The following is a 55,698-nucleotide window of genomic DNA, read 5'->3' on the forward strand; positions in this document are numbered from 1 at the left end:
GACGCGGCGGGGGCACCGGACTTGGCGTCGAGCCTGGCACCGCTCTTCGGCTCCACCACCGTGGCGGCGGCCTGGTCGGCGGCGGAGTCCCACACACCGCGGTCGGGAGCCGGCGCGGAGAACAGGGTCCTGCCCTGCTTGTCCTTGCCGGTGAGGTTGCCCGCCTGGTCGGTGGCCAGGTCGACCCCGTTCGCCCGGGCCGGGAAGGACAGCTTCTTCAGCGCCGGGTTGGCGGCGGCCTTGGCGTCCTTGACCACGAAGACCTCGGAGAAGCCGCCGAGGGTGTCGGCGGTGACCTTCAGGTCGAGGCCGGGAGCCAGCGCGTACGTGGCCGTCGCGCCGTCGAGGACCGGCGCGGGGAGCTTCGCGGCCAGGCCCTTGGGCAGGTCGAGCGAGAAGGAGGCGGCGCCCGACTTCATGGTGGCGAGCGGGCCGTTGCCGCCGCCGGAGAGCACCAGGTCGGTGGAGGACAGCGCCGGGCCGACGCCACCGTCCGCGCGCTTGACCAGCGTCGCGTCGAGGTTCTTCCACGCCCCGCCCTGGTAGCGCCGCACCGGCGCGAGGCTCTGGTTGAGGGTGAAGGAGCCGTCGGCGTTGGCGGTCAGCTCGTCGGTCGCGGTGGTCGCCGCGTCGACGGACACGGCCTTGCCGGTACGGCGGGCCTGGACGGAGGCCTGATCCGACGTCAGCGGCTTGGCCTTGGCCGGTGCGGCGGGCGCGGTGGGAGCGGCGTGTGCGGCGGCGGTGAAGGCGGTGAGCGACGCGGCGGCGAGCGCCGTCGTCACCGCCCCGGCCAGCCACCGCCGGCCCGGGGTGACCGATATCGGTCTGGTCATGGTCTTTGAGTCCTCGTCTGGGGTGAAAAGTGCAGCCCAGGACGGCTCCAAGCCCCCCCGAGCGGGGAGCAGCCTGCCATGCCGTTCGCGCACGTGCGAGTCTGATCGACTGTGACGTTGCCGGGCCGCGCCGGTTTTGTCGATCCTTCGCCTGATTTGACATCGCATCAGCAGGTAAAGGATTCGCCAAGCCGTTCGGCGCGGCACCGGCCGGCGGGACGTCAGCGGTAGGCGGCCTCGCCGGTGATGGCTTCGCCGAGGACGAGGGTGTGGATCTCGGAGGTGCCCTCGTAGGTGAGGACGGACTCGAGGTTGTTGGCGTGGCGCAGCACGGGGTAGGCGGTGGTGACGCCGTTGGCGCCGAGGATGGTGCGGGCGCTGCGGGCGATCTCCAGGGCGGTGCGGACGTTGTTGAGCTTGCCGAAGGAGATGTGGGCGGGGGCGGCCCTGCCTTCGTCCTTGAGGCGGCCGATGCGGACGGCGACCAGGTAGGCCTTCTCGAGTTCGAGGGCCATCTCGACCAGTTTCTGCTGGGTGAGCTGGAAGCCGGCGATCGGGCGGTCGAACTGGGTGCGGGTGCGGGCGTAGTCGAGGGCGGCCTGGTAGCAGTCGCGGGCGGCGCCGACGGTGCCCCAGAGGATGCCGTAGCGGGCCTCGCCGAGGGAGGAGAGCGGGGCGCGCAGTCCGCGGGCCCCGGGGAGGAGCGCGTCGGCGGGCAACCGGACGTCGTCGAAGGCGAGTTCGCTGGTGACGGAGGCGCGCAGGGAGAGCTTGCCGGGGATGTCGCGGGCGGTGAAGCCGGGGGTGCCGCGCGGAACGAGGAAGCCGCGCACGCCTTCGTCGGTGGCGGCCCAGACCACGGCGACGTCGGCCTCGGAGCCGTTGGTGATCCACAGCTTGGAGCCGTTCAGCACCCAGTCGTCCCCGTCACGGCGGGCCCGGGTCCGCATCGCGGCGGGGTCGGAGCCGACCTCCGGCTCGGTCAGGCCGAAGCAGCCGATGGCGCGGCCGGCCGCCATCTCGGGCAGCCACTGGAGCTTCTGCTCCTCGGAGCCGAAGGCGTGGATGGAGCGCATGGCGAGCGAGCCCTGGACCGACACGAAGCTGCGCAGGCCGGAGTCGGCGGCCTCCAGCTCCATGCAGGCGACGCCGTACTCGGTGGCGGTCGAGCCGGTGCAGCCGTAGCCGTCGAGGTGCATGCCGAGGACTCCCAACTTGCCCAGTTCCGGAGCGAGTTCGCGCAGCGGGACGGTGCCGTGCTCGAACCACTCGGCGAGGTGGGGGCGGATGTGGCGCTCGGTGAAGGCGCGCACGGTGTCGCGGATCAGCCGCTCCTCGTCGGTGAGCAGCTCGGCGACGCCGAGCAGGTCGAGCGGGTCGGGGCGGGTGGGGCCGGCGGATGCACTGGCGGCCATGGGCGGACTCCTCGGAGGGTTCGGGGACGTACCTCGAGGGACGAGTATGCCGCTCCGCGCCCACGCTCTTGACGGGGACAGGCCGTCCTGAAACCCTGCCAGTTAGGAAGGTTTCCTAATCCCCCATCACCTTCTTCCCCTCCCCCACGGAACCGGTGACCCATGGCCAAGCACGCCCGCACCCGTTCGCTCCTCGCCCTCGCCGCCACCGCCGCGCTGACCGCCGGCGCCTTCGCCCTGGCCCCCGCCGGGCAGGCCGCCTCCCCCGACCCGGTCGGCCTCAACGCCCCGTACGAGTACCTGGGTTGGGGCAGCCCGCAGAACCCGGTCCAGGTGATGCAGGCGACCGGCGCCACCCAGTTCACGCTGGCGTTCATGCTCTCCGACGGCGGCTGCAACCCGAAGTGGGACGGCTCCCGGGCGCTCACCGGCGGCAGCGACCAGAGAACCATCAACGCGATCCGCAACGCCGGCGGCGACGTGGTCGTCTCGTTCGGCGGCTGGAGCGGCAACAAGCTCGGCGAGAAGTGCAGTTCGGCCTCGGCCCTGGCCGGGGCGTACCAGAAGGTCATCGACGCCTACAAGTTGAAGGCGATCGACATCGACATCGAGAACACCGAGGTGGCCAGCTCGACGGCGCGCCAGCGGGAGATCAGCGCGCTGAAGACGATCAAGGCCAACAACCCCGGCATCAAGGTGTACGTCACCCTCGGCACCACCACCACGGGCCCGGACTCCGACGGCCTGGACCTGATCAAGCGGGGTGCGACCACCGGCGCCGCGGTGGACGGCTGGACCATCATGCCGTTCGACTTCGGCGGCCACAGCGGCTCGATGGGCTCGGTCTCCACCAAGGCGGCCGACGGCCTGAAGAACGCGGTGGCGAGCGCCTACGGCTACGACTCGGCGACCGCGTACAGGCACATCGGCATCTCCTCGATGAACGGCAAGACCGACGAGTCCGACGAGACGGTGACCACCACCGACTTCACCACCATGCTGAACTACGCCAAGTCGCACCACCTGGCCCGCTTCACCTTCTGGTCGGTCAACCGCGACCGGGCCTGCCCCTCCGGCACCTCGGCGGGCGACAGCTGCAGCGGGATCAGCCAGTCCGCGTACGCCTTCACCAAGATCGTGGCCTCGTACCACGGCTGACGTACCGGGGCGGCCCGTCAGCGCGGGGCGCTGCGGGCCGCCTCGGCGAAGTTGTCCCAGTGGCCGGCGGCGTCGGCGGGGACGCACACCCAGTCCTTCATCGGCCGGCCGCCCATCGGATCGAACAGGTGGGCGCCCGGCAGGTGGAGGGCCTCGGCCATCGCCGAGCTGTCCCGGCCGAGCCGGCAGACCAGGGTGCCCTGGTGCAGTCCGGCGAAGGCCTTGCCGCGCGGGTCCTTCAGGCACGGCATGCCGAACATCTGGCCGCGGCTGACCCCGTGCGGGGCGAGCTCCTCGGCGATCTCCTGGAAGCGGGCGGCCGACGCGCCCGCCGGGTCATCGGTCATACCGCCATCCTCCCCCACCGCCGCCCGGGCGGGACCGGCCGACACGCGTCCGCGGCGCAGCGGGAATGCCGGGCGCCCGTGGAAGGCTGAGCCGTCCAGGAGGTGTCCCAACCATGGCGGACGAACAGAGCTGGCGGATCGAGCACGACTCGATGGGCGAGGTCCGGGTACCGGCGGCGGCCAAGTGGCAGGCGCAGACCCAGCGCGCGATCGAGAACTTCCCGGTCTCCGGGCAGCGGCTGGAGCGCGCGCACATCGCGGCCCTGGCCAGGATCAAGGCGGCCGCCGCGACGGTCAACGCGGATCTCGGCGTGCTGGACGAGCCGGTCGCGGCGGCGATCCGGGCGGCGGCCGAAGAAGTGGCCGAGGGCCGCTGGGACGAGCACTTCCCGATCGACGTCTTCCAGACCGGCTCGGGCACCTCGTCCAACATGAACGCCAACGAGGTGATCGCGACCCTGGCGAGCGAGAAGCTGGGCCGCCCGGTGCACCCCAACGACCAGGTGAACGCCAGCCAGTCGTCCAACGACGTCTTCCCGTCCTCGATCCACATCGCCGCGACGGCCGCGGTCACCCACGACCTGATCCCCGCCCTGGAGCACCTGGCCCGGGCGCTGGAGGAGAAGTCCGAGGAGTTCGCCGCGGTGGTGAAGTCCGGCCGCACCCACCTGATGGACGCCACCCCGGTGACCCTGGGCCAGGAGTTCGGCGGCTACGCGGCGCAGGTCCGCCTGGGCGTGGAGCGGCTGTACGCGACGCTCCCCCGGGTCTCCGAACTCCCGCTCGGCGGAACGGCGGTGGGCACCGGCATCAACACCCCGCCGGGCTTCGCGCCGGCGGTGATCGCCGAGGTCGGCCGGGCCACCGGGCTGGCGCTCTCCGAGGCCCGCAACCACTTCGAGGCGCAGGGCGCGCGGGACGGCCTGGTCGAGCTGAGCGGCCAACTGCGCACCGTGGCGGTCGGGTTCACCAAGATCGCGAACGATCTGCGGTGGATGGGCTCCGGCCCGCGCACCGGCCTGGCCGAGCTCAACCTGCCGGACCTGCAGCCGGGTTCCTCGATCATGCCGGGCAAGGTCAACCCGGTGCTGCCCGAGGTGGTGCTGATGGTCGCCGCCCAGGTGATCGGCAACGACGCCACCGTCACGGTGGCCGGCGCGAGCGGCAACTTCGAGCTGAACGTGATGCTCCCGGTGATCGCCCGCAACGTGCTGGAGTCGATCCGGCTGCTCGCCAACTCCGCCCGCCTGCTGGCCGACCGCGCGGTCGCCGGGCTCACCGCCAACGTCGAGCGGGCCCGCGAGTACGCCGAGTCCTCCCCGTCCGTGGTCACCCCGCTCAACCGGTACATCGGCTACGAGGAGGCCGCCAAGGTCGCCAAGCAGTCGCTGGCCGAGCGCAAGACCATCCGCCAGGTGGTGCTGGAGCGCGGCTACCTGGAGCGCGGCCTGCTCACCGAGACGCAGCTGGACGAGGCGCTGGACGTGCTGCGGATGACCCGCCCGCAGCGCGCCCGGGACTGACGGTCCGCCAGGAGTCCCGCTCGCAGCACGCCCGGGACTGACGGTCCGCCAGGAGTCCGCCGCGCGCCGTCACCGCTTCCGCAGGTCGGCGGCGGCCCGCTTGGCGAGCCGGGCGGCGCCCCGCTCGCGGTGCCCGCGCAGGTACCAGGCCAGCCAGTCGAGCGACTCGGCGAGCGCGGCGCGCCCCGACCCGGGCGGGAAGCGCACCGGACGGTCGACCAGCTCCGCCACCTCGCGCACCAGCGCCGGGACCGGCTCGGTGTGCTCCAGCCTGGCCTCCCGCAGGGCCAGGTTGGCGAGCGCGTGCACCAGCCCGGACAGGTACTCCTCGTCCCGGGCCCGGATCGCGCGATACCGGGCGACCGCCTGGCGGGAGGCGTCCCGGGCCTCCTCGTGGTACCCCCGATCGGCCTGGCGGATGCTCAGGTTGTTGAGGATCCGGGCCAGTTCGAGCCCGGCGGCGTCGCGCTGCACCGCGTCCGCCTCGGGCCGGTCGGCGGCCGGCTGCAGCAGCTCGACGGCCTCCCGCGTCACCGCCAGCGCGTCGGGGTGCCGGCCGGCCGCGGCGAAGCGGGTGCCCAGCGCGTCCAGGCTGCCCGCGAGCAGCGGTCGCACCTGGGTGTCGTACTCCGGCAGCAGGCGGCGGTTCAGGCCGACCGCCTCGGCCAGCACCTGCGCCGCCTCGCCCGGTCGGTCGGCCCAACCGAGCGCCAGGCCGAGGTCGTTGAGCGCCGCCGCCAGGACCAGCCGGTGCCGGGCCGGCGTCGGCGGCAGCCGCCGGGCCAGCTCCACGGCCAGCTGGAACGCCGCCACCGCGCCCGGCAGCTCGCCCCGCTCGGCCAGCGCGTGTCCCCTCCGGGTCAGCTCCCCGATCCGCGCCACGTCGCCGAGCCCGTCGCCGTCCTCGCCGGGAGCGGTCGGCTGCGGGCGCCCGTCGGGGGCGATCCGGTAGCCGTGGGTGCGCAGCAGGCCGTCCAGGTGGGCGGCGAGTGCCGGGTTGTCGTCGGTCACCCGGCGGTGGGCGGCGGCGATCTCGGCGAGCCGGACGTCGGCCTCGTGCCGCGCGCCGGTGTGTTCCAGTTGCTCGACCAGGCTGAGCAGCGCCGCCCAGTACGCAACCTGGTCGGTGCCCTGCCCGCCGCCGTGCGCGGCGTAGTGCCGGACCGCCTCGCGGGCGGCGTCGACGGCCTCGGCGTGCCGCCCGGCCTCGCCGAGCAGCAGGCCGAGGTCGGCGAGGGCGGAGGCGAGGGCGAGCGACTGCCGGGGTTCTGGCCGTTCGGCGAGCAGTGCGCGGCGCAGCACCAGGGCGGCGCGCACGGCGTCGATCGCCTCGGGCCTGGTGGCGGGTCCGGAGAGCTGGTTGGCGAGGTTCTCCAGGGCGGTGGCGTACGGGCCGGCGAAGTCGGCGCGGTTCTCGGCGGCCAGTGTCCGGTAGTGGTCGACCGCCTCGCGGGCGGGCGGCTGCGCCTCGGTGCGGCGCCCGTCGATGCCGAGGGCGAGGGACTGCCGGTACAGCGCGGCGGCCAGGGCCGGCAGCTGGTCGGGCCGGGTGCGGACCAGGCGGCGGGCGGCGTCCACGCCCGCGGCGAGGACGGCGTGCAGTTCGGTGCTCGCGGCCCGGTCGCCGATGAGCGCCGCACCGAGCCGGTCCAGTCGGTCCACCAGTTCGGGCAGCCGGTCCTCGCCGAACCGGGCCACCCGTTCGCGGGCGATCTCGACCTGGCCGCGCAGCAGCCGCAACTCCCGTTCCCCGTCCACCAGTCGGCCCCCCGGTTCGCACACCCTCGGACCGTCCAGGGTAGGCGGGGGTCCGGCCCGGTCGCGCCGTCACGGAGGCGGTTGTGACCGACCCCGAACCGCCGGTTGGCCGGCGCGTCACCCGGTGTTGTCGGCCGGGACACGTCGATGCCCGCCCCGGCGGACCGGGGCGGGCATCCTTGCTGGTAGCGCCGATTGACGACTGGTCAGGTACTACGACGCCGTCCGGTCAGGCCTGCGAAGGCCATTCCGGCCGCGGCCAGGGCCAGGCAGACCATCACTCCGCCGGTGATCACGTTGGTCAGGATGGTGCGGCGGATGTGGGCGCCTCCGTTGACCGCCCACGGCGCGATGATCGTCCATGCGCCGATGCCCAGGCAGGCCCAGGCACGGGCGTGGGTGCGCTCGAAGGCCGAGCCGTAGCCGGCCATCAGCCCGGCGTAGGCGACGCCGAGCACCAGGTTGCTGATCGTCAGGCCGACGAAGGCACTGAAGCCGACGACCCACGGCGAGATCGCGAGGAACAGACCGGACATGATCGCCAGCGCCTCGGCGCCCTGGCCGACCGGGGTGGACGTCACGCGCTCGGCGTGCTCACGCAGGGCCAGAATGTCCGGATGGTGTTCCATACCCGTCGGTAGCTGGGTCGACACCAGGACCACCTCCTCGTAGTCGAGACATGCGAGCCGACTGGTCCCTACCCGTTCGTACCGGTAAATAACGTTACCTGCCGGTTTGTCCTTATTTTTTACTTACACGGCCTTCGCGACGGCGCGAGCGGGCGCGCGTACGGTGGGAACCGGAGAGGTTCCGCGATGCATTTCAGCGACCGGGTCGATGCGGGGCAGCGTCTTGCGGCGCTGCTCGGGGGGTTGCGGGGCGAGCAGCCGGTGGTCGTGGCGCTGCCGCGCGGCGGGGTGCCGGTGGGGGCGCAGGTGGCCCGGGAACTGGGGGCACCGCTGGACGTGTGCGTGATCCGGAAGCTGGGCGTGCCGGCCCAGCCGGAGTTGGCGATGGGCGCGATCGGCGAAGACGGCGCCCGGGTGGTGAACGAGCCGGTGGTGGCGGCGGCGGGGGTCACGCCGGAGCAGTTCGCGGCGGTGGAGGCCCGGGAGCGGGCGGAGCTGGCACGCCGGTCGGCGGCCTACCGGCGCGGGCGGGAGCCCTATCCGGTGGTGGGGCGCACGGTGCTGGTGGTGGACGACGGGGTGGCGACCGGGTCGACGGCGCTGGCGGCCTGCCGGATCGTGCGGGCCCGCGGGGCGGCGCGGGTGGTGCTGGCGGTGCCGGTGGCCCCGCGCGACTGGGCGGAGCACCTCGGCGGGGAGGTGGACGAACTGGTGGCGGTGCAGACCCCGTCCCGGTTCTGGGCGATCGGGGAGTTCTACGACGACTTCGGCCAGACCTCGGACGAGGAGGTGCTGGCGGCCCTGGCGTCCGTTCCCGAACCGGCGCGGCTCAAGGTCGACACCACCGGGTTGACGCTGGCGCTGGACGGGCTGGCGGAGCCGCTGCCGGGCACCCTGGCGGTGCCGGAGGGCGCGGTCGGGCTGGTGCTGTTCGCGCACGGCAGCGGCTCGAACCGGGACAGTCCGCGCAACCGGCAGGTGGCGTCGCGGCTGCACCGGGCGGGGCTGGCCACGCTGCTGTTCGACCTGCTCGGGGAGCGCGAGGCGGTGGAGCGCTGGAAGGTGTTCGACCCGGTGCTGCTGGGCGGCCGGCTGGTGGCGGCGACCCGGGCGGTGCGGGCCGGGCCGGGGCTGGCCGAGCTGCCGTTCGGCTACTTCGGGGCGAGCACCGGCGCGGCGGCGGCGCTGTGGGCGGCGGCCGAGCCGGGGGTGGGACCGGCAGCGGTGGTCTCCCGCGGCGGGCGGCCGGACCTGGCGGGGGCGCGGCTGCCCGCGGTGGCCGCGCCGACCCTGCTGATCGTGGGCGGCGCGGACGAGGAGGTGGTGGACCTGAACCGGCAGGCCCGCTCGGAGCTGCGCTGCGAGAGCGCGCTGCGGATCGTCCCCGGCGCGGGCCACCTGTTCGCCGAGCCGGGCGCGCTGGCGGCGGTCGCCGAACTGGCCGCGGACTGGTTCGCCGGTCATCTCACGCGGCGTCAGCCCGGCGCGATCGGGGGAAACGCTGGGCAATCCGACCAGTGAGAGGGGATCGCGGCTGCTCATCTTGTACACATTGAGCAGCGGGAAGGACACCTGTTGCCCACCTCACCGAGCAGGAGCAAGCTCTGCGCAACCGACCTCGACGTGGAGGATTGCACCGATGACCGCCGACGCCGCAGTTGAACTGACGCCCGAGGAGCTGGAGGCCGGCCTCACCGCCGAACAGCTGCGCACCCTGGTGGGCCTGGTCGAGTACGACGCCTCGACCGACCCGTTCCCGGTCACCGCCCAGGACGCCGTGGTCTTCGTGGTCGGCAACGCGACCCAGACGGCGCAGTTCTACCAGTCCGTCTTCGGCATGGAGCTGGTGGCCTACTCCGGCCCCGAGACCGGCCGACGCGACCGCAAGGCGTTCGTGCTGCGCTCCGGCTCCTGCCGCTTCGTGATCAAGGGCGGGGTGTCGCCGGACAGCCCGCTGCTGGACCACCACCGCCGGCACGGCGACGGCGTCGTCGACCTGGCGATGGAGGTGCCGGACGTGGACAAGTGCATCGCGCACGCCCGCGCCCAGGGCGCCACCATCCTGGAGGAGCCGAACGACGTCTCCGACGAGCACGGCACCGTCCGCCGGGCCGCGATCGCCGCGTACGGCGAGACCCGCCACACCCTGGTCGACCGCTCCCGCTACACCGGCCCGTACCTGCCGGGCTACGTCGTCCGGGAGTCGACGGTGGTCCGTCCCGAGGGCGCGCCGAAGCGGCTGTTCCAGGCGCTGGACCACGCGGTGGGCAACGTCGAGCTCGGCAAGATGGACGAGTGGGTGTCGTTCTACAACCGGGTGATGGGCTTCGTGAACATGGCGGAGTTCGTCGGCGACGACATCGCCACCGACTACTCGGCGCTGATGTCCAAGGTGGTCGCCAGCGGCAACCACCGGGTGAAGTTCCCGCTGAACGAGCCGGCGATCGCGAAGAAGAAGTCGCAGATCGACGAGTACCTGGAGTTCTACACCGGCCCGGGCTGCCAGCACATGGCACTGGCCACCAACGACATCCTCACCACCGTCGACGTGCTGCGCTCGCGCGGCGTGGAGTTCCTGAACACCCCGGACTCCTACTACGACGACCCGGAGCTGCGGGAGCGGATCGGCAAGGTGCGCGTCCCGATCGAGGAGCTGAAGTCCCGCGGCATCCTGGTCGACCGCGACGAGGACGGCTACCTGCTGCAGATCTTCACCAAGCCGATCGGCGACCGGCCGACCGTCTTCTACGAGTTCATCGAGCGGCACGGTTCGCTGGGCTTCGGCAAGGGCAACTTCAAGGCGCTCTTCGAGGCGATCGAGCGCGAGCAGGACCGGCGCGGCAACCTCTGACGGGCAGGCTCGGAAGGCGACAGGGAGAAGCGGGACGATGGCGTACTACCGGCGGCTCGGCGCGGTGCCGCCCAAGCGGCACACCCAGCACCGCACCCCCGAAGGGGGCCTCTACTACGAGGAGTTGATGGGCGAGGAGGGGTTCTTCTCGGACTCCTCGCTGCTGTACCACCGGGGCATCCCGTCGGCGATCACCGCGGCCGAGCCGTGGCAGCTGAGGGACACCGCCACCAGCGCCAACCTCCCGCTGCTCCCCCGCCACCTGAAGCTGCACGAGCTGTTCCCGGGCGACGCCTGGCGCACCGCCGACGTGGTGTCCGGGCGCCGCCTGGTGCTGGGCAACGCGGACGTGCGGATCTCCTACGCGGTGGCCGGCGCGCCGAGCGAGCTGTACCGCAACGGGCTGGGCGACGAGTGCGTCTACCTGGAGTCCGGCACGGCCGTGCTGGAGACGGTGTTCGGCGCGCTGACGGTCGGTCAGGGCGACTACGTCGTGATCCCGCGGGCCACCACCCACCGCTGGGTGCCGACCGGCGACGAGCCGCTGCGCGCCTACTGCATCGAGGCGAACAGCCACATCACCCCGGCCCGCCGCTACCTGTCCAAGTACGGGCAGCTGCTGGAGCACGCGCCGTTCTGCGAGCGGGACCTGCGCGGCCCCGAGGAGCCGCTGCTGGTCGAGGGCGGCCCGGTGGACGTGCTGGTCAAGCACCGCGGCCCCGCCGGCGTGGTGGGCACCCGGTACACCGTGCCGCACCACCCGTTCGACGTGGTCGGCTGGGACGGCTGCCTGTACCCGTACGCCTTCAACATCGCCGACTTCGAGCCGATCACCGGCCGGGTGCACCAGCCGCCGCCGGCGCACCAGGTGTTCGAGGGCAACAACTTCGTGATCTGCAACTTCGTGCCCCGCAAGGTGGACTACCACCCGCTGTCGATCCCGGTGCCGTACTACCACTCGAACGTGGACAGCGACGAGGTGATGTTCTACTGCGGCGGGAACTACGAGGCGCGCAAGGGCTCCGGCATCGGCAACGGCTCGATCTCGCTGCACCCCGGCGGGCACACCCACGGACCGCAGCCCGGCGCGTACGAGCGTTCCATCGGGGTGGAGTTCTTCGACGAGCTGGCGGTGATGGTGGACACCTTCCGCCCGCTGGAGCTCGGCGAGGCCGCGCTGGCCAGCGAGGATCCCAACTACGCCTGGACGTGGTCGCGATGACGACACCAACCGCCCTGTACCGGGGGCTCTTCGACGACGCGGCGGTCTTCCCGCCCGGCGACCTGCCGCTGCCCGAGGCGGTTCCCGCGCACCTGGCGCACCGCTCCGCCTGGTACGCCCCGACCGTCGGGCCGCTGCTCTGCCCGACCGACCGGCTGCCCGCGCTGCGCGAGCTCGCCGGCCCGGACCTGCCGGTCGGCGCGGTGGTGGCGGGCGGCCGGCTCGCCGAGGCCCTCAAGGAGTCGGCGGGGCTGAACCTGGTGACCGTGGAGTACGCGGCCGGCGAGGACGTCGCCGCCGCGGTGGCGGAGCTCGACGCGCTACTGCCCGCCGGAGTCGGCGCGGCGGTGGAACTGCCCCGCTCCGCCCGGCTGGAGGACGCCCTGGACGCCCTCACCGGCACCCCCTACCGGGCCAAGTACCGCACCGGCGGCCTGAGTTACGACGCCTTCCCGGGCGTCGCCGAGCTGGCGGCGTTCCTGGTGGGCTGCGCCGAGCGCGGCCTGCCGTACAAGTGCACCGCGGGGCTGCACAACGCGGTGCGGCACACCGACCTGGGCACCGGCTACGAGCACCACGGCTTCCTCAACCTGCTGCTGGCGGCGGGCAGTTCGGACCGCGACGCGGCGGCGGAGCTGCTCGCGGAGCAGGACGGCGCCCGGCTGGCGACCGCGGTGGACGCCCTGACGGACCATCAGATCGGCGTCATCCGCAGCCGGTTCACCTCCTTCGGCACCTGTAGCATCACCGAGCCGCTGGACGACCTCGCCCGACTCGGCCTCCTGGAGAAGACCTCTTGACCACCACCTGGCTCGACCTGCCCGCCGACTCGCCGTTCGGCGTGCACAACCTGCCCTACGGCGTGTTCACCGCCGCCGACCGGCCCGGCCGGCGGATCGGCGTGCGGATCGGCGACCGGGTGCTGGACGCGGGGGCGGCCGCCCGCGCGGTCGGCGCGGCAGCCCCGACGGCCGACCTGCTGGCCGCCGACACCCTCAACCCGCTGATGGCGGCCGGGCGTCCGACCTGGCGGGCGGTGCGGGCGGCGCTCACCGAGTGGCTCACCGACGGCTCCCACCGGGCCGCGGTCGCGCCGTGCCTGCTGGACCTCGCCGACGTCGAGCTGCACCTGCCGTTCGAGGTCGCCGACTACGTCGACTTCTACGCCTCCGAGCACCACGCCACCAACCTCGGCCGGATCTTCCGCCCCGGGCAGGAGCCGCTCACCCCGAACTGGAAGCACCTGCCGATCGGCTACCACGGCCGGGCCGGCACGGTGGTGGTCTCCGGCACCCCGATCACCCGCCCGCACGGCCAGCGCAAGGCCCCCGCCGACGCCGCGCCGAGCCACGGCCCCACCCGCCGGCTGGACATCGAGGCCGAGGTGGCGTTCGTGGTCGGCGCGCCCAGCACCATGGGCCGCCCGGTGCCGCTGGCCGACTTCGCCGAGCACGTGTTCGGCGTCTGCCTGCTCAACGACTGGTCGGCGCGCGACATCCAGGCCTGGGAGTACGTGCCGCTCGGCCCGTTCCTCGGCAAGTCCTTCGCCACCTCGGTCTCCCCCTGGGTGGTCCCGCTGGACGCCCTGGAGCACGCCCGGGTCGCCCCGCCGGCCCGGGACGTCGAGCCGCTGCCCTACCTGGACGACCGCGACGGCGAGCCCTGGGGCCTGGACCTGGCCATGGAGGTCCGGCTGAACGGCAGCCCGGTCTCCCGCCCGCCGTTCGCCTCGATGTACTGGACCGCCGCCCAGCAGCTCGCCCACCTGACCGCCAACGGCGCCTCGCTGCGCACCGGCGACCTGTACGCCTCCGGCACCGTCTCCGGCCCGGAGCCGGAGACCCGCGGCGCCCTGATCGAGCTGACCTGGAACGGCGAGCAGCCGCTCAAGCTCCCCGACGGCACCGTCCGCACCTTCCTGGAGGACGGCGACGAGGTCGCCATCACCGCCACCGCCCCCGGCCCGGGGGGGCTGCGGGTCGGTTTCGGAGAGGTCACCGGCCGCATCACCGGCTGATCATGACCCTCCGTCAGCTGCGGGCGCGTCAACCACGCGCCCGCAGCACGCCGCCGTACGGGTGAGGTTCCGGAGCCGCAAACCCCTCCGCCGCTAGAAGTTGACGCATACCGCGACCTTCCCCGAGCCGGGCCGCCCACGCCCGGTGCCGACGGGGAGGCCGCGCACGTTTGCGGACGACTCTCTCCCCGGAGGACCCCCCGATGATGAAGCTGCGCACCCTGCTCTGCGGCGCCGCACTGGCCGCTGCCAACGTCCTGCTGCCCGCGCCGCCGGCCCTGGCCACGCCGATCCTGCCGCCGGCCGCCCCGCACCCGGTCCTGCTGTGCGGCCCGGCCCATCCGCTGGCGCCCCTTCCGCTGCGCCCCTGCTGAACCCGCCGCACCCCCGGGCCCGCCCACCCGCCGCGGCGGGCCCGGTACGGTTCTCGGACGGATCTTCGAATCGACGGCCTTCCGACGGGAGCGGTGACCATGGACGCGCAGCAGGACGTGCTGGTGGAACGGATCGGCCACACCGGGCGGATCAACCTCAACCGGCCGCGCGCGCTGAACGCGCTCACCCACGACATGCTGGCCGCCGTCCGCGCCGCCCTGGACTCCTGGGCCGAGGACGACGCGGTGGCCGCCGTGGTGCTCACCGGCGCCGGCGAGCGCGGACTGTGCGCGGGCGCCGACATCCGCGCCATCCACGACGACGCCAAGCTCGGCGGCGCCGGCGGCCGGGCGTTCTTCCGGGTCGAGTACCCGCTCAACGAGCTGATCTCCCGGTACCCCAAGCCGTACGTGGCGCTGATGGACGGCATCACCATGGGCGGCGGCGTGGGCCTGTCCGCGCACGCCGGGATCCGGGTGGTCACCGAGCGCACCGCCGTCGCGATGCCGGAGACCCGGATCGGCCTGGTCCCGGACGTCGGCGGCAGCCGCCTGCTGGCGCGGGCCCCGGGCGGGCTCGGCACCCACCTGGCGCTGACCGCCGCCACGATGACCGCCGGCGACGCCCTGTACTGCGGCTTCGCCGACCACTTCGTGCCGTCCGCCGCGCTGCCCGAGCTGCTCGCCGCGCTCGCCGAACGCCCCGCCGCCGAGGCCGTCGCCGCCTTCGCCGCGCCCGCCCCCGCCTCCGAACTCGCCGAGCAGCGCGGCTGGATCGACCCCTGCTACGCCGCCGACACGGTCGAGGAGATCGTCGAGCGGCTGCACGCCGCCGGCCTGCCGGAGGCCAAGGAGGCAGCCGAGCAGCTCGCCGCGAAGTCCCCGACCATGCTGAAGGTCACCCTGGCCGCGCTGCGCCGCGCCCGGGCGCTGCCCTCGCTGGCCGCCGTGCTCGACCAGGAGTACCGGATCTCCTGCGCCGCGCTGGCCCACCACGACCTGGTCGAGGGCATCCGCGCCCAGGTGGTCGACAAGGACCGCGACCCGCACTGGCGTCCGGCCGCGCTCGCCGAGGTCGCGGACGCCGACGTGGAGCGCTTCTTCGCGGTGCCCGCCGGCGGTGACCTCGGCCTGTCCTCCAGGTGACCATCGTCTCGCCTGTCGAGACTGGCATCCGGGCCGCGGTTCGGAGATCGTATCCAGCGTCACTAATCCCCTCAGCGTGGAGAGGAAGTCCCCGGCGATGACCGAGTACGAGACGATCCTGGTGGACCGCAAGGGCCGGGTCGGCATCATCACCCTCAACCGGCCGCAGGCGCTGAACGCGCTCAACAACCAGCTGATGACCGAAGTGGTCGCCGCCGCCAAGGAGTTCGACCGAGACCCGGAGATCGGCTGCCTGCTGGTGACCGGCTCCGAGAAGGCGTTCGCGGCGGGCGCGGACATCAAGGAGATGCAGTCCAACGGCTTCCCGGACGTCTACCTGGACGACTGGCTGGGCCCCTGGGACGAGCTGGGCCGGCTGCGCAAGCCGGTGGTCGCCGCGGTCGCGGGCTACGCCCTGGGCGGCGGCTGCGAGTTGGCGATGCTCTGCGACATCCTGCTGGCCGCCGACACCGCGAAGTTCGGCCAGCCGGAGATCAAGCTCGGCGTCATCCCCGGCATCGGCGGCTCGCAGCGCCTGACCCGCGCGATCGGCAAGGCCAAGGCGATGGAACTCTGCCTGACCGGCCGGATGATGGGCGCCGAGGAGGCCGAGCGGGCCGGACTGGTCTCCCGGGTCGTCCCCGCCGACCAGCTGCTCACCGAGGCCCTCGCGGTCGCCGAGACGGTCGCCGCGATGTCGCTGCCCGCCGCGGTGATGATGAAGGAGTCGGTCAACCGGGCCTTCGAGACCACCCTGTCCGAGGGCGTGCGGTTCGAGCGCCGGCTGTTCCACGCCGCGTTCGCCACCGCCGACCAGAAGGAGGGCATGGCCGCCTTCGCCGAGAAGCGGCCCGCCAACTTCGAGAACCGGTAGGGACGTTCGCGGGACTCAGCCGATCACCCGGGCCAGTCCGGCCCGGGTGGCGGCCACCACGATGCGGTCGCCGACGGCCAGCGGGCGGGCCCGGTCGGCGAAGCTCCACTGGTAGTCGCCGGGGCGGCGGTTCAGTCGCACCGCGACCACCCGCACCCCGCCCGGCGACTCCAGGTCGCCGATGTTCTGCCCGACCAGGCCGGACCCCTCCTCCGCGGCCAGCTCCGCGATCAGCAGCACGTGCCGGAAGACCGAGAGGGTGCCCAGCACCTCACGGCCCATCAGCGCGGCGGCGAACGCCGGGGCGGCCAGGTAGGAGACCGAGCGGGAGGCCACGTTGCCCAGCGTGGCGTACACGTGGTGGGCGAAGTCGTCGTCGAACAGCCGCACCACGATGCGCACTTCGGGCCGCACCGCGCGGGCCTCCAGGGCCGCCTCCAGGTTGGCGGCGTCGTCCGAGGTGACCGCCACCACCGCCCGCGCGTGCTTGACCCGGGCCTGCCGCAGCTGCGCCTCCAACGGTCCGTCACCGATCAGCACCGGTATGCCCAGCGCCCGCGCGGCCGCCACGCCGCGGGCCTGCGGATCGCGTTCCAGGGCGACCACCGGCAGGCCGGTGCCCTTGATCAGAGTGGCCACCCGGGTGCCGATGTTGCCCAGGCCGGCCACGATCACGTGGTCCCGGGTCCGGGCACCGGGCGGACGCGGCGCCCCGCGGCGGCCGCTGGCCAGCGCCTCCACCACGATCGCGGTGGCCACCGGGATGAAGGTGATCCCGCAGAAGGTGATCAGCACCTGCGCGGCCCTGGCCCACGCCCCGCCCATCATCTCCTGGCCCGGCGCGTCCGGGGTGGCGGCGCCCGCCGCGTCCAGCAGCGTGTAGTACGTCGTCCAGCCGAGGCTGCCGGTGCGGCCGTACATCACCGCGGCGCCGAGCACGATCGCCGCGAAGGCGGTGACCAGCAGCATCCGCAGCCGGGTGTTGGTGAAGTACTTCAGCACGTCCTGGCCCCACCAGCGCAGCCGCTTCCAGAGCGGGAAGCGCAGCTCGGGCGCGGCGTCGAAGGTCTGCAGCGCGGCCACGCCGCCGGGCTCCGGGGCGGGCGAGGGGTCGGCGGGCCGGCCGATGTGGATCGGGCTCTGGTCGCCGAAGGTGTACGCGAGCCGGATGAACTCCGCGGCCCGCCCCCCGGTGTCCGGCAGCAGCCGCAGCCGGCTCAGGTCCTGCCGGTCGATCCGGTCGGCGACCAGCGCGAGCTGGTTGGAGCGGATGTCCTCGTCGTACGCGACGTACAGGTAACGCCCGCCCACCTCCACCGAGTTGGGCCGGCCGAGGGCACCGTTGGCAAAGGCCGGGGCGGCGGTGGCCGAGCCGGACAGCGCGGCGCAGTTCGGCAGCAGCTTCTCCAGGTGCTCGCCGAGCCGCTGGTTGAACATCCGCAGCACGATCCGCACCCCGGGGTTGCGGTTCTCCGCGGCCAGCGCGGCGTGGATGTTCTCCTGGTCGGTGCCGTCCATCAGCGCGATGCCGCGGGCCCGGTCGACGCCGGCTGCGCCGAGCGCCTCGCCGGTGACCGTGGAGTACTCCAACACCGCTGACACGCCTGGCAGTTGACTGATCATCGGGCCGTGCTCACGGGACAGGTCGGGAACCACCGCGACCACCGGAACCTCGTACTGCTCGACGAGTTCCTTGATCAGCCGATGAGCCAGCGCATTGCCCCCGCAGACGATGTAATGCCCGCCGACCGGCTCCGGCTCGAACCCCGCGCCGCGTTCCCCCGCGTCTGTCATAGCGTCAGATGGTAGTTGGCGATGCCACCCGACCGGGTGAACGGACGGTAATGGATCAGGGTGCGGCCGGTGCGGCCCGGGTCGTCCGTACGGCGGAACCCGCCGAGCCGCGGGGTGGGCCGCCCGAGACGCTGGAAGGGTACAGCCGTCCGCCGCCCCGCGCTCCGGACGGACCCGCACGGGCCCGAGGAGGAACCATGGCAGCCCCGTACCGGACACCCGACCGCGACGACGTGCCCGGACCGTTCCAGCAACTGGCGAAGGTGACCTGGCAGGCGGTGCTGGCCGGCGGCCTGGTCTCGCTGGCGCTGGGCATCGTGGTGCTCGCCTGGCCGAAGGAGACGCTGATGGTGATCGGCATCCTGTTCGGCCTCTACCTGCTGGTGATCGGCATCGTGCAACTCGTCGCCGCGTTCGGCACCCACGTCTCCACGGCGATGCGGGTGCTGGCGTTCATCAGCGGCGCGATCTGCGTCCTGCTCGGCCTGCTGTGCTTCCGCAGCGCCGCCCAGTCCGTCCTGCTGCTGGCCCTCTGGATCGGCATCGGCTGGCTGTTCCGCGGCATCACCCAGCTCGCCGCGGTGGCCTCCGACCCGCAGATGCCGGCCCGCGGCTGGCAGGGCTTCATCGGCGCCCTGAACATGCTGGCCGGCATCATCCTGATGGTCTGGCCCGCGAACACCATCACCGTGCTGGCGGTACTGGCCGCGTGCGGGCTGCTGGTGATCGGGGTGGTGGAGATCGTTCTGGCGATGAAGATCAGGGGCGGGGCGAAGCAAATGCCGCAGGCGCTCTAGATCTGAGAGAGCCATAGCAGGGGCTCGGGGAACGGCGAGGCGAGTGGCGGACGGTCTCGACTTGGCTGACGGTCTTTCAGGCCACCAGCCGAGCTCAGGCCACCAGGCACTCGCGCCGCCGTTCCCCGGGCCCCTGGTGGTGCAGGTGACCGCGCTCCCTGATGCTTACCCAGCCCGCTCCGGTGCGAGCGAGTTGCCCGCGGGGATGTGGCCGCAGTCGGAGGGGGCGGGCTTGCCCGCGAAGCGGTCGTTGAGGTAGCCGAGGGCGAGGGGGGCCCAGGGGACGGCGGTGCCGAGGTGGCTGAGCAGGTCGTACTGCTGGTACTTGATGCCGGCGGTGCCGGTGGCGCAGTACTGGCGGGCCAGCGCCCGCACGTCGCCGGCGACCATCACGCCGTCGCCGGTGCCGATGCCGGGCAGGTTGCTGAAGGTGCCTTCCAGAACGCCGCCGTTGCCCTGGGCGATGTAGCCGGGGGCGGTCGGGGTGGGGGCGGAGCCCAGGTTGACCTTGTTGACGGCGGCCAGGAACGGGGGCACCGAGTTCGGGTCGGCGTACTGCGGCTTGGCCAGGTTCTTCCAGGTCAGCCCCGGGTACTGGCCGAGCGCGTTGACGATCGAGGCGTCCTGCATCCGGCGGTAGACCTGCGCGCCGTAGTCGCTGAGGTAGGGCGTCAGGTCGAGGTCGTAGGCGCGGGCGACGCCGATGATCGCCATCGGGATGACACCCGGCCAGATCAGGCCGCCGTCCACGTACTTGAGGTTGTGCGCGGGGTCGACCAGCACGCCGCCCTCCGCGAAGCCGACCAGCCGCCGGTTGACGTCCGGGGCGTACGAGGGGGCGAGGGCGGCGGCCCAGTTGGTGGCGATGGCGCCGCCTGAGTAGCCGAGCATGCCGATCCGGGTGTCGGCGTTCAGGCCGGTGTCCGCCGAGTGGGAGGCGGCCCGGATGGAGTCCAGCGTGGTGGTGCCGTACTCGGGTCCGGCGGCGAAGTCGGCGCGCTGGCCCTCGGAGTCCGGGATCACCACGTCGTAGCCCTGGAGCAGCAGCGGGACCACGAACAGGGCTTCCGCATTGGGGATCGCCCCGCCGAGGGTCAGGCCGCCGGCGATGGCCCGGGACGGGCCGTCCTCCGGGTTCAGTGAGTCGTAGAAGGACTGGTAGGAGACGGCGCGGCTGCCGTCGCTGCCCAGGCCGCGCACCACCGTGGTGACGCCGGCGGTGGGGCGGCCCTGGGCGTCGGTGGTGCGGAACAGCAGTTGGACGGCCTTGACCGGGGTCGGGATGCCGACCAGGTGGTACTGCACGGTGCGGGTCCTCAGCACGGTGCCCGGCGCCAGCGAGGACAGCGGCGTGCTGCCGTCGTAGACGTAGAAGGCGTCACCGGTGGTGGTCGCCGACGCGGTCGCGGCCGGGGCGGCGGTGGCGACGGCGGCGGTGACCAGGGCGGTGGCGATCAGCCGGGCGGCGGCTCGGTACATGGCACTCCCGATTCCTGACTGGGGGTCACTCGGGGTGAGCGACGTGGGGGATGGGTGGGTCGGGGTCGCGCGGAGCCGGCGCGTGGTGGGGGGCTCGCGCGAGTTACCTACGGGTAGGTAACCTCCGGGAAACCATGATGACCGCGGTACGGGGGCACGTCGCCAGGGCGCGGCACAGAGATTCGGGAGGTGGATTGTGACCGCGCCCAACACCCGACACCCCGGCCGGGTGCCGCAGTTCGGCGGCGTCCCGGTGCACCGGCGGCTGCTCGCCGAGGCCCCGGCGCTGACCGCGGTGGTGATGGCCCGGCTGGTCGAGCAGCTCCCCGCGTACGAGGCGCTCCCGCCGGAGCAGTTGCGCGGAGAGATCGCCCGGCAGGTCGAGGGCGGCATCCGCGGGTTCATCGAGGTGCTGAACACCGGCGAGCTGCCCGGTGAGGAGGAGCTCGGCCGGATCCGCGAGTCCTCCGCGCGGCGCGCCGACGAGGGCGTCCCGCTGGAGGCCGTGGTCGGCGCCTACCACGTCGGCGCCGAGGAGTGCGCGGCCCGCGTCCTGGCCACCGCCGAACCCGGCGACCTCGCCGACATGCAGACCGCCCAGCGCCGCCTGCTCGGCTACCTGCGGGTGGTCAGCTGCGCGGTGGCCGCCGGGTACGTCCAGGAACGGCAGGCCGCGCTCGGCGACGAGCAGGTCGCCCGGCAGGCCCTGCTCTCCCGGCTGCTGGAGGGCGGTGACCCGCGCGCCGCCGCCGACCGGGCCGGACTGCCGCTGCCGCCCGGCTACCTGGTGCTGTCGATCGCGATGGGCCCGCACCCCGACGAGCTGCTGCCCGAGGTCAACCACTCGGTCGCGGCCCGCCGCAAGCTCCGGCGGCTGCGGCACGAGCTGGCCCGGCAGACCGCCGAGGTCCCGCTCACCGCGCTGTCCGGCGAGGGCGGGCTGGTGCTGATCCCCCGTCAGTCCGCGCACGCGCTGGGCGGCGCCGAACGCGAGCGCCTCGGCCGGCTGGTCGAGCAGCTCGCCCGGATCTGCGGCGCCGAGCTGACGGTCGCCGCGGCCGCCGCCGCGCCGGAGGGCGTCGCGGAGGCCGCCCGGCTGGCCGCGGAGGTCCGGCAGGTCGCCGTCGCGGCCGGGCGCGGACCGGGCCTGCACCTGCTCACCGACGTCCTGGTCGAGTACCAGCTCAGCCGTCCCGGCCCCGCCCGCGACGCCCTCGCCGCGCGCCTCGGGCCGCTCGCCGCCCGGCCCGAACTCCTCGACACCCTGCGCACCTTCCTCGCCTGCGGCCTGGACCGCCGCCGGGCCGCCGCGGCCCTGCAGGTGCACCCGAACACCGTCGACTACCGCCTCCGCAAGGCCGCCGACCTCTCCGGCCTGGACGCCGGGCGGGGCGCCGACCTGCTGACCCTGCAGGCCGCGCTGGCGGCGTACGACACCGCCGCGCTCGGCCGTCCCGAGGCGACGGGCTAGCCGGGAGCGGGCGATCCGACGAAGCGTCAGGGGCGGCGCGGGTGCGGTCAGGCGGTGGCGGTCACGCCGGCCACGGCCAGCAAGAGGACGGCCGAGACCGCCGACAGCCGCCTCGCGGCGCGGGGGGTGGCGGACATCCGGGTGCCGAGCCGGGCGGCGGTGAGGGCGACGGCGGAGTAGACGGCGGCGCAGCTGAGCACGTTGAGGGCGCCGAGGGCGAGGACCTGGCCGCCGACCGGGAGGGGGCGCGCCGGGTCGACGAACTGCGGGACGAGGGAGAGGTAGAGCAGCAGGCCCTTGGGGTTGAGCAGGGCGGTGAGGGCGGACTGCCGGAGCACCGTGCGGGCGGGCTGGGGGCGGGCGGCGGTGAGGGCCTCGGCGCCGCCGCGGCGCAGCGCCAGCAGCATGGTCACGGCCAGGAAGGCCAGGTAGGCGGCGCCGGTCCAGCGCAGCAGCGGCAGCAGCGCGGGGACGGCCCGCAGCGCGGCGGCCAGACCGGCTGCGGAGAGCGCGGTGTGCACGGTGTAGCCGGCGCAGACCCCGACGACGGCGGTGAGCGCGGCGCGGCGTCCCTGGCCGAGGCCGCGGGCGGCGATGTACAGCCAGTCCGGCCCCGGGGTGCAGACCAGCAGCAGGTCGACGCCGAGGAAGAGCAGCAGGGCGTGCGGGTCCATGGCACCTCGAGGTTCGCGGACGGGCGGGAGGGTCGTGCCAGACGCTAGCGGGGCGGAGGTAGCATGCGATGACCCGTTTTCGCTGGTCAGCCGGGTCATGAGGCAGAATGTTGCGTCATGGACCGCCTTGACCGCAGAATCCTCCACGAGCTCCAGCAGGACGGGCGGCTGACCAACGCCGAACTCGCCGACCGGGTGGGCCTGACGCCCTCCCCGTGCCTGCGCCGGGTGCGCCACCTGGAGCAGCTGGGCGTGATCCGCGGCTACCGGGCGCAGCTCGACCCGGTGGCGGTCGGCCGCGGCTTCCAGCCGTTCGTGACGGTGGTGATGCGGCACGAGGACCGGGACACCGTCGCCGAGTTCGAACGCCGGGTGGCGCAGCTGCCGGAGGTGGTGGAGGCGCACCGGCTGTTCGGCGACCCGGACTACCTGCTGCGCGTCGCGGTGGCCGACCTGGCGGCGTACGAGCGCTTCGTCACCGACGTGCTGTCGGGCCTGCCGGGCATCGCGCAGGTGCACTCGCACCTGACGATGAAGCAGGTCAAGTCGGACCGCGGCATCCCGGTCGAGTGATCCGGGGTCAGTCGTCGGCGGCGGGGTCGAGGCGGCTGAGCTCGCGGTAGTGGACGACGGTGGGCGGGTGTTCCAGGTCGTTGAGCTCGCCCTCGGACCAGACCGGGCGGATCCGCCACATCGGGCCGGCGTAGGCGCGCAGGGCGTCCTCGTCGCGCCAGCGGGTGATCATCTGGACCCGGTGGTCGCCGTCGGCGACGGCGCGCAGCAACTCGCCGCCGAGGCAGCCGTCGCGGCGGCCGATCTCGGGGAGCACGGTCGCGGCGAGGCGGGCGCAGAACTCCTCGACGCGGCGCGGGGAGACGTGCGCCTCCCAGATTCGGATGATCATCTCGGCCTCCTCCGCAGGGCCCACCGCCATTATCCGTTCGGACCGCCGCCGATTGCCGGGCCCGTGGTCTGGGCGAAGACTCGGCGGTGGACCCGTACGGCGAGAGGAGCCCGAGATGGCGGTCTGCGTGGTGTGCCAGAACGACTACTGGCTGTCCTTCGAGATCAAGACGATCACCGGCGACACCTACGTCTTCGACAGTTTCGAGTGCGCGATGGAGAAACTGGCGCCGCGTTGCGAGCAGTGCACGGTCCGGATCGTCGGCCACGGCGTCGAGGTCGCGGGCCGGTTCTTCTGCGGCGCGCACTGCGCCCGGGCCAACAGCGTCCTCGGCAACGAGATCCGCGACGCGGTCGGCGCCCACCCGTCCTGACCCTGCGCCACCCCGTCCGGGGCGGTCACCGCGTCGAGCGGTGGCCGCCCTGTTCGCGTGCCTGGGCGAGCAGGCGCCGGGCTCTGTCCTCCGCCTCCTGGTCGCCGAGCTCGCGGAAGGTCTCGGCGGCGTCGGCGAAGGCGCGGCAGGCGGCGTCGGCGGGACCGGTGCGGCGGAGCAGGAGGCCGAGGTTGACGAGCGCCCTGGCTTCGAGGAAGCGCTCGCCGATCTCGTGGAACAGGCGGACCGCCTCGGTGTCGTCGCGGACCGCCGCCTCGTCGTCGCCGAGCTCCTCCCGGGCGAGGCCGAGGTTGGCCAGCGCCAAGGCCTGGGTGCGCGGGTCGTGCTGCTCGCGTGCGGTCTCCAGCGCGGCGGTCAGCACCGCGACCGCCTCCGCGGGCTGCCCGGAGCGCAACAGCACCGGGCCGAGGTCCACGCGGACCTGGGCGACCATGTGGGCGTCGCCCATGGTGTCGAGGGCCGACAGTGCCCCGCCGATCGCGTCGACGTCCGGGCCGCCCCCGGCAGGGTCCGCGGCCAGCGCGGTTGCGAGCGTGAGGTTGGCCTGCGCCAGTGCCGCGGTGAAGCGGTCGTCGACCTCCCGGGCGAGGTCCAGGGCGGTCCGGAAGGTCTGCGCCGACTCGGCGTGGCGGCCCTGGTCGCGCAGGACGAGTCCGAGGTTGTTGAGCGAGACCGCCTCACCCGGCCGGTCGTCGAGGCTCCGGCAGATGGCGATGTCCGTCCGGAGGGCGTCCGCCGCCTCCGGCAGCCTGCGCAGTGCCTGTAGCGCGAGGCCGAGGTTGGCGTGGATCATGCCGCGCAACCGAGGGGCCGCGCCGTCCGGGCAGACCGCGAGGGCCTCCTCCAGCACGTCCACCGCCTCGGCTGGACGGCGCATCTGTTCGTACGTCAGGCCGAGGTTGCTCAGTGCGCCCGCCTCGGCGACCCGGTCGCCGCGGCTGCGCTTCAGCGCCTTCCGGTGGGCGTCCAGGGCCTCGTCGAAGCGCCGCAACTCGCGCAGCGCGTTGCCGAGTTCGGTCAGCAGGGGGGTTTCGAGCCCGCGCAGCGCCGGGTCCCGGGACCCGCGGACGGTGCGGATCGCGGCCTCGGCCAAGTCCGCGTTGTCGCCGAGCCGCCGGCGGAACGCCAGGTAGGCGGAGAGCGGTCCGTACAGGGCGAGTTGGGCGCGCGGCCGGTTCAGGGCGGGCGCGGCCAGGACGGCCGCGAACAGGTTGGGGTGCTCGGCGTCCAGCCAGGCGAGGGCGGCGGCGCGGTCGGCGAACCGGGGCAGGGGGCGCGCGCCGTGCAGCAGGTGCGAGTCGGCGGCGATCGCGGTGGCCCCGTAGTGGTCGAGCAGCCGGTCGGTGGCGGCTTCGCGGTGGGCGGGCGACTCCTTCTCGCGGCAGAGCTCGTCGGCGTACAGCCGCATCAGGTCGTGCATCCGCCAGCGGTCGTCGGCGGTGCCGGTTCGACCAGGTGGGCCCGGGCCAGGGCGTGGACCAGCGGCTCGGCGTCCTCCTCCGGCAGGTCGGCGAGCCGGGCGAGTGCCTCGGTGGCGAGGTCCGGGCCCGGATTGAGCGGCAGCAGGCGGAACAACCGGGCCGTCTCCGGTGGCAGTTGACGGTAGGAGAGCCGGAAGGCGGCGCGCACGGCGAGGTCCTCGCCGGTGAGCCGGGAGAGCCGGCGCCCGGTGTCCCGCAGGGCCCGCGCCATGGCGTCCGCGGAGCGGTTCGGCAGTTCGGCGAGCAGGGCGGCGACCACCGCGAGGGCCAGCGGCAGGCCGCCGCACAGCTCGGCGATCTCGGCCGCGGCGGCGGGCTGGTCGGCGATCCTGGTGTCGCCGGGGCCCCGGGTCCGGCGCAGGGCGCCGTCCAGGTAGGCGACGGCGTCCGCGGTGGACAGCACGGTCAGGTCGAGGATCCGGGCGGGCAGCCCGCCGAGGGTGTGGCGCGAGGTGGCCAGGACCGGGATGCGCGGGTCGCCGGGGAGCAGCGGACGCAGCTGGGCGGCGGAGCTCGCGTTGTCGAGCAGGACCAGCAGCGGCCGGTCGGCGGCGTGCCCGGCCAGCACGCTGCGGTACAGCCGGGCACGGTCCTCGGGGTCCTCCGGCACCGTCTCCTCGGGGACGGCCAGGGCGCGCAGCAGCGAACCCAACGCCCGGTGCGGGTCGACCCGGAGCGCGGGGTCGTAGCCGTACAGGTCGAGGAAGAGCACCCCGCCGGGCAGCAGGCCGGGTTCGGCCAGGGCCCGGTGGGCGGTGTGCAGGGCGAGCGCGGTCTTGCCGACGCCGGGCAGGCCGGTCACCAGCTGCACCGGATGCTCGGTCAGTCCGTCGAGCAGGTCGGCGAGTTCGGCGTCCCGGCCGACCAGAGCGGGCCCGGCGGCCGGCAGCCCGGCCAGCGCCGGTGGTGCGGTCGGCGGCTGGACCACCACCTGGCCCGCCAGGGTGACGGGGCCGTGGAAACTTCCGCCCGTGATCCGGTTCTGCACGTCCATCGGCGCCCCCCCCGTCGACCGGCCCGGGATCTGCCGGGCCGTCAGATCCTAGTCCGCGGCGCGGAAGCGGTGGCGCGTCAGAACGCGAACCGCAGCGAGCGGACGCGGTGGTCGAAGGAGGACGGGATCAACTCCGGGGCGGCGGTGGAGCGGATGTCGGGGAGCCGGGTGAGGAGTTCATGCAGCAGGGTGCGCATCTCCTGGCGGGCGAGGTGGGCGCCGAGGCAGAAGTGCGGCCCGCCGCCGCCGAAGCCCAGGTGAGGGTTGGGCGAGCGGGTGATGTCGAAGGCGTCGGGATCGGTGAAGACGGCCTCGTCGCGGTTGGCGGAGCCGTAGAACAGCACCACCTTGTCGCCCTTGGCGAGTCGGGCACCGCCGAGGCGGTGGTCGACGGCGACGGTGCGGCGGAACTGGATGATCGGGGTGGCGTGCCGGACGATCTCCTCCACCGCGCCGGGCAGGTGGGCGTCCAGGTCGCCGAGCAGCAGGGCGCGCTGCTCGGCGTGGACGGTGAGCAGGTGCAGGCCGTGGGCGAGCGCGTTTCGGGTGGTCTCCACACCGGCGACCAGCAGCAGCGAGAAGAACGCGCCGAGCTCGCGGGAGTCCAGCCGGCGGCCGTCCACGTCGGCGGTGACCAGGGCGGAGATCAGGTCGTCGGTGGGCCGCCGCCGGCGCTCCCGGCCGAGCGCGGCGATGGTCAGCTGCATCGCGGCGAGCGCCCGCAGCCCCCGCCCGGGGACCCGCAGCCGGCTGCGGGCGACGCCGGTGTGCTCGGAGGCCTGGTTGATCCGGGCCAGGATGCGGCGGCGCTGCTCCTCGGGGATGCCCATCATCGAGCAGATCACCTGGTACGGGAGTTCCGCGGCGACGGCGGCGACGAAGTCCTCCGGGCGCTCCCGCTCCACCCGGTCGACCAGGTGGACGGCGGTCTGCCGGATGTCCTGCTCGATCCGGGCCAGCAGCCGGGGGGTGAAGGCCCGGCCGACCACCCGACGCAGGTCGGCGTGCCGGGGGTCGTCCAGGTTGACCATCGAGTCGCCGAACACCGCCCGCACCCAGCGCGCCGGTTCGGGCGTGGTGACGCCCGGCCCCGAGAGGTACACCTCCGGGGTACGGCTGGCGGTCATCACGTCGGCGTGACTGACCAGGGCCCAGCACGGCCGTCCGGTGGCCCGGTCGGTGAAGCGGACCGGGCCGCCCGCGCCGCGCAGCTTCGCGAACGCTGCGGCGCGCTGCTCCTCGGGCAGGCTCCAGAACGCGGGGTCACCGAGATCGATGTCGTGCGGGGCGGTCTGTACGGGTGCGGCCATGGGGAGGTTATGGCGCAGGTGGTGACGCTAAGTCAAGTCGCCCTTGCGGAACGTGATTTCGTGCGATGATCCGTTGAACTGATCGTCGTCGTGGTCGTGGCTGTTGTCGTGACCGTGGTCGTGACCGTGGTCGTGACCGTGGTCGTTGCCGTGGTCGTTGCCGTGGTCGTTGCCGTGGTCGTCCGGGTGTTCGGGGTCGTCGTCGGGTCGCGGCGCGATCTCCCTGGCCAGCAGGGTTGCCCCGGCCACCGCCCCCGGCATCGCCAGCACCGTCACCACCGGGACCAGGAACAGCAGCGCCAGTCCGGCGCCGAAGCCCACCGTCATCGACAGCCGGGAGCGCAGCAGTCGCAGGCGCTCGCGCCGGGCCATCGCGCGCCGCTGCAACGGGGTGGCGGTCAGTTCGGCGGTCAGGAAGAAGCCGGAGACACAGATCCCGAGCACCGGGACCACGGTCTGCCCCACCACCGGGATGAACCCGCACAGGAACAGCACCAGCCCGATCGCCGCCACCCGCACCAGCACCGCCAGGCTGTCCCGGGCCGACACCCACAGCTCCCGCCACAGCGACACCCGGGGCGGGTTGGGGCCGCCGCCCTCGGACTCCTCCACCTGCGCGGAGAGCGACTCGTAGAACGGCTCGCCGATCAGCAGCGTCACGGCGGTGAAGGTCACCATCGCGAGCAGGCCGCCGACGCCGATGGCTGCCAGTGCCACCGCGATGCGCAGGGCTCCCCGCCAGGCGGAGGCCCAGTCGTCTGCGAAGGGGGTGGCCCAGTCGGCGATGTCGCCCGCGAAGACGATCAGCACCGCGAGCACCGCGACGTAACCCACCAGGGTGATCAGCGCCGGGATCATCCCGAAGCCCCACCAGCGGCCGTGCCGCGCCGCCCACCGCTGCCCGTTGACCAGGAACCGCAGCCCCGCCCCGAAATCTCGCATTCCGGCACCTTAGCCGCCGCCCCGGACGCTCCTCCCGGAGGGGCACTTTGGCGAGGGAGAGTGGGACGGGGCCGGCCTCGAGGCTCCTCCCGGAGGGGGTGGGGGTGGTTGGAAGAGTCAGGGGGTGGCCGCGCCCAGATGCTCCTCCCGGAGGGCGCATCGGCAAGGGAGAGTGGGACGGGGCCGGCCTCGAAGCCCCTCCCGGAGGGGTGGGGTGTGAGGTGGAAGAGTCAGGGGGTGGCCGCGCCCAGATGCTCCTCCCGGAGGGCGCATCGGCAAGGGAGAGTGGGCGGGGGCCGGCCTCGAAGCTCCTCCCGGAGGGGTGGGGTGTGAGGTGGATGAGTCTGGGGGTGGCCGCACCCGGATGCTCCTCCCGGAGGGGGCATCGGCAAGGGAGAGTGGGCGGGGGCCGGCCTCGAAGCTCCTCCCGGAGGGGTGGGGTGTGAGGTGGATGAGTCTGGGGGGTGGCCGCACCCGGATGCTCTTCCCGGAGGGGGCGGGGGTGGGCGTGGCTGAAATTCACCTGGTTCCCATCCGTCGGCCCCCGGAGGGTCCGTGGGAGGGGTCAGGCGCGGGTGCGGGTGGGCCAGACGGTGGCTGAGGCGGTGGCGGTGGCGGCGGCGAGGGTGGTCCAGAGGGTGGTGGGGCTCTGGGCGGCCAGGGTGGTGATGGCGGCTGGGGAGACGGCGAGGCCGAGGCCGGTGGAGAGTTGGAAGCGGGCCAGGGCCCGGCCCAGCAGGGTGGGTGGGGCGAGGGCGGTGACCAGGGCGGTGGCGCTGCCCGCGTAGAGGATCTCGCCGAGGGTGCACGGCACGGAGACCAGGGCGACCGCCGCCGGGCCGAACTCGGCGGCGAACAGGAAGCCGAGGTAGCTCGCGGCCAGCACCACCCCGGACGCGGCCAGCACCGTGCCGCGTGACCAGCGGGCCGTCCAGGTGGTCACCGGTACCTGCAGGGCCACCACCAGCACCGTGTTGGCGACGAACACCACCGCCGCCCACACCGGCGAGGCGTGCAACTGGGTGACCAGCACCAGCGGGACCGCGATCTCGGGCACGTTCAGGCAGAAGACGTACACCACGTTGGCGAGCAGCAACGAACCCATCCGGGGCGCGGGCCCCGCGTCCGCGGCCTGACGGTGCGTCGGGTCGGCGGCGATCCGCACCGACCAGGCCAGCAGGCCCGCCGCCAGGTACCCCGCGCCGGACGCCACCGCCAGCACCCGCATCGCCGACGGTCCGCCGGAGACCGCGGCGGTGGCCAGCAGCGCGCCGACCCCGAGACCCGCGTTGCGCACCGAACGGCCCGCGGCCAGCGCCGCGTCGCGCAGCCGTCCGGTGCTGACGGTCGCCACCAGCGCGGCGTGCGCCGCCGGCCAGGACTGGTTGCCGATGCCGAGCAGCAGCGCGGCCAGCGTGAACAGCGGCACGTCCCCGGCCGGCGCGGCCAGCAGCACCAGCACCCCCGTCACCCGCACCAGCATCGACGCGGCCACCGCGGTACTGCGCGCGCCGCGGTCCAGCCAACGGCCCAGCGGCGGCAGGCAGGCCAGGCCCGCCACGATGCCGACCGTCATCGCCAGGCCGGTCGCCGACGCGGACAGGCCGAGCACGGTGATCCCGTACAGCAGCAGGAACGGCCGGAGCAGTCCGGTGCCGAGGGCGTCGACGGCGAGCGCCAGGGCGTAGCGCGGTCCGCCGCAGGCGCGCACCAGTTGACGGGGCGTGGGTCGATGGCCGGGCTTGGGTCGGTGGCCAGGACCGGGTCGGTGGTCGGGAGTGGGTCGGTGGTCGGGGGTGGGCTGGGTCGGGGCCGGCGTCGCGGTGGTCATGGCGGACACCGTGCGCCCCGGCCGGCACCGCGGTCACGTCGATTGACGATTCCCGTCAATCGACGCTCGGGGATGCCGTCCGAACAGGGAGGATGTCCGGGTGACCCTGCGCATCGACCTCACCGGCACGGCGTCCGAACGGATCCGCTTCGCCGTCTCGCCACTCGCCGAACTCGCCGCGATGCTGCACGTCCTGGCCGCTCCCGACCACCACCCGCAGCTGGCCGGCTGGGCGGCCGGGGTGCGCACCGCGCTGCGCCCCGAACTCGCCGAGCGGCTGCACGAGGCGGAGTTCCTGTGGCGTTCCTCGCGGGCCGACTTCCTGGTCCCGGCCAGGCCGCGCGCCACCCTCGCCGAGGAGCTCGACGAGGTCGACCTGATCGACGACGACCGCTACGCGCACTCCGCCCTGGTCACCACCTGCGGCAGCAACCGACTGCACTTCGGCGGCCGCTCCCCGCTGCACGACCCCGTCGCCCGGGCCGACGCGCTGGACCGTGCGCAGGCTCGCGGCGCGCTCCAGGAAGCCTTCGCCGAACGGCTGTTGGCGGACCCGGGGGCGGTCCGGGCGCGGATTCGGGAGACTCTGGAGCAGTGCGCCGAGGCGTTCTTCGACGCCGCGTGGCCCGGGTCGGCCGCGCAACTCGCGCAGGACGTGCGGGACAAGACCGAGCTGATGCGACGTCAGGGGCTGGGGGCGGCCATGGCCGCCGCCTCCAGCGCGATCGCCGTCGGCGCGGACGGCTGCTCGCTCGTCCTCGACAAGCTCCAGGACAACGCCACCGAAGCCGGCCCCGGCGGGGTCACCTTCCTGCCCACCGTCTTCGGCCACCCCCACCTGGTCGCCGTCTACGCGCCCGACTGGCAGCCCGTCGTGCAGTACCCCGTCGCCCGCGCCGACCACCCCGAGCCCGTCTCGCTGGAGACCGTCCGCCTCCGCCTCGACGCCCTCGCCCACCCCGTACGGCTCCGCCTGGTCCGCACCCTGGCCCGCGGCCCGCACACCACCGGCGAACTCGCCCGCGCCTGGGAACTCACCGACCCCGAAGTCTCCCGCCACGTCGCCACCCTCCGCCGCGCCGGCCTCCTCACCACCGAACGCCGCGGCCGCTACGTCCACTACACCCTCGACCTCACCACAACCACCACTCTCGGCGCGGACCTCCTCGCCGCCGTCCTACGCTGAACCCGCCTGCGGCGGACGGGGCGGGCACGGGGAGGATGGGAAACAAGCTCAGGCACCGGCCGGCTCGCGACAGCGCCGAGCCGGAAGCGCCTGCGGCGAGCGAGATGACACGGAGTCAAGTGAAAAGCGAGCGCCGCAGGCTGGCGGACCTGCTCGGCCGCCGTCCTGCGCTGAACCCACCTGCGGCGGAGGGGCGGGGCACGGGGAGGATGGGAAACAAGCTCAGGCACCGGTCGGCTCGCGACAGCGCCGAGCCGGAAGCGCCTGCGGCGAGCGAGCCGACACGGAGTCAAGTGAAAAGCGAGCGCCGCAGGCTGGCGGACCTGCTCGGCCGCCGTCCTGCGCTGAACCCACCTGCGGCGGAGGGGCGGGGCACGGGGAGGATGGGAAACAAGCTCAGGCACCGGTCGGCTCGCGACAGCGCCGAGCCGGAAGCGCCTGCGGCGAGCGAGCCGACACGGAGTCAAGTGGAAAGCGAGCGCCGCATGCCGGCACGGAAGGAACGGGAAACAAGCCCCGGTACGGGCGGCGGCTCCGGGCGTTTTTGATCCCCTGGTCGGCTGAAGTCCGGCCCGTTCCAGGGCTGTCGGGCTCGGCGACTGGGCATGATCGGCGGCGGAAGCGCCGTCGCGGCGGAGCGGAGCGGAACGGGCGGAGGCCTGATGGATCCTCAGGTGACGGTGGAGCAGGCGAGGGAGTGGCTGGCCGTCGCGGTGGCGGAGGCCCGGACCGGGCTCGCGGAGGGTGGGATCCCGATCGGGGCGGCGCTCTTCCATCGGGACGGGCGGCTGCTGGGGCGGGGTCACAACCGCCGGGTCCAGGACGGCGATCCGTCGATGCATGCCGAGACCGCCGCGTTCCGCGCCGCCGGGCGGCTACGCGGGTACCGGGACACGGTCATGGTCACCACGCTCTCGCCGTGCTGGTACTGCTCCGGCCTGGTCCGGCAGTTCGGCATCGGGCACGTGGTGGTCGGTGAGTCCGCGACCTTCACCGGCGGCCACGGGTGGCTGGCCGCGCACGGCGTCGGCATCACCCTGCTGGACGACGCCGAATGCACGGCGCTGATGCGGGAGTTCATCGCTGCCCGGCCCGACCTCTGGTACGAGGACATCGGGGCGTAGCCGGCAGACGCGGTGCGGCGACGCACCGAGCCCGGGTGCGCGCGAGCGGCCGGTAGCGGGCGCCGAGCGCCAGGTCGGATTACCGCCAGCGCCGCTGCCGGGCCGCGGCGAGGCTCGACGGCATGAATCGACTCGAAGGACGCGTGGCCCTGATCACCGGTGCGAGCCGCGGCATCGGCGCCGCCATCGCGCTGCGGCTGGCCGCGGAGGGCGCGGACGTCGCGCTGACCTACCGGGACTCGGCCGAGCAGGCTGCCGCGTTGGCGGAGCGGATCCGGGACGGCGGTCGGCGGGCGGTCGCCGTCCGGGCCGACAGTGCGGTGCCCGCGGAGCTGACCGCCGCCGTGGACGAGGCCGCGAGGACGCTCGGCCGACTGGACGTGCTGGTCAACAATGCCGGGGTCTTCCCGACCGGTCCACTGGAGCAGGTCGGCCTGGCGGAGCTGGACCGGACGCTGGCGGTGAACGTGCGGGCGGCGTTCGTGGCGGCGCAGGCGGCGGTGCGGCACATGGACGGCGGCGGACGGATCATCAGCATCGGCAGCAACGTGGCCGACCGGGCGGTCTTCCCCGGGCTGGCGCTGTACGCGATGAGCAAGGCCGCGTTGACCGGCATGACCAAGGGGCTGGCCCGCGAGCTCGGCCCCCGCGGGATCACCGTCAACGTGGTGGTGCCGGGCCCCACCGACACCGACGCCAACCCGGCGGACGGGCCGAACGCGGCGGCGATCGCCGGCTTCACCGCCCTCGGCCGGTACGCGGAGGCCGCCGAGATCGCCGCCACCGTCGCCCACCTGGCCGGCCCGGACGGCGGCTACCTCACCGGAGCGACGATCGCCGTCGACGGAGGGTTCGGCGCGTGACGGGCTGCTCCCCGACCGGCCCGCGCCCACCGCCCGCGGCCCGCACGCCCACCGCGATGCCACCCAACACCATTGCCATGCCCAGCAGTTGGGCCGGTCCCAGCGGTTCGGCCGCGAGTAGCGTGCCGAGCAGGACGCCGGTGACCGGGTTGAGCAGACCGATCAGGCCGACGGTGCCGGCGGGCAGGTGACGCAGACCCGCGAACCAGGCCAGGAAGGCGAGCGCGGTGGCGATCAGCGCGGTGAAGCCGAAGGCCAGCAGCGCGACGGTGTCCACGCGCGGGGGCGGACCCTCCACCGCCCCCGCCAGCGGCAGCAGGAAAACGCCACCGATGGTCAACTGCCAAGCGGTGGAGGCGAGTACGGGCGTGCCGTCGGACCACCGCTTGGCCAGCGCGTAGCCGGTCGAGGCGGCCAGCAGCGCTCCCGTCGAGGCGAGGACGCCGGGCAAGCCGCCCGCGCCGACGCCGTCCGCGAGCATCACGGCCACCCCGCCGACGCCCACCGCCCCGCCCAACAGCCGGGCGGGGTGCGGGCGTTCGGCGAGCAGCAGGCGGGCGCTGAGCATCATCGCCAGCGGCGAGAGCGCCATGATCATCGCGGCGGTGCCGCTGGGCAGCCACTGCGCGGCCAGGTAGACCAGCACGAAGAACGCCGCGCAGTTCAACACGCCCAGCACCGCCGAGCGCCACCACCAGGCACCGCGCGGCAACCGGCGGGCGAGCGCGAGCAGCAGCAGTCCGGCGGGCAGGGCGCGCAGGGTGGCGCCCCAGAGCGGGGCGTCGGCGGGCAGGTACCGGTGCGTGATGTAGTAGTTGGCCCCCCAGGCGACCGGGGCCAGCGCCGCCACCGCGACCCATCGGAAAGTAGCTTCCATGGAAAACATTATAGCTTCCATGGAAGATATGATGGGTGCCATGGAGCCCATGGACCACGTCGCCCGCATCCAGGCCGCCTGGCGGCGCGAACGCCCCGACCTGGACCTCGCCCCCCAGGGCGTGATCGGCCGCCTGCACCGGGTCGCCACCCTGCTCACCGGCGAACTCACCACGGTCTACGCCCGGTACGGCCTCGGCGAGGGCGAGTTCGACGTCCTGGCCACCCTGCGCCGGGCCGGCGCCCCCTACGAACGGGCCCCCGGGGAACTCGCGGCGCACACCATGGTCACCACCGGCGCCATCACCAAGCGCATCGACCGCCTCGAACGGGCCGGGCTGGTCACCCGCCGCCCCGCCGCCACCGACCGGCGCGGCCGCGTCGTCGCCCTCACCGAGGCCGGACGCTCCGTCATCGACCAGGCCTTCACCGACCACATCCGCAACGAGCACCGCCTGCTCGCCACCCTCTCCCCCACCGAGGCCGCGGAGCTCGAATCCCTCCTCACCACCTGGCTGAACCGCCTCGAACCCCCGCGACCCGCGGACTCCTGAAACGCACAGCGCCCGCCGCCCCGGCGCGATGTCCGGGAACGACGGGCGCTGCCCGTACGGTGGTCGACCGACCGTCAGGCGCGCACGGTGGCCACGGCGGCCCCCAGCGCCTCCTTGATCCGCGGCCCGAGCCGGGCGAACCCGAGCTCCTTCATCGCCGCCCGCAGCAACTCGTCGTCACTGCGCTTCTCACCGTCCGAGTCCAGCCACGCCACCAGCGAGACCAGCTCCTCAGCGGAGTACCCGGTGATCGGCTTCCCCGCGACAAGCTCGGGCTTCGACGGACGGGAGTCGGCGACGGGCTCGGCGAGAGGCTCCGCGACGGGCTCCGCAACGGGCTCGGCGAGAGGCTCCGCGACCGGGGCCTCGACCGCGGCGACCGGCTCGACCGCGGCGACGGGCTCCTTCACGACCTCGACAACCGGGGCCTCGGCCACGGGCTCGGGCTCGACGACGGGCTCGGCAACCGGGGCCACGGGCTCGGCCTCGGCCTCGGCCTCGACGACCAGGGCCTCGGCCTCAGCGGCCGGCTCGGGCTCGACGACGGGCTCGTCCACGGCCTCGACAACCGGGGCCTCGACGACGGGCTCCGCCTCGACCTCGGCGGCAGCGACCTCCGCGGCCGCGACCTCAGCCCACGGCACGGCGGCAGCGACGGGCTCGGCCACCGGCTCGGCAGCGGCCTCGGCCTCGGCCTCTGCGAGCGCCTCCGGGGCCTCCGCCACAACGACGGCCTGCGGCTCGGCGTCGACCACGGGCTCCGCAACCTCGATCTCGGCCTCGGCCTCGACCACCGCCTCCTCGGCGGCAGCCTCCACCTCCTCCTCGACCACAGGCACCTCGGCGACCGGTTCGGCCTCCGGCTCGGGATCGGCCACGGTCTCGGCGCCCTCAGCCTCGGCCTCGACCTCGACCTCGACCACGGCCTCCTCGGCGACAGACACCTCAGCGGCCGTCTCGACCTCGGCCTCCTCAACGGCAGCCTCGACCTCAGCAACCGTCTCGACCTCAGCCTCGGCCTCCTCAACGGCAGCCTCGACCTCAGCAACCGTCTCGACCTCAGCCTCGGCCTCGGCCTCCTCAACGGCAGCCTCGACCTCAGCAACCGTCTCAGCCTCAGCCTCGACCTCGACGGAGGCCTCCTCGGACTCCACCTCGTCCAGGTCGATGACCGTGGCCTCGGAGTCGTCCTCAGTCTCGGTCGCCTCGTCTGCGGCCTGTCGCGGGCCTGCGGCCAGCGCGGTGCGGGCTGCGTGGTGGCGGTCGTACGCGGCGAGGGCCGCCTCGCGGTCGGCCTGACGTTCCGTCAGTTCGGCCAGGAGCTCGGTGAGGCCCTGGTCGGCGAGCTCGGTGCGGAGCTGGCGGAGGGCGGAGAGGCGGTAGAGGGTGCCCTCGTCCGCGGCCAGCCGGTCGACCAGGTCGGCGAGTTCGGTGAGCGGGAGGGAGTCGAGGGCGCGCTCGGGCAGGAGGCGGGCGAGCGAGCGGACGGCGTCGGCGAGGGACTCGACGACGGTGGCGGTCTCGGTGAGCAGGGCGCCGTCGACCGGGACGGCGGGCTTGGCGGTGGTGCCGGCGGGGGTGAGCGCCGTCCAGTCGCGGTGGGCCGCGGCGGCCGCGAGCAGCGCGTTGTGCAGGTCGGCGCGGCCGGTGCGGGCACCGGTGGTGGTGAGGGTGCGGGCCTGCGAGCGCAGGACCCGGCGGCGGTTCCAGGAGAGCTTGACGTCCTGGGACTTGCGGTAGGCGCCGTTGCCGGTGGCGGCGGCGAGCGCGGCGAGGTCCTGCTCGTAGACCTCGGCGCGCAGGGCGGCGGAGGTGGCGTGGACCCGCTGGAGCAGGTCGAGCAGGGTGGTGAGGCCGCCGAGGGTGTCGGGGATCTGGAGTCCGGCCTTGGCGGCGATGGCGTTGGCGGCCTGGCCGACGGCGCGGGTGTCGCGACTGCGCAGTTCGGCGAGGACCGTGGAGGCGGCCCGGGCGTCCTCGGGCCCGCCGAGGGTATCGGCGGCCTCCAGCCAGGGGTTGGCCTCGGGAGTGAGGGTGAAGCCGCCCTGGTCGGCGAACCGGCCGAGCTCCTCACGGGTGCTCTGGCGGGTCTCGCCGTCCGTCGCGGCCGCGGGGTCGGACGCGGTGTCGGACGCGGAGTCGTCGGCGTCGTTCAGGTAGCGCACTGTCATGTGATGTCCGGTTCGTGGCGGTTGGCGGGGTTCGGGGCGGGTGGGGTGGGCGCGGCGCTGGTGCTCGCGGGAGGCCAGAATACGGGTGCGCGTTCGAGGCACGCACGCACCGGACCCCCGTGAATTGCCGGGCCGAGTGGGACCGGTGGCGGCGGGCGCGGGCCGGTCGGCCCGGTCCGCACGGTAGGCGGCGGCACTGACAGTACGCGGTCGGGTGAATGGTCGGCGGACGGGGTACGGGAGTTGGGGCGGGTCACCGGTGGGCTCCGGGGGCGAGGTGGCGGACTTCGGGGAGGCCGACGGCGGGCAGGTACTCGCGCAGGTACTCGCGTCGCCACCAGGCGCCGGTGTCGCGGAGTTCCGGTCCGTCGGTGAAGCGGTAGCGGTAGAGCCGGGCCCGGACCAGGGCCGGCGGCCGGTCGGGGAACGGGTTGTGGCGCAGCAGCCGCAGGGTGGCGGGGTCGTTGACGAGCAGCCGGGCGAGCAGCGCGGCGAACCAGCTGCGGGCGTAGCTCGGGGAGATCGCGGCGAACCACATCAGCCAGTCCAGACGCAGGTGGTAGGGGGCGAACTGGCGCGGGGCGCGGCGCGGTTCGCCGGGTTTGCCGTGGAAGCCGTACTCCTGCCAGCCGCCGCGCCCGGCGGGTTCGGCGGTGCCTTCGATGACCACCTCGTGGCGGATCCGGTTGACCGAGCCGAAGGCCCCGTAGGTGTTGACCAGGTGGAGGCGGTCGAACGAGTAGTTCATCAACTGTTGGCTGGAGAGCAGGTTCCGGGCGGGGCGGTAGGAGAGGACCAGTACGAGCAGCGTGTAGGCGGCCACCAGGGCCTGGTACCACGCGGGTTGCGGCGGGTAGTGGGGGTCGGCGGCGACCGGGAGCACCCGGCGCAGGGTGCGGGTGTCGAGGACGGCGAGGGCCAGGGCGATGGTGAGCCAGTTCAGCCAGGCGAAGTTGCCGGAGGCGACCAGCCACAGCTGGGTGGCGATCATCAGCAGGGCCGCGGTGGTGGCGTACGGCTGCGGGAGGAACAGGCCGAACGGGACGACGAGTTGGACGAAGTGGTTGGCGGCGGCCTCGACCTTGTGCAACGGGCGGGGCAGGTGGTGGAAGAACCAGCTGAGCGGTCCGGGCATCGGCTGGGTCTCGTGGTGGTAGTAGAGGCAGGTGAGCCGCCGCCAGCAGGGGTCGCCGCGCCACTTGATCAGTCCGGCGCCGAACTCGACCCGGAACAGCAGCCAGCGCAGCAGCCACATCGCCAGGACCGGCGGGGCGGTGCGGGAGTTGCCGAGCAGGACGGCCAGCGCGCCGGCCTCCAGCAGCAGGGACTCCCAGCCGAAGGCGTACCAGGTCTGGCCGACGTTGACGAGTGAGAGGTAGAGCGCCCAGAGCAGCGCCCAGAGCGCCATCGCGGCGCCGAGCGGCAGGTGGTTCGCCGCGCCGGCCAGCAGGGCGGCGGACAGCGCGGCGCCGGTCCAGGCGACGGTGGCGTAGAGGCGGTCGCTGTAGTGCCACTGGAACAGGCTCGGGGCGCGGCGGAACGGGGTGCGGGCCAGGTAGCGCGGGATCGGCAGCATCCCGTCGGCGCCGAGCAGGGCGCGGAACTGCCGGGCGGCGCCGAGGAATCCGCACAGGTAGACGAGGGCGAGCAGGCGCTGGAACAGCTCGCGGGCGAGCCGGTACTCGGGGGCGGCGAACCACGACATCCGGCCGCTCCTCGGGTCGGCTGCTCGAATCCGCCCCCATGCCTACCATCCGGCGCACCCGGGCCGCCCGGCCGCGGGCCGCGGTGGTGCGCCGGTTCATCCGGTCGGCCCTGTCCGGCGCGGCGCGCGGGGCTCCGGCGCGGGGTGGGCGGCCCCGGCGCGGACTGCGGAGCCGCCGCCCACCGGTCCGCGGGACGGACTCCCTGTCGCCGGGCGGCGGAATGTGGTGTCATTCCGCCGAACACCCTGTCAGCACCAACGCAAGGAGACGCACATGTCCGCCCCGTCCCCGCGGTCGGCGACCGACCCCGGTACCCCGCCCTCCGTCGTCACTCCCGCCGACGCCCGCCCGGGTCTCGGCGGTGCGGTCTGGGCGGCGCTCGGCATCGTGTACGTGGTGTGGGGCTCGACCTACCTGGCGATCCGGGTGACGGTGGAGACCCTGCCGCCACTGCTGTCCGGGGCGATGCGGTTCGCGGCCGCGGGCGTCCTGCTGGCGGCGGCGCTGGTGGCCCGACGCGGTTGGGGCGTCCTGCGGGTGACGCCGCGTCAACTCGGCTCGGCGGTGCTGGTCGGCGTGCTGCTGCTGGTCGGCGGCAACGGGCTGGTGGTGCTGGCCGAACGCTCGGTGCCGTCCGGGCTGGCCGCGCTGCTGGTGGCCAGCGTGCCGCTGTGGGTGGTGCTGCTGCGCCGGCTGACCGGGCAGCGCACCGGGCGGGCCACGCTGGCCGGGGTGCTGGTCGGCCTGGTCGGGCTTGCGGTGCTCACCGCGCCCGGCCTGAGCGGCGAGGTCGAACTGTCGGGCCTGCTGGTCGTGGTGGGCGCGGCCGTGGTGTGGGCGTTCGGTTCGTTCCTGGCGGGCCGCCTGCCGATGCCCGCCGACCCGTTCGTGGCCAGCGTGTACGAGATGCTGGCCGGCGCGGTCGGCGCGCTGGTGGTCGCGCTGCTGCGCCACGAGCCGCGCGGCTTCGACCCGGCGGCGGTCTCCACCCGCTCCTGGGTCGCGCTGGCGTACCTGATCGTCTTCGGCTCGATTGTCGCGTTCACGTCTTACGCCTGGCTGCTGCAGCGCGCACCGCTGCCGCTGGTCGCCACCTACGCCTACGTGAACCCGGTGGTCGCGGTGTTCCTCGGCTGGCTGGTCCTGGCCGAGCCGCTGACCTGGCCGATCGCGCTCGGTGGCGCGATCGTGGTCGCCGGGGTGTTCCTGGTGGCACGCAACGAGCGCTGAGCCGGGGCCGATGGACGGCTGCAACTTACATTCAAGAAGGTAACGACTTGGTCGATTCGTCCCAAGCGATGATTTACTTCTTGACGACACATTGAGGGTGACGCTTGACTCCCCTTCACCTCGCCGCAGGGACGCGGCGCTGTCAGGGAGGCACCACCCACCATGAACGCAAAGACCCGTCGGCTCGTGATCGGCACCGCCGCGGTCTCGATGACGCTGTCGCTCGCCGCCTGCGGCAGCGACCAGCCGAAGTCGTCCTCGGCCTCCAACCAGGCGATCGGTCTGCTGCTGCCCGAGCGCTCGTCCTCCACCCGGTACGAGGCGTTCGACAAGCCGATGATCGAGGCTGCGGTGACCGGACTGTGCACCCGGTGCAGCCTCGACTACGCCAATGCGGACGGCGACGAGAAGGTCCAGAAGGAGCAGTTCGACGCCCTGCTGTCGCGCGGCGTCAAGGTGATCCTGCTCGACCCGGTGAACGCCGCCGTCACCGGACCGTGGGTGGAGGCCGCCGCCAAGAAGGGCGCCAAGGTGATCGCCTACGACCGCCTCGCCGCCGGCAAGGTCGCCGCCTACATCTCGTTCGACAACCAGCGCACCGGCGAGCTCCAGGGCCAGGCGCTGATCGAGGCGCTCGGCAACAAGGCCGCCGGGGCCGAGGTCGTGATGATCAACGGCGCCGAGACCGACCCCAACGCCGCCGACTTCAAGGCCGGCGCGCACAAGGCGCTGGACGGCAAGGTCAAGCGGGTCGCCTACGAGCAGTCCGGCGAGTGGAAGCCCGACGTGGCCGCCGAGAAGGTCAACGACGCCATCTCCAAGCTCGGCAAGAACGGCTTCCAGGCCGTCTACTCCGCCAACGACGGCATGGCCGGCTCGATCATCGACGCCCTGCACAAGGCGGGCCGCACCGACGTCCCGGTCGGCGGCCAGGACGCCTCGCTGGAGGCCGTCCGACGGATCCTCACCGGCGAGCAGGCGTACACCATCTACAAGCCGTACCGCCCCGAGGCCGACGCCGCCGCCAACATCGCCGTGTACCTGGTGAAGGGACTCGACGTCACCTCCGTCGCCTCCACCATCACCACCTCCAAGGGCGACGAGATCCCCTCGATGCTGCTCACCCCCATCGTGGTCACCAAGGCCAAGGTGGCCGACACGGTCATCGCGGGCGGCCTCTACAAGGCCGCCGACGTCTGCACCCCGCAGTACGCCGCGGCCTGCAAGGCGGCCGGCATCCCCGGCACCTACTAGCCGGAGCCCACCGCGCGACACCTTGTGCGGGGGTGCCGCGCGGTGGAGCTCCCCCGGACGCCCGACCACGACGTTCGACGCATCATCAGGCCGCAGGCCGTCCCCGGCAGGCCCTGGAGGAGGCCGCGCCGAGCCTGGACTCCTACCGGCGGAGCATCGAGGTCTTCCGCACTCCGGCGCGTGGGCCGGGCCGCCGAGTCCGTCGCCGCCTGGGCCGGGGAACGGGCGAACGAGGCCGTCTCCAGCCGGCTGCTCGGCCTCGACCTGCGCACGGCGGGCGCTGGGAGGAGGCGCGGGAGGTCGCCGGGGAGCTCGTCCGGACCGCCCAGGAGCTCGGCGACGACGCGATGGAGGCCATGGCCCGGGAACTCGACGCGGAGGCCCACCTCCAGCTCGGCGACCCCCCGCACGCCGTCGAGCCGCCGAGCCGCCGAGCCGTTCCGTCGCCCCGGCCCGTCTCAGCGATGCACCGGAGGCCACCTGACGGGGCGTCGACCGTCCGTGGTCCACTGGTGGCCCTGGTGTGCTTGGCGGAGGGGATGAGCCAATGGGTGTGCTGACGGACTACTTCCGGGCGACGGACGAGGCGTCGGTGGTCAAGGTGCTGACGAGCGACGAGCAGCCGTCGAAGGCGTTCGACCTGGTCGAGGCGAAGGGGATCGACCCGATCGTGGTGCTCGGGCGGCTGGTCGCCGCCGCGCGCGAGGTGCCGTTCGAGGCGGGGCTGGTGGCGGCGCGTCCGGTCTGGCCGGTCGGGCCGCAGCCGTGGGCGGAGGGGGCCACGGCGGCGTTCGCGGAGGACGACCCGTGGGTGACCGGCCCGTGGGTGATGGAGCTGGCCGACGACGTCCGGGAGACCCTGGCGGGGATCCGCGCCTCGGACCTGCCGGAGCTGGCCGAGCGCTGGGCGCGGACGGCGGAACTGCAGCCCGTCGAACCCGACGAGCTGCGTCCGCTGATCAAGGAGTTGGCGCTGCTGGCCCGGCGGGCCCGCACCGCCCGGCAACACCTCTACTGCCGGGTCTGCGTCTGACCGGCGTGCTCGTGGAGCTCCGGCCGGTCCGCCGCCGCTGACGAGGGCTGCCGGCCCGACGCGCGGACCGCGGATCCGGCCGGAGCCTTGGCGCGGGCCGCGCGCTGAGTGGCGGCGATGCAGGCCACCACGGCGAGGGCGGTGGGGACGGCGATGGCGGGCAGCGTCTCGTCGAGGATCAGGACCGCCCAGCAGAGCGTCAACAGCGGCTGGGCGAGCTGGAGTTGGGCGGCTCGGGGCACGCCGATGGCAGCCATGCCGCGGTACCAGACCACGAAGCCGCCGAACTGGGAGATCGCGGCCAGGTAGCCGAGCCCGGCCAGGCCGTGCCAGTTCCAGTGCACGGGCTCGGCAGCGAGGGCGAGGCCGCCGGTCAGGGCGGTGATCGGCAGCGCGGCGACCACGCCCCAGGCGATCACCTGCCAGCCGGGCATGACCCGGGCCAGCCGCCCGCCCTCCGCGTAGCCGATCGCGCAGACCACCAGCGCGCCGAACAGGTACAGGTCGGCGGTGGTGAGGCCGTTGCCGTTGCTCTGCTGGACGGTGAAGGCGACCACCACCGCCGCGCCGGCCAGCGCCGCCCACCAGAAGGCGCGCGACATCCGGGCCTTGGTGCGCCACGCGCCGACCGCGGCGGTGCCCAGCGGGAGCAGCCCGATCACCACGGCGGAGTGCGCGGTGGAGGAGGTCTTCAGGGCCAGGGTGGTGAGCAGCGGGAAGCCGACGGCGCACCCGAGGGCGACGGCGGCGAGGCCGGGCCAGGTGGCCCGCGGGGGTATCCGGACCCCGGAGGCGGCCAGGCAGACCGCGGCGATCAGCGCGGCGAGCACTCCGCGCAGTCCGGTGACCGTCCACGGGCCGAAGCCCTGCAGGGCCCAGGCGGTGGCGGGGAAGGAGAACGAGAAGGAGAGCACCCCGAGCGCGGCCTGTGCGGTGCCGGTGAGTGCTACTGATTGACGGGCGATAGCGCTACTGTGGGCTGACATGTCTGACGATAACAGTTACCCTCCGTCTGTCGAAAGGGCTGTCAATGGGCGTGCAGGAGCTGACCGGAACCCTCCGCGCGCTGGTCGTGCGCTACTCGCCAGGTGACCGGATTCCGAGTAGCAGGGACCTGGTGGACCGCTACCGGGTGAGCCCGGTGACGGTGTCCCGGGCGATCCGCGAACTGGTCGCCGAGGGCCTGCTGGTCTCCCGCCCGGGCACCGGCGTCTTCCGCGCCGAGCAGCGGCCGGCGCCCGCGCCGCAGGGCGACTTCTCCTGGCAGGAGGTGGCGCTCAGCGCGGAGGCCGGCGCCCCGCCCTCCCGGGTGGTGGACGCCTCCGGGGTACTGGCTGCGCTGGCCCAGCCGCCGACCGAGGTGATCGACCTCAACAGCGGCTACCTGCACCCCTCGCTGCTGCCGGAGAAGGCGCTCGGCACCGCCCTCGCCCGGGCCGCCCGCCGGCCCGGCGCCTGGGGCCGCCCGCCGCTGGACGGGCTTCCGGAACTGCGCGGCTGGTTCGCCCGTGACATCGGCGGCGGCGTCACCGCGGCCGAGGTGCTGATCGCGGCCGGCGGCCAGTCCGCGCTGTCCACCGCGCTGCGCTCGCTCGCCCCGCCCGGCGCCCCGGTCCTGGTGGAGTCCCCCACCTACCCCGGGCTGCTGGCGATCGCCCGCGCCGCGGGCCTGCGGCCGGTCCCGGTGCCGGTCGACGAGGACGGCGTGCGGCCCGAGCGCCTCGCCGAGGCCTTCGCGGTCAGCGGGGCCCGCCTCTTCGTCTGCCAGCCGCTGTTCCAGAACCCCACCGGCACCGTCCTGCCGCCGGAGCGCCGGCGCGCGGTGCTGGCCGCCGCCAAGCAGGCCGGGGCGTTCGTGGTCGAGGACGACTACGCCCGCCGGCTGGTGCACGCGGACGCGCCCGAACTGCCGCCGCCGCTGGCCGCGGACGACCCCGACGGCGTCGTGGTGCACGTCCGCTCGCTCACCAAGCCCGCGTCACCGAGCCTGCGGGTGGCCGCGCTGGCCGCCCGCGGTCCCGCGCTCGCCCGGCTGCGCACCGTCCAGGCGGTGGACACGTTCTTCGTCCCGCGTCCGCTCCAGGAGGCCGCGCTCGAGCTGGTCACCTCGCCCGACTGGCCGCGCCATCTGCGGTTCGTGGCACGCGAGTTGGCGGACCGGCGGCACCTGCTCGCCACCGCGCTCGAACACCGGGCCCCGAGCCTGCTGCCGGCCCGCCTCCCCTACGGCGGCTTCCACCTCTGGCTCCCCCTCCCGTCCCACCTCGACCCGCACGCCCTCACCGCCGCCGCGCTCCGCCACGGCCTCGCCGTCTCCCCCGGCCCGGCCTACTTCACCGCCGAGCCCACCCCCCGCATCCGCCTCAGCCTCGGCTACGCCGAGACCCGCCCCCAACTCACCGAAGCCGCCCACCGCCTCGCCACCGCCGTGGAGTCCCTGAGCTGACCCGGCGGCCCGGTATTGGACGGAGCGCAAGATCGACTGCTTAGCTGGGCCGAGGACGTCGCTCGGTGTTGAACGGACGAAAGAGGTGCGCGGTGGAGACTCCCCGCCTGGAGGAGGTCCGGCTGACCTCCTTCAAGAGCTTCACCGATCAGCGGTTGCCGCTCCAGGACCTCACCGTGCTGATCGGACGCAACGGCAGCGGCAAGTCCAACGCCCTGGACGCGCTCCTGGTGCTCTCCCGCCTGGCCACCGGAGAGCCCGTGCGTGACGTCCTGGATGCCCCCCGCGCCGGCGGCGAGGAACCGATCCGCGGCGGCGCCGAAGGTTGCGCCCCGCTGGGACAGGACGGCTTCCGGCTTGGCTGCCGGGTCCGGGCCGGACAGGCGGTCTACGACTTGGACGTGGAGATCGCGGTCCGCCCCGAGGTCCGCATCGTCCGGGAGGAACTGGTCGCAGTCGAAGGCGTGCGCTACGGCAACCGCCGACTCGCCGCCGGTCGGGCCCTGCTGACGAGCGACCCACTCGACCCCCGTCGCAGCGATTTCAACGTCCGTTGGTTTGCCGGCAGACGCGGCGACGGCCTGGACCCCGGTATCCCCTTCACATCCGACCGGCTGCTGACCAGTCAGATCCCTGTACGGCTGCCGGTGACCACCGAAGCGGCAAAGGTCGTTCACCAGTCGGCACAGGACGTCCTGGCAGTCCTGCGCGAGGTGTTCCTGCTCGACCCGGTCCCCCATCTGATGAGGCGTTACGTCAACGCCAGGGATACGGAACTCCGCCGCAGCGCCGACAACTTGAGCGCTGTTGCGGTCCACCTGCGACAGGCCGATCCGACCGCCTTCGACCGGCTCACCGAGTTGGTGGCCGGAATGCCCGAATACCCGGTCCGCGGCATCAGCAGCGTCGACACCACCCTCGGCGACGTCCAGCTCGTCCTCCGCGAGGCCGGCTACCACGGCAGCGAGCACGACGTGCCCGCGCGGCTGCTCAGCGATGGCATGCTTCGTTTCCTGGCCTTCGGCACCGCCCTGCTCAGTGCCCCCGTCTCGACGGACGACCCGGAGGCGGCGCAGCGGCACCTGGTGATCGAGGAGATCGAGAACGGCCTGCACCCGACGCAGGCGGCCCGGGTGCTGCAACTGATGAAGGAGGAGTCGAAGCAGCGCAGCATCGACGTGCTGTTCACCACACACAGTCCAGCGTTGCTCAACTCCCTTGATGCCCAGGACCATTCGGGCGTCGTGGTGTGTACCCGCGATCCCGAGTCCGGCGAGAGCGTCCTCACCCGACTGACAGACCTACCCGGCTACATCGACCTGCTGGCCGCCGGGGACCTGGGCGACGCCGTGACCAAGAACCGGCTCCCGGACGCCCTCCAGCCCCGTGTCCCGTCCGAAGGTGTCAAGGATTTCCTGAGGAGCCTGTGAGCCCGTGACTCCCAAGCGCGCGCCTGGCCTCCGACTGCCCGTCGTCGACTTCCTGGACACCTCGGTGTTCGTGGAGATCCTGAACGTTCCGCACCTCAATGCTCACCACGACGCGGTCGTAGCGGAGATGACTGCCCGAAACGGGGCCGGAGTGCGGTTCGTTCTGCCGACGACGACCGTGGTCGAGACGGGCAACCACATCTTCCAGATCAAGGACGGAGCGGCGCGCCGCGACCGGGCCAAGCAGTTCATGACCGTCCTCCGCCGCACCGCCGACGGTGAGGCCCCCTGGGTCTTCCACGAGCGGACCTGGGACCGGACCTTCCTCCGCGCCCTCTGCGACGGCGGCAGCACCGGTATGGACCTGCTGGAGCACGCGGTGCGACAGCAACTCGGCACCGGCGACCTGGCCATCGTGGCGGAACGCGACCTGTTCGCCTCCCGGGTACAGGCCGACGTCAGGATCTGGACCCTGGAGACGACGATGGGCACATGGGCGGAACTGCCCAGGCCCTGACCGCCCTCAGTGCGCCAGCTCCAGCAGGGCGATGCCGGTCAGGACGGTGGCGCTGGCGGCGAGCCGGAGGGTGCCGAGGCGTTCGCGCAGGACGAGGGTGCCGATCAGGGCGGCGATCACGATGCTGGTCTCGCGCAGCGCGGCGATGGTGGCGAGGTCGCCGACGGTCTGCGCCCAGACCACCAGGCCGTAGGCGGTGAGCGACATCAGGCCGCCGACCACGCCGACGGCGCGGCCCTCGCGCAGCGCGGGCAGCAGGGTGCGGCCGCGGACGGCGGTGACCGCGGCGAGCACGGCGAGGCCCTGGACCACGAACATCCAGGAGATGTAGCCGCCCGCGCTGGAGGCGGCCCGGACCCCGCCGGCGTCGACCACGGTGTATCCGGCGATCAGCACGCCGTTGCCGAACGCGGCGGCCAGCGCCGGGAGCTGGGCGCGGCCGGGGACGCCGCCGACCAGGGTGAGCCCGGCGAGGCCGAGCGAGATGACGGCGACGGCGACGAGCTTGCCGGGCGGCATCGTGTGGTGCAGGACGGTGACGGCGAGCAGCGCGACCACCGCCGGGGAGGTGCCGCGGGCGATCGGGTACATCTGCCCGAAGTCGCCGAGCTCGTACGCCCGGGCCAGCAGCAGCTGGTAGCCGACCTGGAGGGCGGCCGAGCCCAGCATGTACGGGAGCACGGCCGACCCGGGCAGCGGGAAGAACGGCGCCATCGCCAGCCCGCAGACCACGAAGACGCCGTTCATCAGGGCGACGCCGGCCAGCCGGTCGCGCACCCCGTGCACCAGGGCGTTCCACACGGCGTGCAGCAGGGCCGCGGCCAGCACCACGACCGGGACGGCGACAGGACTCACGCTTCCCCCTCGAAACCGGGACACTCGGCAAACATGTATAGCCAACTTAGCCCCCTCGGGTGAACGCCGAGCATCCGGCCCCCGACATCCGACACGCCGTCAGGACACCGTTCCGCCACGAACGGCACGCCTGCCGGGACCCGCCGTCCGCCGGGTGGCCCGCGCCCCGCCCGCGGGCGAGACTGGACGGGTGCCCGAACTCCCCGAAGTACAGGCGCTCGCCGAGCGGATGACCGCCGCCTGCGCCGGACGCACGCTGGAGCGCGTCGAGGTGCTGTCGATCCAGGTGCTGAAGACCTTCGACCCGCCGGTCCAGGCGCTCGCCGGACGGCCCGTCAGCGGCGTCGGGCGGCACGGCAAGTTCCTGGACCTGGCCACCGACGGCGGTCCGCACCTGGTGGTGCACCTGGCCCGGGCCGGCTGGGTGCACCAGCGCGCCTCGTTCCCCGCCAAGCCGCCGAGCCGCCGCGGACCGCTGGCGCTGCGCCTGGTGCTGGACGACGGCAGCGGCTTCGACCTGACCGAGCAGGGCACCACCAAGCGGCTCGCCGCCCACGTGGTGACGGACCCTCAGCAGGTCCCCGGCATCGCCAGACTCGGCGTCGACGCCCTCGCCGCCACCCCCGAACAGCTCGCCGCCATGGCCGCGGGCGCGAGCCGCCGGCTGAAGACCTTCCTCACCGACCAGACCCTGCTGGCCGGCATCGGCAACGCCTACTCCGACGAGATCCTGCACACCGCGAAGCTCTCCCCCTACGCGCTGGCCGCCTCGCTCGACGAGGAGCAGCTCGGGCGGCTGCACGCGGCGATCCGGCACGAGCTGACCGCCGCGCTGGAGCTGCTGCGGGCCGCGCCGCCCGGCGGGCTGAAGTCGGAGAAGAAGGCCAATCTGGCGGTGCACGGCAGGGCGGGCGAGGCCTGCCCGGTCTGCGGGGACACCGTCCGCTCGGTGAACTTCGCGGACTCCTCGCTGCAGTACTGCCCGACCTGCCAGACCGGCGGACGGGTACTGGCCGACCGGAGGCTGTCCCGGCTCTTGAAATAGGCCCGCTGGTGATCGAAGCTGCTTGAAGTTCAGTACAATCGCGCAGATTCAATCACCAACCCTCGGGGGGCCGTCCACCGTGATCCTCACTGTCACTCCCAACCCGGCGCTGGACGTCACCTACACCGTCCCGGGATTCCGCCCGCACACCAGCCACCGGGTCGCCGAGGTCGCCGCCCAGGCCGGCGGCAAGGGCGTCAACGTCGCGCGGGTGCTCACCACGCTGGGCCGACCCGTCCGCTGCGTCCTGCCGCTCGGCGGCCCCACCGGCGAGGCCGTCCGTGCCGACCTCGCCGCCGCCGGACTCGACCACGCGGTCGTCCCGATATCCGGTGAGACCCGGCGCACCGTGGCCGTGGTGGACGCCGCCGACGCCACCATGCTCAACGAGCCCGGCCCCGAACTCGGGCCCGCCGACTGGTCCGCCCTGTGCGCCGAGATCGAACGCCACCTCCCGCAGGCCACCGTCCTGGTCCTCTCCGGCAGCCTCCCGCCCGGGCTCCCCGCCGACGCGTACGCCCGACTCGTCGACCTCGGCCGGAAGTTCGACGTCCCCGTGGTCCTGGACGCGGACGGCCCCGCACTGCTCGCCGCGCTGCCCGCCCGCCCCACCGTGATCAAGCCCAACGCCGCCGAACTCACCGCCGCCACCGGCCTCGCCGACCCGCGCGCCGCGGCGGACGCCCTCCGCCGGCTCGGCGCCGAGTCCGTCCTCGCCTCCCTCGGGCCCGAGGGCCTGCTCGCCGTCGACGGCCGCGCCGCCTGGCGCTGCGCGCCGGCCACCGCCGTCGTCGGCAATCCCACCGGCGCCGGCGACTCGGTGGTCGCCGCCCTCGCCGCCGGCCTCGCCGCGAACGCCGGCTGGCCTGCGATCCTCCCCGACGCGGTGGCCCTCTCCGCCGCGACGGTCGCCGCTCCCCGGGCCGGCCGCTTCGACGTCCCGACCTACCACCGCCTGCGCAACAGCCTGACCGCGCACCCCGTGCAGTGACCCGGGCCGGCCGGCGCCGCCCGGGGGCGCTGCGCCGCGGACCTCAGGCGTGCGAGGGTGTGCGGCTGTGATCGTCGGTTGTCTGCTCGTGCTGTTCGTCCTGGTCGCGTCCGCCGTCCAGCGGCTCTCCGGCATGGGGTTCGCCCTGGTCGCGGCGCCCGTGCTGGTGCTGGTGCTCGGTCCGGCGGACGGGGTCGGGTTGGCCAACTGCGCGAGCGGGATGATCAGCCTCGCCGGGCTGGCCTCGGAGTGGCGCGGCGTACAGCCGCGGCGGATGGTGCCGCTGGTGCTGGCGGCGATCGTCACCGTGCCGGCGGGGGCGTGGCTGACCAGGGCCGTGCCGGAGCCGACGCTGCTGATCGGGATCGGGGCGGCCGTCACCGTCGCGGCGACGCTGGTCATCCGCGGGGTCGGGGCGGCGGCCCTACGCGGGGTGCCGGGCGCGGTCGCGGCGGGCGCCACCAGCGGGCTGCTGAACGCGGCGGCCGGGGTGGGCGGCCCGGCGATCTCGCTGTACGCGGTGAACAGCGGCTGGTCGGCGCGCGAGTTCCGGCCCAACGCGCAGTTCTACGGCGTGGTCGTCAACGCGGTGTCACTGACCGCGCGCGGGCTGCCGACGCTCTCCGGGGCGCAGTGGTCGCTGGCCGGAGCGGCCGTCGGGGTGGGGACGGCGGCCGGGTTCCTGCTGGCCGGGCGGGTGCCGGAGCGGCAGGCGCGGACCCTGGTGCTGACGCTGGCCCTCGCCGGCGGGCTGGTCACGCTCGGCAAGGGACTGACGGCGGCGCTCTGACCCCGCGTCAGACGGCCGCGGGGTGCGGGTCCTCGGGTAGCGTGGCCAGTCCGACAAGTCGCACCAGAATCGGACATGTCAGGAGGCGCACCGTGAACGCCGTCCCGCCCCCGGAGCGGCTGGTGGCCGCCGTCGACCTCGGCGGCACCAAGACCGCCGCCGCGATCGTCACCGCGAGCGGCGAGCTGCTGGCCAGAGCCGAACGCCCGACCGCGGCGGAGGGCGAGTCGTCCGCGGTGTTCGCGGGGGTCGCCGAGGTGCTCGACGAGCTGACCGGACACCCGGAGTGGGTCCGGGTGCGGGCCGTGGGGGTGGGCAGCGCCGGTCCGGTGGACACCGTGCAGGGGACGGTCAGCCCGGTCAACATCCCGGCGTGGCGCGACTTCCCGCTGGCCGGGCGGATCGCCCACCGGACGGGGCTGCCGGTGCGACTGCTCGGCGACGGGGTGGCGGTCGCCGAGGCCGAGCACTGGCTCGGCGCCGCCGCGGAGTACCGCAACGCGCTGTGCATGGTGGTCTCCACCGGAGTCGGCGGCGGGCTGGTCCTGGACGGGCGGGTGCACCCCGGTCCGACCGGCAACGCCGGGCACATCGGGCACGTCTCGGTGCAGTGGGACGGCGATCCCTGCCCGTGCGGCGGACGCGGCTGCCTGGAGGGCCTGGCCAGCGGGCCGGCGATCGTCCGGCACGCCCGCACCGCGGGGTGGCGTCCGCCGGACGCCTGCAGCGCGACCGCCCGAACCGTCGCCGACTCCGCCCACGCGGGGGACGGTGCGGCGCTCGCCGCGTTCGACCTGGCGGCGCGGGCGTTGGCGGCGGCGATCGCCGGGACGGCCGCGCTGGTCGAGATCCAGGCCGTCGTCATCGGCGGCGGCGTCGCCCAGGCCGGCCCCCTCCTCTTCGACCCCCTCGCCCGCCACCTCACCCACTACGCCGGCCTCCCCTTCACCCGCGGCCTCCACCTCCACCCCGCCCACTTCGGCCCCGACGCCGGCCTCATCGGCGCCGCCGCCACCGCCCTCCGGGCCGGCCCCGAAGCCACCTAGCCCTCCGGGCGGGCGAGGCGACGACGGGACCCACCCTCCGAACAGGACAGCATTGCGGGCTCACCGGCGGCGCAGCCGCAGCGCCCGGTGGGCGGGTGGGGCTAGGCCAGGAGGGAGGCGGCGATCAGGAGGGTGCAGACGGCGAAGTTGGTGCGGCCGTACTGGACGAAGACGGCGGCGAACTCGCGGATGGTGGCGGTGGGCCAGAAGTAGGCGGCGGTCGGGGCGCCGGCGACCTGGCCGTTGACGTTCTCGCGGCGGGCGAGGATCGCGGTGCGGAAGGCGTGGAAGTTGTTGGTGACGATGACGCAGCGGTAGCCGGGGTCCGCGGCGGTCATCAGCTCGCGGCTGTAGCGGAGGTTCTCCTCGGTGGTGCGGGAGCGGTCCTCGCGCAGGAGCCGCTCCGCGGGGAAGCCGCGGTCGGTGAGGTAGTCGGCCATCGCGTGGGATTCGGGGCGCCGTTCGTCGGGCCCCTGGCCGCCGGAGGTGATGAGGAGCGGGGCGCGGCCGCGCCGGGCCTGCGCGTCGTACAGGGCGCGGCCGCGCTCGAGGCGGCTGGCGAGCAGCGGGGGGACCCGCACGCCGTCGAGCAGGCCGGAGCCGAGGACGACCACGTAGTCGACGTCCTGACGCGGGGTCAGGCGCCCGTAGAGGTAGGCGTAGCCGACGAAGCAGACGAAGAGGAAGGAGAGGTAGGAGGCGACCACGAAGACGGTGCGGGCGAGGGTGGCCACCTCCGGGGAGGAGGTCCGGGTGGCGGCCAGCAGCAGGCCGAAGACCAGCAGGATGCCGGCTCCGGCGAGCAGGGCGAGCAGGTTGGCGGGGCGGCGGCCCTCCGTGCGGAGCATCTTGAGGCCGTTGGCGATCAGCAGGAAGGCGAGGACCAGGGAGCCGACCGCGGGGGCGAGGACGACGGCGATCAGGACGGTCTCGGCGGCGACCGAGTCGGCCCGGCCGAGGGTGACCAGCAGCGCGAGGGCCAGGAAGGTGACGGCGAGGCCGAGTTGGACGGCGTTGCCGAAGCGGCGCCGGTCGCGCAGGACGCCGATGCCGAACAGCAGCAGGAACAGCGCCGCGGGGGCGTAGAGCAGCATCCCGGCGGGGAGTCAGCGGGTGCCGCTGCGGACCGCTTCGGGGAGTCCCTCGGCGAGGTCCTCGGCGATCATCCGCTTGGCGATCGCGTCGGCGGCGGCGCGCAGTTCGGCGCTGCGGGGGCGGCCGCGGTCCTCTTCGAGGCGGTGGTTCAGCCAGTCGGCCCAGGCGTGGGTGATGACGGCGGCCTCGTGTTCACCGGCCTCGGTGTGGTCGAAGAAGCCGTTGTCGGCCTGGAGGAAGCCTTCGGCGACCATCCGGTCGAAGACCGGTTCGAGGACCTCCGGGGGGATCCGGCGGCGGGCGGCGATCAGGTGCAGGCTGGCGTGGCCGACGGTGCGGGTGAACAGCTCGACCTGCATGACGGCCCAGGCGCCGCCCATGTCGAGGCGGGTACCTGAGGAGTTGACGACCTGTCGGGCGGTCTCCAGGCCGGCGGTGCGCAGGAGTTTGGCGACGGCGAGTTCCAGCAGCTTGGTGGAGTCGCCGGAGGACGGCTGGGCGAAGCCCTCGCCCATGTCGGTGGAGGTGGCCCGGGCGGAGTCGCGGAGTTTGACCTGCTTGAGGAAGAGCGCGACCACGAAGCCGAGGACGGCGACCGGGACGGTCCACAGGAAGACGGTGTGCAGCGAGTCGGCGTACGCCTGGATGACGGGTCCGGACTGGTCGGCCGGAAGGTCGTGCACGCCGTGCGGGTTCTGCGCGGCGCCGGCGATCTGCCGGGGGTCGGCTCCGGTGGCGGCGGCGGCCTTGGCGATGCCCTCGGCGAGGTTGGTCTTCAGGGTGTTGGCGTAAATGGTGCCGAAGACGGCGGTGCCGAACGAGGAGCCGAGGGTGCGGAAGAAGGTGACGCCGGAGGTGGCGGTGCCGAGGTCGGCGTAGTCGACGGTGTTCTGCACGGCGATGGTGAGCACCTGCATGCACAGGCCGATGCCGGTGCCGAGCACGAACATGTAGAGGCTGGCCAGCCAGGCGCTGGTCTCCGCGTCGAGCAGCGAGAGCAGGTACAGGCCGACGGCCATGACCAGCGAGCCGACGATCGGGAAGATCCGGTACTGGCCGGTCTTGGAGACCACGTTGCCGCTGAAGACCGAGGCGATCAGCAGGCCGAGCACCATCGGCAGGGTGCGCACGCCGGAGACCGTCGCCGAGTCGCCGTCGACGTACTGCAGGAAGGTCGGCAGGAAGGTCATCGCGCCGAGCATGGCGAAGCCGACGATGAAGCTGAGGATCGAGCAGACCGTGAAGACCGGGTTGCGGAACAGCCGCATCGGCAGGGTGGGTTCGGCGGCTTTGGTCTCCACCAGGCAGAACAGGGTGAGGGCGATCACGCCGCCGCAGAACAGGCCGATGATCACCGGCGAGCCCCAGGCGTACTCGTTGCCGCCCCAACTGGTGGCCAGGATCAGTGAGCTGGCGCCGATCGCGACCAGTGCGATGCCCAGGTAGTCGATGACCGGGCGGGTGGCGGAGCGGACCACCGGGATGTTCCGGGCGGCGGCGATCACCACCAGGATCGCGATCGGCACGTTGACGTAGAAGGCCCAGCGCCAGGTCAGGTGGTCGGTGAAGAGTCCGCCGAGCAGCGGGCCGATCACCGTGGCGACGCCGAACACCGCGCCGATCGCGCCCTGGTACTTGCCGCGCTCGCGCAGCGGGATGACGTCGGCGATCAGCGCCATCGAGGTGACCATCAGGCCGCCGGCGCCGACGCCCTGGACCGCCCGCCAGGCGATCAGCAGCGTCATGTTGGTGGACAGGCCGCACAGGAAGGAGCCCGTGATGAAGACGATCGCCGAGACCTGGAAGACCACCTTGCGGCCGAACAGGTCGCCGAACTTGCCGACCAGCGCGGTCGTGACGGTCTCCGCGAGCAGGTAGGACGTCACCACCCACGACATGTGCGCGGCGCCGCCGAGGTCCGCCACGATGGTGGGCAGCGCGGTGCCGACGATGGTCTGGTCGAGGGCGGCCAGCAGCATGCCCAGCATGATGGTGCCGAACACGACGTTGCGCTGCCGCCGGTCGAGGACGGGCGGCGCCGCCGGGCTGAGCTCGCTGGTGGTGGTCACGAGCGCATCGTCACACCTTGTCCGGTTCCGTCCGGTCCGACACCCCGTGTGATTGACGGATGATCAGCCGACGGTGCGACAGGAACACCGTCCGACCGCGTTAGAAGGGCATGGACAGCACGACGACCACCGGGGCGGACGAGCCCCTGGACTTCCGGGACTTCGCGGCCGCCCGCGCCCGCCACCTGGTCCGCACGGCGTACCTGCTGACCGGCGGCGACGCCCACCTCGCGGAGGACCTCGCCCAGGAGGCCCTCAGCCGCCTGTACGGCAACTGGCGGCGGGTCTCCCGGATGGCCAACCCGGCCGGCTACGCCCGCACCGTGCTCGTCAACACCTTCCTGACGCACCGCCGGCGGCGCAGCAGCGGCGAGCACGTGACCGACACCTTCGCCGACCGCCCCGCGCCCGGCGCGGACCCGGCGCTGCGGCTCACCCTGCTGCACGCGCTCGGCGAACTCCCTCAGCAGGACCGGGCGGTGCTCATCCTGCGCTACTGGGAGGACCTCGGTGTCGAGGAGACCGCCGCCGCCCTGCGCCTGACGCCCAGCGCCGTCCGCTCCCGCGCCTCCCGCGCACTGACCCGGCTGCGCGCGAGCCTCGGCGACCAGCTCGACGACCTCGCCCGCCCGTGACGCCCGCGGCCCGCTGACCCGGCGTCACCTCCCAGCGTTCCGCCCTCCGCCCCCTGGAGTCTGCCCGATGCTTCCCGAAGAGGACTTCGCCCGCGCCCTGCGGGCCTCCGCCGACCTGGCCCCGGAGCCCGCCGTCGAGCTGTTCGCGCTGGCCGCCGAGCGCCGCGGCCGCACCCGCGTGCGCCGCCGCCGGACCGCCGCCGCCTCGGCCGTCGGCGTGGTCGCCGCCGCCGCACTCGCCCTGGCCGTGCTGCCGGACCGCCCCGCCCCGCGGCCCGCACCGGCCGCGCCGCCGGTCAGCGCCCAGTTCATGACCGTGACGCTGCGCTCGCTGCTGCCCGCCGACGGCCTGGTCACCGACGTGAACGGCCAGACCGCCGACGACCAGCTGCCCGGCGGCCACCCGCTGGCCTGGCTCGACTACGACGACGGCCGGGGACCGGTGACGGTCCTGCTGACCGTCAACCGGGTGGCCGTCCCGCTGACCGACGGCTCCACGGGCGTGCAGTGCCCGGACAGCCTCTCCGAGCCGACCACCAGCTGCCGCCGGGAGACCCGGCC

General features: G+C 73.8%; 50 protein-coding genes and 1 pseudogene (1 of these 51 only partly in view). 30 read left to right on the forward strand and 21 right to left on the reverse strand.

The window, feature by feature from the left end; all coding sequences use genetic code 11:
- A pseudogene (locus ACWD4U_RS05290) lies at positions 1–836 on the reverse strand (ricin-type beta-trefoil lectin domain protein); the annotation flags it as partial.
- Between the two features lie 221 nt (positions 837–1,057).
- Positions 1,058–2,251 (reverse strand): acyl-CoA dehydrogenase family protein, encoded by a 1,194-nt coding sequence (locus tag ACWD4U_RS05295; protein ID WP_363451741.1) that lies wholly within the window; start codon positions 2,249–2,251, stop codon positions 1,058–1,060.
- A gap of 162 nt (positions 2,252–2,413) precedes the next feature.
- On the opposite strand from ACWD4U_RS05295, the gene ACWD4U_RS05300 reads away from it, so the two are divergent.
- Positions 2,414–3,409: a chitinase gene (locus ACWD4U_RS05300; RefSeq protein ID WP_363451739.1), complete on the forward strand. Its 996-nt coding sequence runs from the start codon at positions 2,414–2,416 to the stop codon at positions 3,407–3,409.
- A 17-nt stretch (positions 3,410–3,426) separates the two neighbouring features.
- Here ACWD4U_RS05300 and ACWD4U_RS05305 read toward each other — a convergent pair whose 3' ends face one another.
- Positions 3,427–3,756, reverse strand: coding sequence for a hypothetical protein (locus ACWD4U_RS05305; protein ID WP_363451738.1), 330 nt, complete (start codon positions 3,754–3,756; stop codon positions 3,427–3,429).
- A 113-nt stretch (positions 3,757–3,869) separates the two neighbouring features.
- On the opposite strand from ACWD4U_RS05305, the gene ACWD4U_RS05310 reads away from it, so the two are divergent.
- A complete protein-coding gene (locus ACWD4U_RS05310) occupies positions 3,870–5,279 on the forward strand; it encodes a class II fumarate hydratase (protein WP_363451736.1) in 1,410 nt (469 codons plus the stop codon).
- Positions 5,280–5,348: 69 nt separating this feature from the next.
- On the opposite strand, the gene ACWD4U_RS05315 is transcribed toward ACWD4U_RS05310, so the two are convergent.
- On the reverse strand, positions 5,349–7,061 hold the full coding sequence (locus ACWD4U_RS05315) for a tetratricopeptide repeat protein (protein ID WP_363451734.1): 1,713 nt from the start codon (positions 7,059–7,061) through the stop codon (positions 5,349–5,351).
- 182 nt (positions 7,062–7,243) lie between these two features.
- Entirely contained in the window at positions 7,244–7,699 is a 456-nt protein-coding gene (locus ACWD4U_RS05320; RefSeq protein ID WP_363451732.1) for an SPW repeat protein, read from the reverse strand.
- 153 nt (positions 7,700–7,852) lie between these two features.
- Between ACWD4U_RS05320 and ACWD4U_RS05325 the strand changes: the two genes are divergently transcribed.
- From ACWD4U_RS05325 to ACWD4U_RS05360, 8 genes are all read left to right on the forward strand, one after another.
- Positions 7,853–9,187: a phosphoribosyltransferase family protein gene (locus ACWD4U_RS05325; protein WP_363451729.1), complete on the forward strand. Its 1,335-nt coding sequence runs from the start codon at positions 7,853–7,855 to the stop codon at positions 9,185–9,187.
- Between the two features lie 118 nt (positions 9,188–9,305).
- Positions 9,306–10,517 carry a 4-hydroxyphenylpyruvate dioxygenase gene (gene hppD / locus ACWD4U_RS05330; RefSeq protein WP_363451727.1) on the forward strand — a complete coding sequence of 404 codons (1,212 nt, stop codon included), beginning with the start codon at positions 9,306–9,308 and terminating at the stop codon, positions 10,515–10,517.
- A gap of 37 nt (positions 10,518–10,554) precedes the next feature.
- Positions 10,555–11,739 carry a homogentisate 1,2-dioxygenase gene (locus ACWD4U_RS05335; protein ID WP_363451725.1) on the forward strand — a complete coding sequence of 395 codons (1,185 nt, stop codon included), beginning with the start codon at positions 10,555–10,557 and terminating at the stop codon, positions 11,737–11,739.
- Positions 11,736–12,539, forward strand: a complete 804-nt coding sequence (locus ACWD4U_RS05340) for a hypothetical protein (RefSeq protein WP_363451723.1) — start codon at positions 11,736–11,738, stop codon at positions 12,537–12,539. The genes ACWD4U_RS05335 and ACWD4U_RS05340 overlap by 4 nt, the downstream gene beginning before the upstream one ends.
- Positions 12,536–13,756, forward strand: coding sequence for a fumarylacetoacetase (gene fahA / locus ACWD4U_RS05345; protein WP_363451721.1), 1,221 nt, complete (start codon positions 12,536–12,538; stop codon positions 13,754–13,756). The genes ACWD4U_RS05340 and fahA overlap by 4 nt, the downstream gene beginning before the upstream one ends.
- Positions 13,757–13,959: 203 nt before the next feature.
- Positions 13,960–14,130, forward strand: a complete 171-nt coding sequence (locus tag ACWD4U_RS05350; RefSeq protein ID WP_363451719.1) for a hypothetical protein — start codon at positions 13,960–13,962, stop codon at positions 14,128–14,130.
- 99 nt (positions 14,131–14,229) lie between these two features.
- A complete protein-coding gene (locus tag ACWD4U_RS05355; RefSeq protein WP_363451717.1) occupies positions 14,230–15,276 on the forward strand; it encodes an enoyl-CoA hydratase/isomerase family protein in 1,047 nt (348 codons plus the stop codon).
- A 97-nt stretch (positions 15,277–15,373) separates the two neighbouring features.
- Positions 15,374–16,150, forward strand: a complete 777-nt coding sequence (locus ACWD4U_RS05360; RefSeq protein WP_363451715.1) for an enoyl-CoA hydratase — start codon at positions 15,374–15,376, stop codon at positions 16,148–16,150.
- Positions 16,151–16,165: 15 nt separating this feature from the next.
- On the opposite strand, the gene ACWD4U_RS05365 is transcribed toward ACWD4U_RS05360, so the two are convergent.
- Positions 16,166–17,944, reverse strand: coding sequence for an NAD-binding protein (locus ACWD4U_RS05365; RefSeq protein ID WP_363451713.1), 1,779 nt, complete (start codon positions 17,942–17,944; stop codon positions 16,166–16,168).
- Between the two features lie 197 nt (positions 17,945–18,141).
- On the opposite strand from ACWD4U_RS05365, the gene ACWD4U_RS05370 reads away from it, so the two are divergent.
- Complete coding sequence (locus ACWD4U_RS05370; protein WP_363451711.1) at positions 18,142–18,741, forward strand: HdeD family acid-resistance protein; 600 nt, start codon at positions 18,142–18,144, stop codon at positions 18,739–18,741.
- Positions 18,742–18,906: 165 nt separating this feature from the next.
- On the opposite strand, the gene ACWD4U_RS05375 is transcribed toward ACWD4U_RS05370, so the two are convergent.
- Positions 18,907–20,220 carry a lipase family protein gene (locus ACWD4U_RS05375; protein WP_363451709.1) on the reverse strand — a complete coding sequence of 438 codons (1,314 nt, stop codon included), beginning with the start codon at positions 20,218–20,220 and terminating at the stop codon, positions 18,907–18,909.
- A gap of 196 nt (positions 20,221–20,416) precedes the next feature.
- On the opposite strand from ACWD4U_RS05375, the gene ACWD4U_RS05380 reads away from it, so the two are divergent.
- Positions 20,417–21,691 carry a PucR family transcriptional regulator gene (locus ACWD4U_RS05380; RefSeq protein ID WP_363451707.1) on the forward strand — a complete coding sequence of 425 codons (1,275 nt, stop codon included), beginning with the start codon at positions 20,417–20,419 and terminating at the stop codon, positions 21,689–21,691.
- Positions 21,692–21,738: 47 nt separating this feature from the next.
- Here ACWD4U_RS05380 and ACWD4U_RS05385 read toward each other — a convergent pair whose 3' ends face one another.
- A complete protein-coding gene (locus ACWD4U_RS05385) occupies positions 21,739–22,365 on the reverse strand; it encodes a LysE family translocator (protein ID WP_363451705.1) in 627 nt (208 codons plus the stop codon).
- Positions 22,366–22,482: 117 nt separating this feature from the next.
- On the opposite strand from ACWD4U_RS05385, the gene ACWD4U_RS05390 reads away from it, so the two are divergent.
- Positions 22,483–22,938 carry an Lrp/AsnC family transcriptional regulator gene (locus ACWD4U_RS05390; protein ID WP_363451703.1) on the forward strand — a complete coding sequence of 152 codons (456 nt, stop codon included), beginning with the start codon at positions 22,483–22,485 and terminating at the stop codon, positions 22,936–22,938.
- 7 nt (positions 22,939–22,945) lie between these two features.
- On the opposite strand, the gene ACWD4U_RS05395 is transcribed toward ACWD4U_RS05390, so the two are convergent.
- Complete coding sequence (locus ACWD4U_RS05395; protein WP_363451701.1) at positions 22,946–23,269, reverse strand: antibiotic biosynthesis monooxygenase family protein; 324 nt, start codon at positions 23,267–23,269, stop codon at positions 22,946–22,948.
- A 115-nt stretch (positions 23,270–23,384) separates the two neighbouring features.
- On the opposite strand from ACWD4U_RS05395, the gene ACWD4U_RS05400 reads away from it, so the two are divergent.
- A complete protein-coding gene (locus ACWD4U_RS05400; RefSeq protein ID WP_363451699.1) occupies positions 23,385–23,642 on the forward strand; it encodes a Prokaryotic metallothionein in 258 nt (85 codons plus the stop codon).
- Between the two features lie 25 nt (positions 23,643–23,667).
- Here the strand turns inward: ACWD4U_RS05400 and ACWD4U_RS05405 are convergent, their stop codons facing one another.
- The 5 genes from ACWD4U_RS05405 to ACWD4U_RS05425 form a co-directional block, all read right to left on the reverse strand.
- Entirely contained in the window at positions 23,668–25,083 is a 1,416-nt protein-coding gene (locus ACWD4U_RS05405) for a tetratricopeptide repeat protein (protein ID WP_363451697.1), read from the reverse strand.
- Positions 25,071–26,138, reverse strand: a complete 1,068-nt coding sequence (locus ACWD4U_RS05410) for an ATP-binding protein (RefSeq protein ID WP_363451695.1) — start codon at positions 26,136–26,138, stop codon at positions 25,071–25,073. The genes ACWD4U_RS05405 and ACWD4U_RS05410 overlap by 13 nt, the downstream gene beginning before the upstream one ends.
- A gap of 77 nt (positions 26,139–26,215) precedes the next feature.
- The gene (locus ACWD4U_RS05415) at positions 26,216–27,448 is read right to left on the reverse strand and encodes a cytochrome P450 (RefSeq protein WP_363451693.1); all 1,233 of its coding nucleotides are present in this window, start codon (positions 27,446–27,448) and stop codon (positions 26,216–26,218) included.
- A gap of 27 nt (positions 27,449–27,475) precedes the next feature.
- Positions 27,476–28,390 (reverse strand): EI24 domain-containing protein, encoded by a 915-nt coding sequence (locus ACWD4U_RS05420; RefSeq protein ID WP_363451691.1) that lies wholly within the window; start codon positions 28,388–28,390, stop codon positions 27,476–27,478.
- 565 nt (positions 28,391–28,955) lie between these two features.
- Entirely contained in the window at positions 28,956–30,221 is a 1,266-nt protein-coding gene (locus ACWD4U_RS05425) for an MFS transporter (protein ID WP_363451689.1), read from the reverse strand.
- A 100-nt stretch (positions 30,222–30,321) separates the two neighbouring features.
- Between ACWD4U_RS05425 and ACWD4U_RS05430 the strand changes: the two genes are divergently transcribed.
- From ACWD4U_RS05430 to ACWD4U_RS05440, 3 genes are all read left to right on the forward strand, one after another.
- Positions 30,322–31,407 carry a DUF5937 family protein gene (locus tag ACWD4U_RS05430; RefSeq protein ID WP_363451687.1) on the forward strand — a complete coding sequence of 362 codons (1,086 nt, stop codon included), beginning with the start codon at positions 30,322–30,324 and terminating at the stop codon, positions 31,405–31,407.
- A 662-nt stretch (positions 31,408–32,069) separates the two neighbouring features.
- Positions 32,070–32,531: a nucleoside deaminase gene (locus tag ACWD4U_RS05435; protein WP_363451685.1), complete on the forward strand. Its 462-nt coding sequence runs from the start codon at positions 32,070–32,072 to the stop codon at positions 32,529–32,531.
- 122 nt (positions 32,532–32,653) lie between these two features.
- Complete coding sequence (locus ACWD4U_RS05440) at positions 32,654–33,394, forward strand: SDR family oxidoreductase (protein WP_363451683.1); 741 nt, start codon at positions 32,654–32,656, stop codon at positions 33,392–33,394.
- Here ACWD4U_RS05440 and ACWD4U_RS05445 read toward each other — a convergent pair.
- Entirely contained in the window at positions 33,351–34,271 is a 921-nt protein-coding gene (locus ACWD4U_RS05445) for an EamA family transporter (protein ID WP_363451681.1), read from the reverse strand. The genes ACWD4U_RS05440 and ACWD4U_RS05445 overlap by 44 nt on opposite strands.
- Positions 34,272–34,302: 31 nt before the next feature.
- Between ACWD4U_RS05445 and ACWD4U_RS05450 the strand changes: the two genes are divergently transcribed.
- Positions 34,303–34,824 carry a MarR family winged helix-turn-helix transcriptional regulator gene (locus ACWD4U_RS05450; RefSeq protein ID WP_363451751.1) on the forward strand — a complete coding sequence of 174 codons (522 nt, stop codon included), beginning with the start codon at positions 34,303–34,305 and terminating at the stop codon, positions 34,822–34,824.
- A 74-nt stretch (positions 34,825–34,898) separates the two neighbouring features.
- Here ACWD4U_RS05450 and ACWD4U_RS05455 read toward each other — a convergent pair whose 3' ends face one another.
- The gene (locus ACWD4U_RS05455) at positions 34,899–36,995 is read right to left on the reverse strand and encodes a hypothetical protein (RefSeq protein ID WP_363451679.1); all 2,097 of its coding nucleotides are present in this window, start codon (positions 36,993–36,995) and stop codon (positions 34,899–34,901) included.
- 253 nt (positions 36,996–37,248) lie between these two features.
- Positions 37,249–38,700 carry a lipase maturation factor family protein gene (locus ACWD4U_RS05460; protein ID WP_363451677.1) on the reverse strand — a complete coding sequence of 484 codons (1,452 nt, stop codon included), beginning with the start codon at positions 38,698–38,700 and terminating at the stop codon, positions 37,249–37,251.
- A gap of 274 nt (positions 38,701–38,974) precedes the next feature.
- Between ACWD4U_RS05460 and ACWD4U_RS05465 the strand changes: the two genes are divergently transcribed.
- The 3 genes from ACWD4U_RS05465 to ACWD4U_RS05475 all read left to right on the forward strand — a co-directional run bounded on the left by ACWD4U_RS05465 (position 38,975) and on the right by ACWD4U_RS05475 (position 42,218).
- Complete coding sequence (locus ACWD4U_RS05465; RefSeq protein ID WP_363451675.1) at positions 38,975–39,931, forward strand: EamA family transporter; 957 nt, start codon at positions 38,975–38,977, stop codon at positions 39,929–39,931.
- 162 nt (positions 39,932–40,093) lie between these two features.
- Positions 40,094–41,185, forward strand: a complete 1,092-nt coding sequence (locus ACWD4U_RS05470) for a sugar ABC transporter substrate-binding protein (RefSeq protein ID WP_363451673.1) — start codon at positions 40,094–40,096, stop codon at positions 41,183–41,185.
- Positions 41,186–41,732: 547 nt separating this feature from the next.
- The gene (locus tag ACWD4U_RS05475) at positions 41,733–42,218 is read left to right on the forward strand and encodes a hypothetical protein (RefSeq protein WP_363451671.1); all 486 of its coding nucleotides are present in this window, start codon (positions 41,733–41,735) and stop codon (positions 42,216–42,218) included.
- On the opposite strand, the gene ACWD4U_RS05480 is transcribed toward ACWD4U_RS05475, so the two are convergent.
- Entirely contained in the window at positions 42,197–43,204 is a 1,008-nt protein-coding gene (locus ACWD4U_RS05480; protein ID WP_363451669.1) for a DMT family transporter, read from the reverse strand. The genes ACWD4U_RS05475 and ACWD4U_RS05480 overlap by 22 nt on opposite strands.
- A 44-nt stretch (positions 43,205–43,248) precedes the next feature.
- Here ACWD4U_RS05480 and ACWD4U_RS05485 point away from each other — a divergent pair, with 44 nt between their 5' ends.
- From ACWD4U_RS05485 to ACWD4U_RS05495, 3 genes are all read left to right on the forward strand, one after another.
- Positions 43,249–44,664: an aminotransferase-like domain-containing protein gene (locus ACWD4U_RS05485; protein ID WP_363451667.1), complete on the forward strand. Its 1,416-nt coding sequence runs from the start codon at positions 43,249–43,251 to the stop codon at positions 44,662–44,664.
- 92 nt (positions 44,665–44,756) lie between these two features.
- Positions 44,757–46,094 carry an AAA family ATPase gene (locus ACWD4U_RS05490; protein ID WP_363451665.1) on the forward strand — a complete coding sequence of 446 codons (1,338 nt, stop codon included), beginning with the start codon at positions 44,757–44,759 and terminating at the stop codon, positions 46,092–46,094.
- Between the two features lie 4 nt (positions 46,095–46,098).
- Entirely contained in the window at positions 46,099–46,611 is a 513-nt protein-coding gene (locus ACWD4U_RS05495; RefSeq protein WP_363451663.1) for a hypothetical protein, read from the forward strand.
- A gap of 6 nt (positions 46,612–46,617) precedes the next feature.
- Here ACWD4U_RS05495 and ACWD4U_RS05500 read toward each other — a convergent pair whose 3' ends face one another.
- Complete coding sequence (locus ACWD4U_RS05500; protein ID WP_363451661.1) at positions 46,618–47,466, reverse strand: DMT family transporter; 849 nt, start codon at positions 47,464–47,466, stop codon at positions 46,618–46,620.
- A 190-nt stretch (positions 47,467–47,656) separates the two neighbouring features.
- Here ACWD4U_RS05500 and ACWD4U_RS05505 point away from each other — a divergent pair, with 190 nt between their 5' ends.
- The 4 genes from ACWD4U_RS05505 to ACWD4U_RS05520 all read left to right on the forward strand — a co-directional run bounded on the left by ACWD4U_RS05505 (position 47,657) and on the right by ACWD4U_RS05520 (position 51,338).
- Positions 47,657–48,511 carry an Fpg/Nei family DNA glycosylase gene (locus tag ACWD4U_RS05505; protein WP_363451659.1) on the forward strand — a complete coding sequence of 285 codons (855 nt, stop codon included), beginning with the start codon at positions 47,657–47,659 and terminating at the stop codon, positions 48,509–48,511.
- A 79-nt stretch (positions 48,512–48,590) separates the two neighbouring features.
- Complete coding sequence (locus tag ACWD4U_RS05510; RefSeq protein WP_363451657.1) at positions 48,591–49,502, forward strand: 1-phosphofructokinase family hexose kinase; 912 nt, start codon at positions 48,591–48,593, stop codon at positions 49,500–49,502.
- 67 nt (positions 49,503–49,569) lie between these two features.
- On the forward strand, positions 49,570–50,292 hold the full coding sequence (locus ACWD4U_RS05515) for a sulfite exporter TauE/SafE family protein (RefSeq protein ID WP_363451655.1): 723 nt from the start codon (positions 49,570–49,572) through the stop codon (positions 50,290–50,292).
- Between the two features lie 92 nt (positions 50,293–50,384).
- Complete coding sequence (locus ACWD4U_RS05520; RefSeq protein WP_363451653.1) at positions 50,385–51,338, forward strand: ROK family protein; 954 nt, start codon at positions 50,385–50,387, stop codon at positions 51,336–51,338.
- 101 nt (positions 51,339–51,439) lie between these two features.
- Here ACWD4U_RS05520 and ACWD4U_RS05525 read toward each other — a convergent pair whose 3' ends face one another.
- On the reverse strand, positions 51,440–52,432 hold the full coding sequence (locus ACWD4U_RS05525; RefSeq protein ID WP_363451651.1) for a YdcF family protein: 993 nt from the start codon (positions 52,430–52,432) through the stop codon (positions 51,440–51,442).
- A 12-nt stretch (positions 52,433–52,444) separates the two neighbouring features.
- Positions 52,445–54,502, reverse strand: coding sequence for an MDR family MFS transporter (locus ACWD4U_RS05530; protein ID WP_363451649.1), 2,058 nt, complete (start codon positions 54,500–54,502; stop codon positions 52,445–52,447).
- Positions 54,503–54,612: 110 nt separating this feature from the next.
- Between ACWD4U_RS05530 and ACWD4U_RS05535 the strand changes: the two genes are divergently transcribed.
- Both ACWD4U_RS05535 and ACWD4U_RS05540 read left to right on the forward strand, forming a co-directional pair.
- Positions 54,613–55,137 (forward strand): SigE family RNA polymerase sigma factor, encoded by a 525-nt coding sequence (locus tag ACWD4U_RS05535; protein ID WP_363451647.1) that lies wholly within the window; start codon positions 54,613–54,615, stop codon positions 55,135–55,137.
- Positions 55,138–55,204: 67 nt separating this feature from the next.
- A protein-coding gene (locus tag ACWD4U_RS05540) for a hypothetical protein (RefSeq protein WP_363451645.1) crosses the window boundary here: on the forward strand, positions 55,205–55,698 show its start. The gene runs 697 nt beyond the window's last position; only the first 494 of its 1,191 coding nucleotides appear in the window; its start codon is at positions 55,205–55,207; the stop codon falls past the right edge of the window.

The organism is Kitasatospora sp. NPDC002522, assembly GCF_053595195.1.

Coding starts and splice junctions, on each gene's coding strand:
- ACWD4U_RS05390 (WP_363451703.1), top strand. CDS start 22,483: ATGGACCGCCTTGACCGCAGAATCCTCCACGAGCTCCAGCAGGACGGG.
- ACWD4U_RS05435 (WP_363451685.1), top strand. CDS start 32,070: ATGGATCCTCAGGTGACGGTGGAGCAGGCGAGGGAGTGGCTGGCCGTC.
- ACWD4U_RS05360 (WP_363451715.1), top strand. CDS start 15,374: ATGACCGAGTACGAGACGATCCTGGTGGACCGCAAGGGCCGGGTCGGC.
- ACWD4U_RS05300 (WP_363451739.1), top strand. CDS start 2,414: ATGGCCAAGCACGCCCGCACCCGTTCGCTCCTCGCCCTCGCCGCCACC.
- ACWD4U_RS05400 (WP_363451699.1), top strand. CDS start 23,385: ATGGCGGTCTGCGTGGTGTGCCAGAACGACTACTGGCTGTCCTTCGAG.
- ACWD4U_RS05445 (WP_363451681.1), bottom strand. CDS start 34,271: ATGGAAGCTACTTTCCGATGGGTCGCGGTGGCGGCGCTGGCCCCGGTC.
- ACWD4U_RS05375 (WP_363451709.1), bottom strand. CDS start 20,220: ATGTACCGAGCCGCCGCCCGGCTGATCGCCACCGCCCTGGTCACCGCC.
- ACWD4U_RS05475 (WP_363451671.1), top strand. CDS start 41,733: ATGGGTGTGCTGACGGACTACTTCCGGGCGACGGACGAGGCGTCGGTG.
- ACWD4U_RS05310 (WP_363451736.1), top strand. CDS start 3,870: ATGGCGGACGAACAGAGCTGGCGGATCGAGCACGACTCGATGGGCGAG.
- ACWD4U_RS05470 (WP_363451673.1), top strand. CDS start 40,094: ATGAACGCAAAGACCCGTCGGCTCGTGATCGGCACCGCCGCGGTCTCG.
- ACWD4U_RS05305 (WP_363451738.1), bottom strand. CDS start 3,756: ATGACCGATGACCCGGCGGGCGCGTCGGCCGCCCGCTTCCAGGAGATC.
- ACWD4U_RS05460 (WP_363451677.1), bottom strand. CDS start 38,700: ATGTCGTGGTTCGCCGCCCCCGAGTACCGGCTCGCCCGCGAGCTGTTC.
- hppD (WP_363451727.1), top strand. CDS start 9,306: ATGACCGCCGACGCCGCAGTTGAACTGACGCCCGAGGAGCTGGAGGCC.
- ACWD4U_RS05480 (WP_363451669.1), bottom strand. CDS start 43,204: ATGTCAGCCCACAGTAGCGCTATCGCCCGTCAATCAGTAGCACTCACC.
- ACWD4U_RS05385 (WP_363451705.1), bottom strand. CDS start 22,365: ATGGACCCGCACGCCCTGCTGCTCTTCCTCGGCGTCGACCTGCTGCTG.
- ACWD4U_RS05525 (WP_363451651.1), bottom strand. CDS start 52,432: ATGCTGCTCTACGCCCCCGCGGCGCTGTTCCTGCTGCTGTTCGGCATC.
- ACWD4U_RS05325 (WP_363451729.1), top strand. CDS start 7,853: ATGCATTTCAGCGACCGGGTCGATGCGGGGCAGCGTCTTGCGGCGCTG.
- ACWD4U_RS05465 (WP_363451675.1), top strand. CDS start 38,975: ATGTCCGCCCCGTCCCCGCGGTCGGCGACCGACCCCGGTACCCCGCCC.
- ACWD4U_RS05370 (WP_363451711.1), top strand. CDS start 18,142: ATGGCAGCCCCGTACCGGACACCCGACCGCGACGACGTGCCCGGACCG.
- ACWD4U_RS05415 (WP_363451693.1), bottom strand. CDS start 27,448: ATGGCCGCACCCGTACAGACCGCCCCGCACGACATCGATCTCGGTGAC.
- ACWD4U_RS05350 (WP_363451719.1), top strand. CDS start 13,960: ATGATGAAGCTGCGCACCCTGCTCTGCGGCGCCGCACTGGCCGCTGCC.
- ACWD4U_RS05365 (WP_363451713.1), bottom strand. CDS start 17,944: ATGACAGACGCGGGGGAACGCGGCGCGGGGTTCGAGCCGGAGCCGGTC.
- ACWD4U_RS05450 (WP_363451751.1), top strand. CDS start 34,303: ATGGGTGCCATGGAGCCCATGGACCACGTCGCCCGCATCCAGGCCGCC.
- ACWD4U_RS05535 (WP_363451647.1), top strand. CDS start 54,613: ATGGACAGCACGACGACCACCGGGGCGGACGAGCCCCTGGACTTCCGG.
- ACWD4U_RS05455 (WP_363451679.1), bottom strand. CDS start 36,995: ATGACAGTGCGCTACCTGAACGACGCCGACGACTCCGCGTCCGACACC.
- ACWD4U_RS05355 (WP_363451717.1), top strand. CDS start 14,230: ATGGACGCGCAGCAGGACGTGCTGGTGGAACGGATCGGCCACACCGGG.
- ACWD4U_RS05395 (WP_363451701.1), bottom strand. CDS start 23,269: ATGATCATCCGAATCTGGGAGGCGCACGTCTCCCCGCGCCGCGTCGAG.
- ACWD4U_RS05425 (WP_363451689.1), bottom strand. CDS start 30,221: ATGACCACCGCGACGCCGGCCCCGACCCAGCCCACCCCCGACCACCGA.
- ACWD4U_RS05335 (WP_363451725.1), top strand. CDS start 10,555: ATGGCGTACTACCGGCGGCTCGGCGCGGTGCCGCCCAAGCGGCACACC.
- ACWD4U_RS05405 (WP_363451697.1), bottom strand. CDS start 25,083: ATGCACGACCTGATGCGGCTGTACGCCGACGAGCTCTGCCGCGAGAAG.
- ACWD4U_RS05485 (WP_363451667.1), top strand. CDS start 43,249: ATGGGCGTGCAGGAGCTGACCGGAACCCTCCGCGCGCTGGTCGTGCGC.
- ACWD4U_RS05410 (WP_363451695.1), bottom strand. CDS start 26,138: ATGGACGTGCAGAACCGGATCACGGGCGGAAGTTTCCACGGCCCCGTC.
- ACWD4U_RS05295 (WP_363451741.1), bottom strand. CDS start 2,251: ATGGCCGCCAGTGCATCCGCCGGCCCCACCCGCCCCGACCCGCTCGAC.
- ACWD4U_RS05420 (WP_363451691.1), bottom strand. CDS start 28,390: ATGCGAGATTTCGGGGCGGGGCTGCGGTTCCTGGTCAACGGGCAGCGG.
- ACWD4U_RS05340 (WP_363451723.1), top strand. CDS start 11,736: ATGACGACACCAACCGCCCTGTACCGGGGGCTCTTCGACGACGCGGCG.
- ACWD4U_RS05440 (WP_363451683.1), top strand. CDS start 32,654: ATGAATCGACTCGAAGGACGCGTGGCCCTGATCACCGGTGCGAGCCGC.